Genomic DNA, 55,602 nt, shown 5'->3' with positions numbered 1-55,602 from the left:
ACATCGGCTTCTTCAATGGCCACGCCCCCACGCCATGCGCAGTGTGCGCGGGCAGCGCGCAGCCACACCAGGTCCGCACGCAAGCCATCGACCCCTGCGGCATAGCAGCGCTCGGTGATCCAGGCTAGGGCCTGGTCGTCCAGGGCTATCTGGGCAAGGCCGTGACGCGCCTGCTGGCAGCGCTCACGCAACTGCGCCTGGGCAGCGGCCCATTGCGCGCAGAAGGCCTGCGGGTCGCTGTCGAACGCCAGGCGACGACGAATGATCTGCTGGCGCGCCTGCGGCTCTGGCAAACCTTCCAGGGCCACGTTCAAGCCGAAACGGTCGAGCAACTGCGGCCGCAATTCGCCTTCTTCCGGGTTCATGGTGCCAATCAGTACAAAACGGGCGCTGTGCCGGTGCGAGATGCCGTCGCGCTCGATACGGTTAGTGCCGCTGGCAGCCACGTCGAGCAACAGGTCGACGAGGGTGTCGGGCAACAAGTTGACCTCATCCACGTACAGCACGCCGCCATCAGCCTGGGCCAACACGCCCGGCGAAAACTGTGCCTTGCCCTGCCCCAGCGCAGCGTCCAGGTCGAGGGTGCCGACCAGGCGCTCCTCGCTCGCGCCCAATGGCAGGGTGACGAACGGGCCTTCGCCGAGCACGTCGGCGAGGCCACGGGCCAGGGTACTCTTGGCCATGCCGCGCGGGCCTTCGATCAGCACGCCGCCGATTTTCGGGTCGATAGCAGTCAGGCACAGGGCCAGTTTCAGCTCATCGGCACCGACCACGGCGGCCAGCGGAAATTGTACGGATTCACTCATTTCAAGCCTGTTCCTCGCCGTCGAGCAACTGTGCCTCAAGGGCTTCGCGGTAATCGCCAGGCGCCTCCCAAAGGCCGCGCTGCTGGGCCTCCAGCAGGCGCTCGGTAAGGTCGCGCAGGGCCTCGGGGTTGTGCTCGCGCATGAAGTCGCGGGTCGCCGGGTCGAGCACGTAGGCATCGGCCAGGGACTGGTAATGATGGTCGTCGATCAGGTGCGTGGTTGCGTCGAAGGCGAACAGGTTGTCGACCGTCGCGGCCATCTCGAAGGCCCCCTTGTAGCCGTGACGCTTCACCCCGTCGATCCACTTGGGGTTTAGCGCACGGGCACGGATGACCCGGTTCAGCTCTTCCTTGAGGGTGCGGATACGCGGCCGATCGACCTGGCTGTGGTCACCGTGATAACTGGCCACCGGCGTGCCAGACAAAGTTTCCGAAGCGGCCAGCATGCCGCCCTGGAACTGGTAATAGTCGTTGGAGTCGAGCAGGTCGTGCTCGTGGTTGTCCTGGTTCTGCAGCACGGCCTGGACTTGCCCAAGGCGGTGGGCGAACTGGGCGCGAGCCGGGGTGCCCTCGTCACTGGCGCCGTAAGCATAGCCGCCGTGGTTGAGATAGACCTCGGCCAGGTCGTCGCGGCTGTGCCACAAACGGCCATCGATGGCGTTTTGTACGCCCGCGCCATAAGCACCGGGCTTGGCCCCGAACACCCGCCAGCCAGCCTGGCGAGCGGCCTGCTCGGCGTCGATGCCCTGCGCCTGCAACGCTTCGCGCTCGTTGCGCACCCGTACTGCCAGCGGGTTGAGGTCATCGGGCTCATCCAGCGCCGCCACGGCCTGCACTGCGGCATCGAACAGGCGAATCAGGTTGCCGAAGGCATCGCGGAAGAACCCCGAAACGCGCAAGGTCACATCGACCCGTGGGCGGTCCAGCAGGCTCAGCGGGAGGATTTCGAAATCGTCGACCCGCTGGCTGCCGGTGGCCCACACCGGGCGCACGCCCATCAAAGCCATCGCCTGGGCAATATCGTCACCGCCGGTGCGCATGGTCGCGGTCCCCCAGACCGACAAGCCGAGCTGGCGCAGGTGGTCGCCGTGGTCCTGCAAGTGGCGCTCAAGAATCAGGTTCGCCGAGGCGAACCCCAGGCGCCAGGCCGTGGTGGTGGGCAGGTTGCGCACATCCACGGTATAGAAGTTGCGACCGGTGGGCAGCACATCCAGGCGCCCGCGGCTGGGTGCGCCACTGGGGCCCGCCGGGACGAAGCGGCCAGCCAGGGCCGCCAGCAGGCCGTTGATTTCGGCCGCACCACAGGCGTCCAGGCTCGGCGACACCGTTTCACACAGCGCCTGCACCACCTCATGCACCGTTTGCCATTCGCTCACGGCGGGCAGTGCCGACGTGCCGCCCAACGCCTGCTCGATCACCTGCAGGGCCAGCAGTTCAAGGCGCTCGCGGGTATCCCCACAGGTGCGCCAGGGCGCGTCGTGCACCGCCTGCAAAGGCTCTGGGCGCTGCCCCTGCCAAGGCTGACCGAGGTCGCAATCGAGCGGGTCAAAGCCCGGCACCAGGGCCTTGGCCAGTGCGCGCAACAGGCTGGCATTGCCGCCCCGGCCGTCGCCGCGCGGCACGCGCAGCAAGGCCAGCAAGGTGTCCAGCCGCAGCCGCCCCTCGGGCGACTGGCCAAACACATGCAAGCCATCGCGGATCTGCGATTCCTTCAGGTCGCACAGGTAGGTGTCCAGACGCGGCAGCCACACGGCGGCATCGTCCAGCTGCCCTTCCAGTTGCAACTCGCGGTCGATGTGGTTGGCCTTGACCAGTTCGAGAATGTCGCGCTGCAGCTCGCGGGCACGCCGCGGGTCAAGCAGCTGCGCCTCATAGAATTCGTCGGCCAATTGCTCCAGGTGACGCAGCGGGCCGTAGGTTTCGGCGCGGGTCAGTGGTGGCATCAGGTGATCGATGATCACCGCCTGAGTCCGGCGTTTGGCCTGGGCGCCCTCACCCGGGTCGTTGACGATGAACGGGTAGATGTTCGGCAGCGGGCCGAGCAATGCGTCCGGCCAGCATTGCGCAGACAGGCCCACGCCCTTGCCGGGCAGCCATTCCAGATTGCCATGCTTGCCAACATGGATGACCGCATCGGCAGCAAAGGCATGACGCAGCCAGAAATGAAACGCCAGGTAAGCGTGTGGCGGTACCAGGTCAGGGTCGTGATACACCGCGCTCTGATCGACCTGGTAGCCCCGCGCCGGCTGGATGCCGACGAAGGTCAGGCCGAAGCGCAGGCCCGCGACCATCAACCGACCACTGCGGTACATCGGGTCTTGCTCGGGTGGCCCCCAACGTTCCAGCACCGCCTGGCGATTGGCCTCAGGCAGGCGTGAAAAAGCGGCCTGATAGTCATCCAGGCTCAGGCTCTGCGCGCAGGGGCGCTGATCCAGATGGTCGAGGTCATTGGTCACGCCGCCAAGCAACTGGTGGATCAACTGCGTGCCAGTGCCGGGTAGATCCGCCAACGGATAACCTTCGGCCTGCAGTGCCTGGAGGATGTTCAAGGCGGCCGCCGGTGTGTCCAGCCCCACCCCGTTACCAATCCGGCCGTCGCGGGTCGGGTAGTTGGCCAGCACCAGCGCTACGCGCTTCTGCCCATTGGGCAGGCGGGCCAGCGCTACCCAGCGCCGGGCCAGTTCAGCAACGAAATCCATGCGTTCGGGGTGGGCGCGGTAGCAGACCACGTCGGACTGGCTGCGCTCGCTGCGCCAGGCCATGTCCTTGAAGCTGACCGGGCGCGTGATAATGCGCCCGTCCAGCTCCGGCAAGGCAATGTGCATGGCCAGGTCACGCGCGCCCAGGCCCTGCTCACTGGCCTCCCAGCCGGTTTGATTGTCTTGCGCGCAAATAGCCTGCAACACCGGGATGTCGCGGCGGAACGGGCGCAGGTTGGGGCGTTCGGGGCTGGACAGGGCAAACCCTGTGGTATTGATCAGGACCTCGGCGCCGACCTCATCCAGCCAGGCCTCGACCTGTTCCAGGCAAGCGCTTTCCTTGAGGCTGGCCACGGCAATCGGCAAGGGGTTGAGCCCCGCCGCCAGCAAGCGTTCGCAGAAGACGTCGATGAACGCGGTGTTGGCCGCCTGCAGGTGTGACCGGTAGAACAGCAGCGGCGCCACCGGGTGCTCCGGGTGCCACTGCGCGTACCAGTCCTCAAGCAGCGCACTGCCTTTGGCCGGGTGATACACCGAGGTGCGGGGCAATGGCTGCGGTTCGTCCCAGCCATAGTCACGGTCCAGCCATTGGTTGGCCAGGCAGTTGAACAGGTTGAGGGCATTGGCCTTGCCGCCCTGGCGCAGGTAGTGCCAGAGGCGTTCGGCCTGATCGCCGGTCACCGTGCCCAAGCCGGTCAGTTCCGGGTCCGGGCGGTCGTCGCCCGGCACCAGAATAAGCTGCACGCCACGGGCCGCCAGGGCAACCAACTGCTCGACGCCATAGCGCCAGTAGCCAACGCCACCGTGCAACGACACCAGGATGACCTTGGCATGGCGCAGTACCTCGTCCACATACAGGTCGACCGAGGCATGGTTCTGCACCTGCATCGGGTTGGCCAGGCGCAGGCTGGGGTAGTCCTCAGGCAGTTGCTCGGCGGTGTCGGCGAGCAATGCCAGGTGTGAATCACCGCTGCAGAGGATCACCAGGTCGGCGGGGGTCTGGCCGAGGTCGGCGATGCTGTCATCCGGCACGAAGCCGCCGGGCTGGGTCCGCAGCAGGTGCATGGGTCAGGCGCCCAGGGCTTGGCGCAGGCGCGCTTCGAGTTGCACGGCGTCCAGCTCCTGACCGATCAGCACCAGGCGTGTGATACGCGGCTCGTCGGCGCGCCAGGCGCGATCGAAGTGTTTGTCGAAGCGGGTACCCACACCTTGCACCAGCAGGCGCATCGGCTTGCCCGGAATGGCCGCGAAGCCTTTGGCGCGCAGGATACCGAACTCGACCACCAACTGGGTCAGGGCATCGAGCAACAGGCTTTCGTCCGCCTCGGGCAGGTCGATGGAGATCGAATCGAAGGCGTCGTGGTCATGATCGTCATGATCATCGCCATCGTGGTGCGAATCGTGGTGGGTACGACGGCCATCGATATGCGCCTCGGACTCGGCGCCAACACCCAGCAGCACCTCCAGTGGCAGGCGACCACTGCTGGCCTCGACCACCTTGACGGCAGGCGGCAGCTCTTCGGCCACCTCGGCGCGCACCTTGGCCAGGCCTTCGGCGTCAATCAGGTCGGCCTTGTTCAGGACCACCAGGTCGGCACTGGCCAACTGGTCGGCGAACAGTTCATGCAGCGGCGACTCGTGGTCCAGGTTGGGGTCGAGCTTGCGCTGTGCGTCCACCTGGTCCGGGTAGGCGGCAAAGGTACCAGCCGCCACAGCCGGGCTGTCGACTACGGTGATGACCGCGTCGACGGTGCAGGCGTTACGGATTTCCGGCCACTGGAAGGCCTGTACCAACGGTTTTGGCAGCGCCAGGCCACTGGTTTCGATGAGGATGTGGTCGAGGTCGCCACGGCGGGCCACCAGCTCGCGCATCACCGGGAAGAACTCTTCCTGCACGGTGCAGCACAGGCAGCCATTGGCCAGCTCGTAAACGCGGCCGCTGGCTTCTTCCTCGGTGCAGCCGATGCTGCACTGCTTGAGGATTTCGCCATCGATGCCCAATTCGCCGAATTCGTTGACGATTACCGCAATACGGCGGCCCTGGGCGTTGTCGAGCATGTGGCGGAGCAAGGTGGTCTTGCCCGAACCGAGGAAGCCGGTAACGATGGTGACGGGGAGTTTGGCCAGTGTTTTCATGTCGCGATGCCCTTGGCAGATGGCGCGGGCATGCAGGACGAAAGCCACGGGCCAGGTCGGCCGGGCTTGTTCGCCACCGGATCACCCCGCCCGGTTGAAAGTCGAAATCGCTTCGAGGCAGGTCTCCTGGCTCGCACCGTACCCGCCGCGCGATAAATAGCAGGGCTGGAGGGCACGACGCCTTCCCGCGTGATTGCGCAGTGGCTGTGTCGACCCGTTGTCGGTGCTTACAGTTGCGGGGGCAGCCGCGGCTTGTACCGCGTTCCCGTCTTAGCTTCGGCCTGGCCGAAGAACCTCGAAGTGGCAAGGCTACGCAGTGGCTGGCAGGTGGTCAACCATTGCCGCCCGCCAAGCGGCCAGAGATGCGCAAGCAACGGCACAACTGCGCTACAGTTGCACCTTCGCCAACGGCCAAGGACGCCTTATGCCGCTCGCCCCCGCCATCCCGGTACTGCGTATTTTTTCGGTCGACAAGGCCAAAGAGTTCTACCTCGACTTTCTCGGTTTCAGCCTGGACTGGGAGCACCGCTTCAGCCCGGAACTGCCCCTGTACGCGCAAATACACCGCGACGGGCTGATCCTGCACCTTAGCGAACACCATGGCGATGCCACCCCCGGCTCGACCGTGTTCGCCCGCATCGACGACCTGCGCGCCCTCGAACGCGAGCTGCAGGCCAAGCGCTATGGCTACGCCCGCCCCGAGGCCGAGCGCCTGGACTGGGGCCTGCAGATGCAGGTTTACGACCCGTTCGGCAACCGCCTGCGCTTTTGTCAGCAGATCGACGACGAGGCCACCCAGTGAAGGCCATGGGCAAGCGCGAGATAGCGCGCGTGGAACGTGAGCTGGTGCTTTGCCTGACGGAGGCCTGCGAAACAGCCAAGGCAGAAATCGTCGGATTCAGCTGGCTCACCCACCACCTCGACCCCGACAGCTTCCCCGCCAGCTTGCGCATCACCTGGGTGTTCGAGCGCGAGGCGGATAAATCCACCGCACTGGCTGGGGATGCCAAGGCGCGCATGCTGGCGCTGACCGGCCAGGCGCTTGATGACGTAGGGATTCGCCTGGACCACCTGGCCTGGCATGTGCGTTTTGACAGTGAAGAGGCGTGCAGCCGCAGCCACGGCGGGGATTGGAGCAAACGGCTGCGGGGGCGCTGAGGCCTAGCAGCGGGCGGCGCTTTACCTGCCTTCGCCGGTCCGATACGATCCTGCTTCCACTCCTACGAGGTATTCGTCCAATGCGCCATTGATGCCGCCGTCCCTTCGACGGCCAGTCTTCAGCCTCCGGTTCGCTCCGGAGATGTCGCGGCATGAGTGGAGTTGTGCATGACGAATACGTCGATCCTGACGCTGGACAGCGTCTCTTTGGCTTTGCCTGACGGCAGGCTGTTGTTTTCCGATCTCAGCGAATCGTTCGATCAGCGCCGTACGGGCATGGTCGGGCGCAATGGCGTGGGTAAAAGCCTGCTCGGACAGATCCTGGCCGGCCAGCGCGAGCCCAGCAGCGGGCGCTGCCTTCGCCATGGTCGCATCCATCACCTGAATCAACAGGTCATCCAGCAAAGCGCCACGGTAGCCGACCTTGCCCAGGCAGGTACGGTGATCGCGGCGTTGAAGCGCATTGAACAGGGCAGCGTCGATCCAGTCGATTACGACACAGTAGGTGAGCGCTGGGATATACGCGAGCAACTCCAGTTGCAACTTGACCGACAGGGCCTCGGCCAGCTCGACTGGCACCAGCCGACCCGCAGCCTCAGCGGTGGCCAAGCCATGCGCGTGGCCTTGATCGGTGCCTGGCTCAGCGACGCCGACTATTTGATTCTGGACGAACCGAGCAATCATCTGGATGCCGAGGCCCGCGCGCAGTTGCTGACCATGATCCAGGCCTGGGACCGAGGCTTGCTGGTTATCAGCCACGACCGCAGCCTGCTTGAACACATGTCGCGTATCGTCGAGCTGTCCAGCCTCGGTTTGCAGGCGTTCGGGGGCAACTTCAGCCTCTATGCCACGCAAAAAGCCAAACAAACGGAATTGGCACAGCAGCAACTTGCTCGACTCAAACACGAGCGCCAACGTCACGCCCACGAACTTCAGCGCCAGCGCGAAGACCTTGAGCGCCACCAGGCGCGCGCCGGGCGCCAGGCCAAGCACGCAAACCAGGCGAAGATTCTGCTGGATCGTCAGCAGGAGCGCAGCCAGGCCACGGCTGGCAAACAGCGCCGCGACCATCGCGAAGCCTTACAGGCCCTGCAAGTTCACGTCCGTGATGCAGCCCGTGAAGTTGAACAGAGCAGTACCATCATCCTGCATGCACCGACCCCTCAACGTCACCCTGGGAGGGAAGTACTGGCTCTGCAACAACTGCGTCTGCCGCATGGCAACAGCAAACCCTTGAACCTGCGGCTGTGCGTGGGCCAGCGTGTGGGCCTGGTCGGCGCCAACGGCAGTGGCAAGTCCACCTTGCTGCGCGTGCTGAATGGCGATTTGACCGTGCCGTCCGACATCGTCCGCCTGAGCGGCGAAGTGGCCTTGCTCGATCAGCATTGCAGCGTGCTATCGGGGCAAACCACCGTGCTCGACCACCTGCGCCAGGCCAACCCGACCTTGGCACAGAGTGAATTGCGCAGCCGGCTGGCGCAGTTGGGCCTTGATGCGGTGCGTGTTGAGCTGCCCAGCGCCCTGCTCAGTGGCGGTGAACGGCTCAAGGCCGCACTGGCTGCCGTGCTGTACCGCGAACGGCCGCTGGACCTGTTGCTGCTGGATGAACCCGGTAACCATCTGGACTTGCCGTCACTGGCCGCGCTGGAATGCATGCTTGGGCATTTTCGGGGGGCGCTGGTGGTGGTTTCCCATGATGCGGTGCTGCTCGAAAGGCTCGCGCTGGATGATTACTGGCATCTTTGAGTGCATCAGCGCCCAGCAATTCGTGACTGGCCGTTCCCGATCCGCGACGGATGTATTATCGTGGCGTGGTGCGCATATAACAGCAGCCCGAGCGATCGGGCATCTGCAAGACAATCGAGGGTGTCATGAGTAACGAGAGCATTAACTGGGACAAGCTGGGTTTCGACTACATCAAGACCGACAAACGCTACCTGTCCGTATGGCGCAATGGCGAATGGGACAAAGGCACCCTGACCGACGACAACGTACTGCACATCAGTGAAGGCTCCACTGCCCTGCACTACGGCCAGCAGTGCTTCGAAGGCCTCAAGGCCTACCGCTGCAAGGACGGCTCGATCAACCTGTTCCGCCCGGACCAGAACGCCGCACGCATGCAGCGCAGCTGCGCCCGCCTGCTGATGCCGCACGTGCCGACCGATGTGTTCATCGAGGCCTGCAAGCAAGTGGTCAAGGCCAACGAGCACTTCGTGCCACCGCATGGCAAAGGCGCCCTGTACCTGCGCCCGTTCGTGATCGGCACCGGTGACAACATCGGCGTGCGCACCGCCCCCGAGTTCATCTTCTCGATCTTCGCCATCCCGGTTGGCTCGTACTTCAAGGGCGGCATGAAGCCGCACAACTTCCAGATCTCCAGCTTCGACCGTGCCGCCCCGCAAGGCACCGGCGCGGCCAAGGTCGGTGGCAACTATGCCGCCAGCCTGCAGCCGGGCGCCGAAGCCAAGAAGGCGAACTTCGCCGATGCCATCTACCTCGACCCGCTGACCCACACCAAGATCGAGGAAGTCGGTTCGGCCAACTTCTTCGGCATCACCGCCAACAACGAGTTCGTCACGCCGAAATCGGCCTCCGTGCTGCCAGGCATCACCCGCCTGTCGCTGATGGAACTGGCGTCCTCGCGCCTGGGCCTGAAAGTGATCGAAGGCGATGTCGAGATCAACAACCTGGACCGCTTCATCGAAGCCGGTGCGTGCGGCACCGCCGCAGTGATCACCCCGATCGGTGGTATCGAGTTCAACGGCAAGCTGCACGTGTTCCATGACCTGGAAAAAGTCGGCCCGGTCACCCAGAAGCTCTACAACGAGCTGACCGGCATCCAGAGCGGCGACGTCGAAGCACCGGCAGGCTGGATCGTCAAAGTCGCCTGAGGCACTGCGACAGCCTGAAAAAGGGGCATGCCAGACGATGGCATGCCCCTTTTTTTGGCCGTTTGCTCGGCCGCGACCCGCCAGATGAATTTTTCTTAAATCGCCGTTTGTCTATTCTTTGGCACAATCAAGTCTCTACTCGCCGCCCAGGAACCAGCATGCCACGCGTACTGACCATCGAAGACGACGCCGTCACCGGCCAGGAAATCGTCGCCGAACTCACCAGCCACGGCCTGGACGTGGATTGGGCCGACAATGGCCGGGAAGGCCTGGCCAAGGCGATTGCCGGTGGCTACGACCTGATTACCCTGGACCGAATGCTGCCCGAAGTCGATGGCCTGACTATCGTCACCACCCTGCGCAGCCTCAAGATCGCCACGCCAATCCTGATGATCAGCGCCCTGTCCGACGTCGACGAGCGGGTGCGCGGCCTGCGTGCCGGGGGTGACGACTACCTGACCAAGCCATTCGCCTCGGACGAGATGGCCGCCCGGGTGGAAGTGCTGTTGCGCCGCAACAGCGTGCCCATGACCCAGACCCGCCTGCAAGTCGCCGATCTGCAACTGGACTTGATCAGCCACGAGGCGCGGCGCGGCGAGCACACGCTCAACCTGCTGCCCACCGAATACAAGCTGCTGGAATACCTGATGCGCCACAGCGGCCAGGTCATCACGCGGATGATGATCTTCGAAGAGGTCTGGGGCTATCACTTCGACCCGGGCACCAACCTGATCGACGTCCACATCGGCCGCCTGCGCAAGAAGATCGACTCACCCGGCCAATCGCCGCTGATCCGTACGGTACGGGGCTCCGGCTATGCCATTGCTGAACCCGTCTAAGGGCTGGAGTTCCTCGACCAGCCGCCTGTTGGCGCTGTACAGCTTTCTGTTCGTGGCCTGGAGCAGCATCCTCATGGGCGTGCTGTACTTCGAGGTTTCCAGCTACCTGAACAAACTCACCCGCCACTCCATGCTGCAGCGCCAGCACCTGTTCGCGCACATGAGCGGCAAGCAACTGGACGACGCGCTGATTGCCAGCCAGGCCTTCGAAGAGCGCGCCTTCGACGCCTACGGCCTGTTCGACGCTCAGCTCAACCCGATCGGCGGGCGTATCCGTGCCATTCCGCCGGAGCTTGGCATGGACGGCAAGGTGCATGAACTCAAGCGCTGCCTGGATGCGGACGACCCGCACATGCCGCGTGACAGCTGCGATGCGGTGGCGATCAAGGTGCAGGACGGCCGCTGGCTGGTGCTGTTCCGCGACAATGGCTCACTGTTCGTCGTTACCCGCATCATCCTGGATGCGTTGCTGTGGGGCATTTCCCTGACCCTGATCCCCGGGTTTGCCGGCTGGTACCTGCTACGGCGCAGGCCACTCAAGCGTATCCGCGCCATTCAGGCCCAGGCCGAGCTGATCGTCGCGGGCGACCTCACCCACCGCCTGCCACTGTCGGCCCGTCGCGACGAGCTGGACATGCTGGCCGCCATCGTCAATGCCATGCTGGATCGTATCGAGCGGTTGATGCACGAGGTCAAAGGGGTGTGCGACAACATTGCCCACGACCTGCGTACGCCGCTGACCCGCCTGCGCGCCCAGCTGTACCGCATTCGCCAGCAGAGTGACGCCGATTCGGCGCAGGCCGAGGCGCTGGACCAGGCGATTGGCGAAACCGACACCTTGATGGCGCGCTTTCGCGGCCTGTTGCGCATCAGTGAACTGGAAGACCGTCAGCGCCGTGCAGGCTTCGTGCAACTCGACCCTCATGAGCTGCTGGTGGAGCTGCACGACTTTTATCTGCCCCTGGCCGAGGATGGCGGTATTCGCCTGGAGCTTGACCAGCCCGCGCAGCTACCGGCGCTGCACGGTGACCGCGAACTGCTGTTCGAGGCGCTGGCCAACCTGGTGGGCAACGCCATCAAGTTCACCCCAGAAGGTGGCCGCGTGCGCGTTTTGGCGACGCAGGACGACCAGGGCCTGCATATCGCAATCGAGGACAGCGGCCCGGGGATCCCTGAAGAGGAACGCACTGCGGTACTGAAGCGGTTCTATCGCAGCGAGGAAGGCCACCGCCATCCGGGCTTCGGGCTGGGTTTGTCGATCGTTGCCGCGATCGTTGATCTGCATGGGTTTGGCCTTCAGGTGGGTGCCAGCGAGCTGGGCGGCGCGAAGCTGCTGCTGCATTGCCCATGGGTTGGGGTGTCGAAGTAGCGGCTGGGCACCTCGCCCAGCACGCGCTTGAACACTGTCGCAAAGGCGCTCGGGCTGCTGTACCCAAGCGCCAGCGCAACGCGCGTAACCGGCTCACCCTTGCCCAGCCGAACCACGGCGTCCAGCAAGCAGGCCTGCTGGCGCCATTCGATAAAGCTGATCCCGGTGTGCAGGCGAAACTGGCGTGTGAATGTGCGCCGGCTCATGCTGGCCAGCCGCGCCATGCCGTCGATGCCTGTTTGCAGTGAGGGCGCAGCCAGAAACGCTTTGCACGCACGCGCAAGGCGCGGCTCTGTGGGGATAGGCGCATTCAACGACAACCCCGGCATGTCGGCAATCTCATACAACAACAACCCCATCAAGCAGGCATCCCGCCCCTGCTGGGGGTAATGGGCAGGCACTTCGACAGCCTTCTCAAGCAGCTGCTGCACCAACGGGGAAACCGCAAATACCTGGCAATGCCGAGGCAGGCCGACCTGCTGGGCTGCCTGCGGGCGAATGTAGGCATTGAGCATGGTAACGGGGCCACGCATGTGCATGGCATGGGCCAGTTGCGCGGGCACCCAGACGGCCCGCAAGGGTGGCACGGCCCAGTTACCTGATTCGGTTGCAACCGTGATCACGCCGCATGCTGCGTAGGCAAACTGACCCCGACGGTGGCTGTGCATCGGGAACAGTTCGCCGTCGGCGAATGCCTTCCTTGTCACCACCACATCGCAATGTGTGTCGTCGTATAGCGTGTCTTCGGTGTATGTCATGGCCCGATTTTAATTAGATTTGACCTTGAATTGAAAGCGGGCCAAATCGTGATTCGGCATATTCCTCACGCGTCAAGGCGCACTGCCGCGACCTCAGAAGATTGCCATGCCATGCACAAAAAACACCTGATCCTTGCCGTCCTGGTTACTGCCCTGTGGGGTATCAATTTCCCGATCACCAAACTGGGTTTGGCCCAGGTCGATCCCCTGCTGCTCACCGGCATCCGCTTCGCGCTGTGCGCATTGCCGTGGGTGTTCTTCGTGAAGCGCCCGAAGGTTGCCGTCTACTGGATAGCTGCATACGGCCTGATTTTTGGCGTTGCCATGTGGGCCTTGATCAATCTGGGGATTGCCATGGGCGTGCCGCCCGGCAGCGCCTCGCTGCTGATTCAGTTCAGTGCGTTCTTTACCTTGGCCTGGGGCTGTTTGCTGTTTCGCGAACCCCTTACCGGCCCCCAGCTGATCGGCATCGTGCTGGCGGCAGCCGGCTTGGTTGGCATCCTGGCAGCAAGCCCCGGCAAAACCACGACAACAGGTTTGACGCTGGTCTTGATCAGCGCGCTGGCCTGGAGCATCGGCAACGTCATCATCAAGCTGTCAAAGGTGAAGGCGATCTTTGCCTTCGTCGTATGGGCCAGCCTTTTTGCACCGATACCCTTGCTTTCGCTGACCTGGTGGCTGCACGGCGCAAGGCCGTTCGTGGCGCTGGCATCGCAGACGCATGCCGTCGTGGTCTTTTCCCTGGCGTTCCAGGTGTATGCCGCGACGCATTTCTGCTATTGGGGATGGAACTACCTGTTGCGCGAATATCCGGTGTCCACGGTAGCGCCGCTGTCGCTGCTGATTCCGGTATTCGGCATCGTCAGCTCAGCGTTGATCGTCCAAGAGGTGCCAAGCGGATGGGACTGGCTGTGTATTGCCCTGATCTTGTCGGCCCTGGCGGTCGGCATGAAGAAAGGGCGAGCGGTGTTGGGCAGAAAAGCGCTGCCTGCTGTTTAGCAGTGTGTCGCGAAAGGGCTGCCTGGCAGCCCCCTCGCTTCACTGATCAGTCAGCCAAGCGCCAGGTAGTTGCGCCCTTGCTGTCTTCCAGCACCACGCCCAGGGCGGTCAGCTGGTCACGGATACGGTCGGATTCCGCCCAGTTCTTGTCTGCACGCGCCTGCAGGCGCGCCTGGATCAAGGCTTCGACTTCAGCAGCATCGACCTTGCCCTCCGCCCCCGCACGCAGGAAGTCATCGGCCTCCAGTTGCAGCACACCCAGCACATCCCCCAGCTCACGCAGGCGCGCAGCCAGGCCAGCAGCAGCCTCCAGGTCGCTGTCGCGCAGGCGGTTGATCTCGCGCACCAGGTCGAACAGCACGGCGCAGGCTTCCGGGGTGCCGAAGTCGTCGTTCATCGCCACGCTGAAACGCTCGACAAACGCTTCGCCACCCTTGGCCGCCACCCGTGGCAGGCCGCGCAGTGCGTGGTAGAAGCGCTCCAGAGCGCCCTTGGCATCGCGCAGGCTGTCTTCGGAGTAGTTGATGGCGCTACGGTAGTGGCTGGCCACCAGCAGGTAACGCACCACCTCCGGGTGGTACTTCTCCAGCACATCGCGGATGGTGAAGAAGTTGTTCAACGACTTGGACATCTTCTCGCCGTTGATACGGATCATGCCGCAGTGCATCCAGGCATTGGCGTACTGCTTGCCGGTAGCGGCCTCGCTCTGGGCGATCTCGTTCTCGTGGTGCGGGAACTCCAGGTCGCTACCGCCACCGTGGATGTCGAAGCTTTCACCCAGGCAGCAGGTGGACATCACCGAGCACTCGATGTGCCAGCCCGGACGACCGGGGCCCCAGGGTGATTCCCAGCTCGGCTCGCCCGGCTTGACGCCTTTCCACAGCACGAAGTCCAGCGGGTCCTGTTTGGCCTCGTCGACCTCGATGCGGGCACCGATGCGCAGGTCTTCGATCTTCTTGCGCGACAGCTTGCCGTAACCGACGAACTTGCCTACCCGGTAGTACACGTCGCCGTTACCTGGCGCGTAGGCGTAGCCCTTGTCGATCAGCGTCTGGATCATCGCGTGCATGCCGGCGATGTGGTCGGTGGCACGCGGCTCCTGGTCCGGCGGCAGGATGTTGAGGCGGCGCTCATCCTCGTGCATCGCGTCGATCATGCGGGCGGTCAGCGCGTCGAAGGTCTCGCCGTTCTCGTTGGCCCGGTTGATGATCTTGTCGTCGATGTCGGTGATGTTGCGCACGTAGGTCAGCTCATAGCCGCTCTTGCGCAGCCAACGGGTGACCAGGTCGAAGGCCACCATGCTGCGACCATGGCCAAGGTGGCAGTAGTCGTACACGGTCATGCCGCAGACGTACATGCGCACCTTGTTGCCATCGAGCGGCTTGAAGGCTTCCTTGGTTTTGCTCAGGGTGTTGTAGATGTTAAGCACGACGGTTCCTTAACTGCCCCAGGAGTCACGCAGGGTGACGGTGCGGTTGAACACCGGGCGACCCGGCTGGCTGTCCTTGAGGTCGGCGCAGAAGTAACCTTCGCGCTCGAACTGGAAGCGGTCTTCAGGCTGGGCCTGACCCAGCGACGGCTCGGCACGGCAGCCGGTCAGCACTTGCAGCGAATCCGGGTTGATGTTGTCCAGGAAGGTGCCGCCGTCTTCGGTCTTTTCCGGGTTCGCCGATCGGAACAGGCGGTCGTACAGGCGCACTTCGCACTCGACGCTGCCTGCGGCCGGCACCCAGTGGATCACACCCTTGACCTTGCGGCCTTCCGGGTTCTTGCCCAGGGTGTCCGGGTCGTACGAGCAACGCAGCTCGACGATGTTGCCGTCGGCATCCTTGATGGCTTCATCAGCGCGGATGACATAGCTGCCACGCAGGCGCACTTCACCGGCCGGCTCCAGGCGCTTGTAGCCCTTTGGCGGCTCTTCCATGAAGTCGTCGCGGTCGATGTACAGTTCACGCGCGAACGGCAGCACACGCACACCCATGTCTTCTTTAGGGTGACGCGGCAGCTCGAGCTGCTCGACCTGGCCTTCCGGGTAGTTGGTGATGACCACTTTCAGTGGGCGCAGCACGCACATGGCGCGTGGTGCAGTGCGGTCGAGGTCGTCACGGATGCTGAATTCAAGCATCGACATATCGACCACGCCGTCAGAACGGTTGGTGCCGATCATTTCGCAGAAGTTGCGAATCGACGCTGGCGTATAACCGCGACGGCGGAAGCCCGACAGGGTCGACATGCGCGGGTCGTCCCAGGCATCGACGTGCTTTTCGTCGACCAATTGCTTGAGCTTGCGCTTGGAGGTGATGGTGTAGTTCAGGTTCAGGCGGCTGAACTCGTACTGACGCGGGTGCGCCGGTACCGGCAGGTTGTCGAGGAACCAGTCGTACAGCGGACGGTGCCCTTCGAACTCCAGGGTGCAGATCGAGTGGGTGATGCCCTCGATGGCGTCCGACTGGCCGTGGGTAAAGTCGTAGTTGGGGTAGATGCACCACTTATCACCGGTCTGGTGGTGGTGGGCATGGCGGATGCGGTAAAGAATAGGGTCGCGCAGGTTCATGTTCGGCGACGCCATGTCGATCTTGGCTCGCAGTACGCGTTCACCGTCCTTGAACTCGCCGGCCTTCATGCGGGCGAACAGGTCGAGGTTTTCTTCGACGCTGCGCTCGCGGAACGGGCTGTTCTTGCCCGGCTCCTTGAGGTTGCCGCGGTATTCCTTGGCTTGATCAGGGGTCAGGTCGCAGACATAGGCCTTGCCACGCTTGATCAGCTCGACGGCCCAGTCGTGCAACTGGTCGAAGTAATTGGAGGCGTAGCGCACGTCGCCGGCCCAGTCGAAGCCCAGCCACTTGACGTCGCTCTGGATGGCGTCGATGTACTCCTGGTCTTCCTTGGCCGGGTTGGTATCGTCGAAACGCAGGTGGCAGACGCCACCGAATTCCTTGGCCAGGCCAAAGTTCACGCAGATCGACTTGGCGTGACCAATGTGCAGGTAACCGTTGGGCTCCGGCGGGAAACGGGTGACGATGCTGCTGTGCTTGCCCGAGTCCAGGTCGGCCTGGATGATCGGCCGCAGGAAGTTCGCAGGGACAGCGGGGGCGCCTTTGGCAGCGGCGTTGGGCGCGTTGTCGGCAGTGGGCTTGCTCATAGGATCCTTGAATGCACGTGTCCGGCCTGGGTAGGCCGATTGAATCAAAGGGCCTATCATAGCCGAAGCAGTCAAGCTGCTGACAGCCGGGCTCGGACAAACTGGCGCGATTTATCACGGCTTTTTTGCCGCAGCCTGGCAAAATGGCCCGTGCGCGCCATTGTGTCGCGATCGCCTGATCCTGCGTCAGGTGATAACCCGCGCACTGCGCACCCTAATTTTTGATTGCCTTGAAAGAGCGAATTTCAGCATGTCCAAAGTCAAACTGAGCACCAACCACGGCGACATCGTCCTGCAACTGGACGCCGAAAAAGCCCCTCTGACCGTTGCCAACTTCCTGGCCTACGTTGAAGCCGGCCACTACTCGAACACCGTGTTCCACCGTGTGATCAAAGGCTTCATGATCCAGGGCGGCGGTTTCGAGCCAGGCATGAACGAAAAGCGTGACAAGCGTGCCAGCATCCAGAACGAAGCCGACAACGGCCTGAAAAACGACAAGTACACCATCGCCATGGCCCGCACCATGGAGCCGCACTCCGCCTCGGCGCAGTTCTTCATCAACGCCTCCGACAACGACTTCCTCAACCACAGCGGCAAGAACGTGCAGGGCTGGGGCTATGCCGTATTCGGTAAAGTGACCGAAGGCCAGGACGTCGTCGACAAGATCGAAGCCGTTGCCACCGGCTCCAAATCCGGCCACCAGGACGTGCCGAAAGATGACGTGATCATCGAGAAAGCCGAGATCGTTGGGTGATATTGCTGATCTCTGATCTGCACCTGCAAGAAGAACGCCCGGATATCACCCGGGCGTTTCTTGATCTGCTCGATGGCCGTGCGCGGCATGCCAAGGCGCTGTACATCCTTGGCGATTTCTTCGAGGCGTGGATCGGCGACGATGCCATGACGCCGTTCCAGCAATCGATTTGCCAGGCCATGCGCCAGTTGAGCGACAGCGGTACGGCGATCTACCTGATGCACGGCAACCGTGATTTCCTGATCGGTCAGGACTTCTGCGAGGCCGCCGGCTGTACCTTGCTGGCCGACCCGAGCGTGATCGAACTGGGCGGTGAGCAGGTACTGCTGATGCACGGTGACACACTGTGCACGCGGGACCTGGCCTACATGAAGCTGCGTCGTTACCTGCGCAACCCATTGAGCCTGTGGATTTTGCGGCACCTGCCGCTGTCCTCCAGGCACAAACTGGCGCGCAAGCTGCGCAGCGAAAGCCGCACGCAAACGCGCATGAAGGCCACGGAGATCGTCGACGTCACACCGGAAGAAGTGCCAAAGGTGATGGCGGCGCACGGGGTCAGGACGTTGGTCCATGGCCACACCCACCGGCCGGCGATTCACAAGCTGGTGGTAGACGGCCAACCGGCACGACGCATCGTGCTGGGGGACTGGGACCGTCGGGGCTGGACCTTGCAGGTTGACGAACAGGGCTTTCAGCTGGCGCCGTTCGAGTTTTCCTGAACAGCCGAAAATTTGGGGCCGCTTCGCAGCCCCAGATTCCTTTAATGCTGAGCCACTGCCCCTTTGTCCCGCTCACTGATCACATACTCCCGATACTCGGGGTCCGCCTTTATCTGCGCCTCGGTAAACGGAATCACTGCCAGTTGCTTGGCCGAGAATGCCTTGGTCTGGTCATGGGCATGGGCCGAACCCGCCTCGCTCGACTGGGAAAACGCCAGCAGCCCCCGGGCCTGAGGCCCCTGATCGGTGAAGCTGACCAGTTGCAGGTAGCTGGTGCCACTGAGCACCAGGCGCTTGCCCGGCCCATGCGGCACGCTGTGAATCGCGTTGTAGACCCCAAGCCCCTGCGGGCCACCCGGCACCGGCGTGCCATCGATAGCTTGCTGCACCTGCCCCCATTGGCTGTCGCGCCCTACCCCGCTTTCACTCACCTGCTGCAACGACGCCAAGGCCGCCTCGCGCAGCAGCTTGCGCACCGCAGCCTGCTCAACTGCCAGGCCGCGCGGCGTATGCTGCGGGTCAGCCGGGTCGAATGCCACCCGCCAGCTCTCAGGATGAGCCGCCAGGGCCTCGAACATGTTCTGGAAATGCACCAGGCCGATGCCGCTGTCTAGGTCAGCTTTGCCGTTCCAGGCGACCAGGCTGGCACACACGGGCTGCAGGTCTGCTGCGGCCCCCTTGCACCACGCTAACAGGTCCGGCAACAGCAGGCTGGCGAGGTAGACTTCATCATCCGTGACCATGTGCTGCAGATCGTCGATACCCAGCTTGGCTGTGCCTTGCAGGCGGTGCAGGGCAAAACGACCACGCATGCCCAGCGGCTGGTCATTGCGGCTGACCAGCGGCGAATAGCCGGTCAAAGGCTGCGCGGGGTTGGCCATCCAGGCGGGGTCGTTGGAATTCTGTACAAAGTCCTTGCGTTCCAGGCTCGGCAGTAATCGCGCCGGGAAGATGCCGGGCTGCGCAGCTTGCGCATCGACCTTCCACTGGCAGGCGCTGCGCGAGCCATCCAATACCACCAGGCGCCCCGATGCCTTGGGGTTGCCGCATGCACTGAGCAGTTGCTGATCGACGTACGGGACCACCGACTGATTGAGGTACAGCGCTCGGCCGCCTTCATCCACAGCAAGCGTGTTGACCCAGGGAATGCCTTGCAACTGCTCCACCGAGCCCTTCAGCGCGTCCAGGCTGTCGGCATGGTTGATGCGATACCACTGCTGCAGCACCCGCGTGTTCTCCAGGTTGGCGTCGCGCAAGCTGTAAGCTGCCCGTGCGTCCCAGTCCAGGCGCCCTGGCCACTGCACCACTGGCCCGAACTTCGAGCTGTAGACCTGGCGTTCAACCTGGCTCAAGGAGCCATCTTCTGCCTTGACCGTGACGCTGACAGTCTGCCGCGACAACGGCAGCGACTTGCCGTCGAGCAAGTAGCGGGTCGGGTCTTTTGGATCAAGCTCAAGGCGATAGAGCGTGAAATGGTTTGACGTATCAACCGTGTGCGTCCAGGCCAGATGCCGGTTGAAGCCGATGTTCACCACGGGCAGGCCCGGTAATGCAGCCCCCATCACATCCAATTGGCCCGGTATGGTCAGCTGCATTTGATAAAAGCGCATGCCGCCCATCCAGGGGAAGTGCGGGTTGGCCAGCAACAGGCCACGGCCGTTGGCCGAGCGCTGCGACCCGACTGCCACCGCGTTGCTGCCTCGCTCCGATGCAAAGCGCGCCTGGCGGGCCAGTGCCGAGGCAAAATCCGGTGCCCCGTGCTGACTGGACAGCGCGGGCGGCTGCGCCCCTGCCAGCGCCTCGACGAACTGACCGACACCCCCTTCAGCCAGCAGACGACGGGTCAGCTTGACCAGGTCCTGGCTAGTGATCGGCCGCACCCAGTCCCCCTTTGCGCACTCTGCAGGCAAACCTTGGCTACGGCGCTCGGCCAGGGCACGGTTGAAACCACCCGCATAGCCCTCCAGCAGATCACGCACTGGCGCCGGTTGAGCCTGGAGAAACGCACCCACGGCAGCCGGTGTGTTGAGCCAGGTGAAAAACAGGTCGCTGGCAAGGTTGTCCCGTTGCTCGATGGTTTTACCCTTGGCACCGAAGTAGCGCGACCGCTCGCCGTTCACCGTCAGCACTTCGTTGGCCAACAGGCACACGTTGTCCTGTGCGTAGGCATAACCGATGCCGTACCCCAGGCCGCGCTCATCCTTGGCCACGATGTGCGGCACCCCAAAGCTGGTACGGCGAATCTGTGCGCTGGCATCAGCGCTGGCAGGCTGTGCTTGCGCGGCAATGCTGAAGGCGACCAGGGCAGCGGCGAGGCTGGCACGGGTCATGGGACGCGAAATCGAAAACACGGGCACACCTCGGATTCAGGGGTCATCCCGATCAGACGAATGGCTGCGTGAAAATTTTACGTATTACAAGGCGATAGAACGTCTTGAAACAGGAGCAGGCAATTTTTTTTCGGGCGGACTGCAGATTTTCCGTTCTCATTCGTCCTAGTAAGTGAGGCAACCACATTTCGGGTAGTCCACGAAAAGGAGCATTCACATGTACAACCCGCAACCCTCAATGCAGGCTGGGCACATCCCAGGCAAGGCGCCCAAAGGACAGGACGCTTTCGCCGACGAGCGTGTCGGGAACGAACACATTCGCGAGCTGTTGCGCACCTTTGGCCTGCGCACCAGCCTCATTCGCCTCAAGGTGATCGATGCCTTGCACGCGGCAGACCGCAATGGCCGCAGCATTGGCGTGCGCGGCGTGCATGCACAGCTGGAGCAACTGGATATTCCGCTGTCATTTCTGAGCGTGCGCGAAGTACTCAAGCGGCTGTGTGCCGAAGGCGTCATCAACCTGGGCAGCGACAAATGCTACAGCCTCAACCCCCAGGCCCGCGCGGTGCTGGACCAAGCCTCGCCACGCTGAGCGTATGGCCGGCCACACCTGGCCGGCCCGCACAGGTCAGGGTTTGACCTTGCGCCGCAGAATGCCATTGATCACAACCACGACCACGGCAATGGCGATCGCCACCAACTGGAAGGTCTGCTCACTGATCGTGCCCTGCTTTTGCAGGTGGGACAGGCCCAGCATGAGGCCCAGTACCACCAGGATGATCAGAAGTGAATATTTGAGGCGCTGCACGTGTGTCATTGATAGTTCCTTGCAACATCAGGGGCAAATGGCTCGCAACGAGCAGCGGCCATGATACAACGCCCACCCGCACCGGCGCTGCATTTCCTGCTTAGCGTGGTGCCGTCCGCCTGAAAGCATTGGGCCCTCATCGCCCGTGCCGGAGGCACCATGTACAAATCCATGCTGTTCGCATCCTTTGCTCTGACTTCCTTCCCTCTTTATGCGCTGGACACTCGCCAGACGCCTGCCGAACAGCTGCTCGAACTAGGCAGCGAGCTGGCCGCCAGCGCTGGCTCCAGCCAATGGCAACAACTCTGGCACAGCGTTCGCGAAGCCGGCTATCTGCACCCTCATGCCAGCCAGGTTCACTTCACCTTGCCAGCATCGCAGTTGCCGGACCTGGCCCGCCAGACGTTGGCGCAGGCCGATCAGGTGTACTCCGTGCAGCAGACACGAGCACTTTATCGCCGAAATTTTTCTGATCGCGTTGTAGGAAAGCGCGGCGAGCACGCGTTCAGTGCACTGTGCCTGCTGGTCGACTGGCGTGCCCTGCCCCAGGGCATGACCACAACCCCCCGGGCCTACTTGAAAAGCGCCAGCCTGCTGAGCAGCTACCCGTGTGACTAAGGGTTATAGCCCCCAGCAGTCATGTCAGGTACCACGCCAACGGGAAATCAACACCTGTAGCGAAAAGATGAAGCGATGTCCTACAGCAAGCTAAATCACTGCCTGCAAACCCTGTTCACCGAGGCTACAACCCCCAGCTTATATGCCGCCTAGCGACGCGCCTTGGCTCTACCTGAGAATCCAGTCACACCTTCGACACAACGCCGCTGGTGATCGCGTCCCGCATCGCAACCCCGAACGAAGGAGCGTCGCATGGAGTTACCAGACCTCACCTGCATAGATGTCAGCCAGTTGCCGCACTCACTGCAAGCGCTGATCGAGTGCATCGGTATCGACAATGCTTTTCAGCTGACCTGCGCCTATGGCGGCAGGCCCAAATACATCCCCAAGCACCGCGAGCGCACCAAGCTTGCCGATGTGCTGCCAGCCGAAGCGCTCGACGCGCTGATCAAGCGCTTCGCCGGCGTGGCCCTGGAAATCCCCAAGGCCGACCACTTCACGCGCCAGCTGCGCAACCTGCAAATCCAAAAAGAAAGCGCCGATGGTTTGTCGCGCAGCCTGTTGGCCGACAAATACGGCCTTAGCCTGCGCCAGATCGGCAATATCCGCCGCCAGGAACCTTGCGTTCGCTAGCCATGAGCATTGTGGTCGCCACTGACGCCCACCGCCCCCTAAAAAGAGAATCCAGCTATGCCCATAGACAACAGCCTCATCGGATCCGTCGTCAATGCCTTGCCGATGGACCGCATGATCGCAGGCCCCCTGCAAGCCATGGTGCAGGCGCAGGTCACCGCTAGCAAATCTTATGCCGACTTCCTGATGCAAGTCTGCGTCCAGGAAGGCAAGGCCGTCGCCATCCAGTTCGACTATGACGAAACCATCGTCGACGAACAGGGCGAATACCAAGGTGTCGTCAGCAAGACGATGAAAGTACCGCTGGTGGCGGCGATTACCCACCCGAACATCGCCATCGAGGAAGGCCATGTCGAGTTCGAACTGACCATCAATCAGATGTCGGAAGATGTAACCGACAAGAGCATGGCCGCCGAGGCCGGTGGGTCTCTTGGGTGGGGGCCGTTCAAACTGAACGTCAAGGGCAGCATCAGCCACAAGTCCACGCAGACCCGCAAGACCGATACCCGCGCCCGCTACGCATTCAACACGACCCTGAAGCGCCAAGACCCGCCCGAAGCGATGATGAGGGTCATCGATTTCCTCACCGATGCCGCCACCAAACCCACCGTCGTCAAGAGCGCGACGCTCGATAGCACGGACAAAATCTCACAGGCCGATACCCTGAACGCCCCGGCCAAAAGCAGCAACCCGGAACCTGTCAGCCAAAAAGAAGGTGGCAGCAAGGCGAAGCCCGCCACCCCTCCTGCGAACTGATGTCGGTAACAATCGCCCCCTTGCAGCAGGGGGCACCACCTGGACCCAGGAGCCTGATGATTGGAAAAGTCCCTCGCCCCCATGACATCGATCGATTTGCGCGAGATCACGCGCGGCTTGCAAGAAGCCGCGAGCGCCACCAACAGCCTGATTGCGCAACAGTACATCAACCTGTTCGATCAATTCTTCGACTGTGATACCGACGCACTGGGCGCCCCGATGAAAGCCAAGATGGTCGAGGTGGCCATGGATGAGCAGCACATCATGCGCGTGCCCTTGTTTGCACTGGTGTCACCCAAGGGCCTGGCGCTGGAGCGCATGCAGGTGGACCTGTCGGTTAGGGTCAAAGGGACCGAGGCGCAACAGGCGTTGCTGACCGCCAGTGAGAACAACGCCGCCAGCTTCAAGGTGACCATTGGTGGCCAGGGCCGTCAGGGCGATAGTCGAGACCCTGACGAGGTGCAGATCCGCATGCAGTTCCAGGCCAGCGAGCCGCCTGAAGCGCTCAACAGGCTGATCGAGGAATACACCAGCCTGATCACACCGGTGCGCATGCCCAAATTCACGCCCCCGCCCACGCCCGATACCAATGAATTCATCGAGGCTGCCACGGTCCGTTGACCGCGGCGATCAGAAGTCCCGTTTGTAGAAGATATCCAGCGAGCTTGCCAACCCGCTGGCCGCCTCCAGGTACACCATGCGGCTCAACTTGTAGCGCAACGCGATGGTGTTGGCCGGTTCGAACACCCCCACCCCGTAACGCAAGCTCAGCTTCTCGGTCAGGTTGCCGCTGGCAACCACACTGGTGGTATTGCCTGAGCCTTCGGTATCCAGTTGGAAGTCGTCGATACCCAGGCTCGATGCCAGGCTCCCGGTGATGCCGGCACTGCCTGCCAGTCCCAAGCCCAACGCTGCCTCGGCAAGCATGTTGTTGTCTTCACCCGTCGTGCCCAAGGGGCGCCCCAGCACCAGGTACGACAGGGCCTGCTCCTGGCTCATGGCAGGTTCGGAAAACACCTTTGTGGTGGGCTGCTCAGCACTGCCGCTCAAGCGAATACCGGCAATTACGTCATCTACTTTGCGAATCGCCTCGATGTCCAGGTACGGCTGATCGAGCGGGCCGGCGAACAGTAGCCGCGCCCGGCGAATGGTCAAGCGCTGCCCGTAAGCGCGGTAACGGCCGTCAGCCAGGCTGAGCTCACCCCGGGTATCGAGGTTGTCGCCGATGTGCACGTGACCGAGCAGGTTGGCCGTGAGGCCAAAGCCACTGAATGACAGCTTGTCACGCCCGACTTCGACATCGATGTCCATGGCCATTGCCATGGAGGGTTTACCCTCTTCGGTCTGATGGCCGACGATCACCGTGTCATCGGAAACCTTCACAGTCGATGGCGGCAGCTCACGTACCGTGATCTTGCCTTTTGGCACCTGTACCTTGCCGGTTATCGCCAGCTTGTCATCAATCAGGCGCAGGGTCAGGTCGGGGGCAACCTCCAGCGTGGCGTAAGGCTCCACCGTCACCGGTAGTTGCTGCCCTTGCAAACGCAGGTCCATGCCCAGGGCCTGGCCCCAGGTCAGATTGCCGGTCAACTGGCCGCGCCCCGCTTCGCCACTGCGCCAACCGCCATTGAGCTGAACCTGCTCACCCGCGATCGATGCCTGCAACGACAGGTCTTCCAGGCTTACCGGCAACTCGGCGCCACTGACTTCGCCATGGATCAGCACCAGGTTGCCGTTGACCTGTGGTGCAAGCAAGGTACCCGACAAACGACCGCTGCCATTCAACTGCCCGGCCAGGCGCTCGACCATGGGCACGAACGGGCGGGCGACCGACAGGTCCAGGCCCGCCAGGCGGAAATCCCCCGACAGCGGCTTGTTTTTGCCCAATGGGTCGAGGTGGGTGTTCAAACTCAGTTCACCCAGGCGCTCGCCGCGAAAATCCAGGCGGGCGTCGATACGTCGTGGCGCCAACGTGCTGTCCAGGCGCAAGGTCTGATAGGGGAAGTCGATCCAGCGCCCCTTGTCACGCACCCGCAGGGTGCCGCCACTGGCGTCTACGAGGATGCTGCCCTTGGGGCCACGGGCCGGGATGTCCAGGTTGACGTCGGCGTTCAGCAGGCCTTGCCAGGCAAAGTCCTTTGGCAGCCACTGGGCCAGGCTGTCCAGGGGGAACTGCTTGAGGTGGTAGCGCAGGCGCGGATCAGGTGCCAAGCGCTGGTCTTCACCGCACAGGCTGGCCTGACCAGAGCGCCAGCAATGGGCGCCAAAATCCAGCGTGCCGCTGGCCAACCGCTGCAAGCGTGCTGGTGCCTGCAACTGCCAGTCCTGGCCACCGGCCTGGATGCGCCCACTGGCCAGACGACCCCGCCAGTCGCCCTTGTTCAACTGGCCGTCCAGGCCAAGGTCCAGCTTGAGCTGCGGGCCGTCGAGTGCCAGGGTCAGGGCCTGCTGGCGAATGTCGCCTTTGCCATTGGCCTGCAAGGTACCCAGCGCTGTGTCACCGAGGTGTATGCCACTTGCCTTGAGGTCGATCACGCCACGCTGGGTGTTATCAAGGCGCGCGTCGAGGTCCAGCCGCTGAATACGGTTTTCGGCCTGCGCCAGCTGCTGGCCCTGCAGGGTCAGCGTGCCTTGTGGCGCTTTCAAGGTCCCGGTCACGTCCAGCCGGCCCTTGACCTGACCTTGTAGCCTGGGCCAAAGCTGCCCAAGCCGCGGCAGATCGAGATCCACGCGTCCGGCCAGCCGCTGTTGCAGGCTGCCACTGCCGTTGATGCGGTTGTCACCCAACTGGATCGCCAAGGCACCCAAGGTCCAGCTCTCCCCTGCCCCTTGGGCTTCGACCTTGAGCACCGCGGGCTGACCGCGCAGGCGGCCTTTCAGGTCGAGCTGGGCATCGAGTCTGAGCTCATCGCCTTTCATTTCACCTTTGCTGCGCAGTGGTCCGGCCAGTGTACCGGGCAACTCGGCAAGCCAGTACGCAGGGTCGAGCGCCGAGAGTTGCACATCGACATCCCACGCCAGCGTGTCAGCAAAGCGCACGGCAACACTGCCGGCGGCCTTGCCTTGCCCTGCGGTGAGCGCCAGCTGCGGCAGCTTCACCTGGGTCAGATCACCTTCGAATGGGCTAGCCAGCGTGAAAGCACCCGCCGGGCCGTCCAGATCGCCATTGAAGGTGCCTTGGTAATTGCCATCGCGGTAGTGAACCTGGGCATTGAAACGCTTGAGCGTGACGTCAGGCGGGGTTTCCAGCGGGTACAGACGCAGCCACGGGAAATCCAGCCATTCAAGCTGGGCATCGGCGCTCAGGCCTTGTTGCCAATCGGCGCTGGCCTGCAGCTTTAGCCGCTGGCTATCGCTGGCGTTAAGGTCAAGAGCATCGACCTTGGCCCCCTTGCTATCGACCCACCCGGTCAGCGCCAAGGCAATCGGCGACTGTTCAGCGGGTAAGCTGGCCGAGCCCGACAATTTATAGCCTTTGAGCAAATCGCCTTTGGCGTTGAGCTCAAGCTGGTTGAACTGCAGGGTATCGGGCAGCGAAGCGGTCGGCTTGAACGCCTCGGAACGGATCTGCAGCGTTGCCGGCAAGTGCTCGGCCAATGGCTGCAGCTCACCGTTGAGCTTGGCATCGAGATACCCCGAGGTGGTGCCTTCGAGCTTTAGGGTTTTCTGCAATTCGCCTTGCACTGTCACTGCCAGCTGCCAGCTTTTACCCTCCACCGAAGGCAGTTGAACCTGCCCCTGCAATTGCACTGGCCAGTCACCTTCAGGCTGCAGGTCACCTTGCAGGTCCAGACGCAGGTCATCGCGTTGCAGCTGCAGGTGGTCGATACGCATCCCCGTTCGGGTCCAGTGGGCTGCCAGTTGCAAGTCACCGAGCAAGTCGCTGCCGTCCAGGCGCAGCTGGCCGATCTTGACCTCGCCCAGCTCGATGGCAACCGGCAAACGCAGGGCCGGCAGTTGCAGCGGGCCGCTGTCGGCAGGCACATCACTCGGCGCAAAGGCCATGTCGATGCGTTGCGCATGCAACTGCTCGATGCATAAGGTGGCGCGCAGCAGGCAGGCGGGGGACCACGTCAACAGCGGGGCCTGCACCTCTACCCGGTTGCCGCCCTCGACCCAGCTCAGCCGGCTGGCTTGCCAACTGCCCGCCAGGCGCCCCTGGAAATCGGCGACCTCCAACCCCGGCACCCTTGCCAACGCCCAGCGGCTACCGCGTTCGGTCCCCACCAGCACACCCAGCACAAGGCCTGCGGCCACCACCACGCCGAGCACGCCCAGCAGTATGAATTTGAACACACGTGTCACAGCTCAGGCCCCATGGAGAAGTGCAGGCGAATACCGCCCTCGTCATCGAGTGCCTTGGCCAGGTCCAGGCGCAGCGGCCCGACCGGTGAAACCCAACGCACGCCAATACCCACGCCAGTTTTGAGGCTGGGCAGTTCAAGCGTGTTGAACGAATTACCTTGATCGACGAAGGTTGCCACTCGCCACTTTTCAGTCAGTGAATATTGATACTCGACGCTGCCAGCCACCAGGTAGCGCCCACCGATGCGGTCGCCATCGCTGTTTTTCGGCGACAGGGTCTGGTAGTCGTAGCCACGCACGCTCTGGTCACCACCGGCGAAAAAGCGCAGCGAAGGCGGAATGTTGTGCTTGTAACCGTTGGTGGCACTGCCGCCAAACTGCACCCGGCCGAGGAAGCGATGGTTGTGGCCGAGCGTGGTCAGGCCTTTGAGCAGTACGTTGGCATGCAGCAGGTTGGTGTCGGACACCAGCCCTTCCTTGGCCACCTGGGTATCGAACTGCAGGCGGTAGCCATTGTGCGGATCGATGCGGTTGTCGCTGCGCAGGTACGAAAAGCTGACGCCCGGCAACAGCAGATTGCTCAGCCCCGAGTCATCGCCCAGGCGATACTCTTCACGCTGGTACTTGAGCGAGATGACCCGCTGCCAGCCACTGGGCAACTTGCTGTGCCATTCAGGCCCTACGGTGAGCAGCTTGCTGAGGGTGTCGGTCCCCGCAAGCTCTTCGTTCTGATAACCCCCGGCAAAGCGCAGTTTGTCGGTCAACGGCGGGTCGAGCGGCACGTCATACCACAGACCAACGTTCTGCCGGGGTGCCGACAGCTCGGTTTCCCAACCATAGCTGTGGCCTTGTGGGTTGACCCAGTGCCGCGTCCAGTTGGCCTTGCCGCGGGGGCCGACGTCGGTCGAGAAGCCCAGGCCCAGCCCCATGGTGCGTGGTTTTCGGGTTTCCAGGCGGACATCCACCGGAATGTCCTCGCCCACAGCGGCGGTCGGCGCGGCATCTACCCGCACGCCTTCGAAGTAGCCACTCGATTGCAGGTCGTTGTTGAGCTCGGCGATCAGTTCGGAGTCATAGGGTGTGCCCGGTTTGAACGAGACCATGCGCTGCAGCAGGTCTTCATCCAGCGGGGTATCACCGCCGAACCTGACCGCGCCGAGGCGGTAGCGAGGGCCGCTCTGGTAAACCAGCTCGATGTCGGCCACACCGGCCTGGGGGTCGACCGCCAGGCGCTGGCGGCTGAAGCGGCCGGCGAAGAAGCCATAGCGCGAGGCCTGGTTCTGGATCAGCCGCTTGGCGTCTTCGTAAAGCCCGTGGTTGAGCTGCTCGCCAGCACGCAACGCCTTGCTGTCAGGCACTCGAAACGCCTTCATTTCACTGGCGGGGCCTTCGATGCGTACCGTCACGTTGCGCAGCCTTACAGGCTCGCCCGGGGCGATCTGGATTATCAATTGCGGGGCTTGGTCGGCCTTTGTCGGCGGCTTGACCTCGGTGTCGATCTGAGCCTGATAATAGCCAAGTGCCTGCGCGGCTTTGCGCGCCTGCTCCTCGGCCCCGCGACTGAAACGCAGCAGCGCTTCTTCGTCACGGTCGCCAAGGTTGCCGATATAGCCTTCGACATTGGCCTTGAGCGCCTTGTTGGCCGGTTTTACCTTCACCAGCAACTCGCTCTGGCCCCATGCTGTAAAACTGGCGACCCAGAAAACCAGGCCCCAGGTCAATCTTCCTGAATACGTCATGCGGCGCATGCTACCAGAGCCGGGCGCTCAAGGGAGCCGTCTGGCGGCCTGTCAGGCAAAAGCGGAATTTGAAGAGACCGGGTTGGGATGGAAGAACACCCTTTCTCGGACTGGCCCTACAGCGACCTCGCCAATTTCTTCATAGCCCTGGCGCTGGTAGAACGCCAAGTAGTGCTCATTGCCGGTGTCCAGTACCACGCCCTGGGTACTGGGGTCTTCGGCGCACCAGTCATGTACAGCTTGTAACAATTGCTCGCCGTAATGGCGCCCCTGAAATTGCGGATGCACGCCCAGCAGCGGCAATACGTGCACCTGGTCCGTAGGCAGGCAGCTGGCCAATGCCGCCTGATAGTCCATGTAGCGCCGCGTGCAGCGCAGGCCGGTACCCAGCATCATGCGCAAACGCCAGGCCCAGCTGTCGGCCACCCCCAGCCTGCGCAGCGGCGGTACGATCAGCGCCAGGGCGATCAGGCGGTCATCCACCAGCAGGCCAATGGCCGGCAGTTGCAAATAGAAATGCTGGCGTACCCATTCACGCACCATGACGCGCAGGCGGCGCTCGTAACCTGGGCGCTGCGCCTCGAAAATGTAAGCGAAGGTAGGCTCGTGGCGGTAGGCGTTGTACAGCAGCGAACGCGCCTCCCGGCTATAACCATCGTCGAGCTGGCAGATACGGGCCGGGGTGGCAGTGGTGTCGGGCATTGCGGGCAGTCCTCCTGGAATGGGCTTACAGTGCCTTGGATAGGCTCGACCGGGCATCGTTCACCCCTACAGCACGTTAGCAGCAGCCCCCCGAACCCGCCACGCTGGTGATGACGCGCGATGTCGGCTAGCATCGCGGCTTTTACCGGGATTGTCTTTCCATGAAGATCGTCTGTTTCAACATCAACGGCCTGCGGGCCCGCCCGCATCAGCTGGCGGCACTGATCGACAAGCACCAGCCTGACGTGATCGGCCTGCAGGAAACCAAGGTCAGCGACGATCAGTTCCCACTGGCCGATGTCCAGGCACTGGGTTATCACGTGCACTACCACGGCCAGAAAGGTCACTACGGCGTCGCACTGCTGTCGCGCCAGCCCCCGCTCAGCCTGCACAAGGGCTTCGCCACCGATGAGGAAGACGCTCAGCGCCGCTTCATCTGGGGTACCTTCGCCGATGACAATGGCAACCCGATCACCATCATGAACGGCTACTTCCCCCAGGGTGAAAGCCGCGACCACCCCACCAAGTTCCCAGCCAAGCAGCGCTTCTACAGCGACCTGCAGGCCCTGCTCGAAAGCCAGTTCCGCAACGACCAACCGGTACTGGTGATGGGCGACATGAATATCTCGCCCCAGGACTGCGACATCGGCATCGGCCCGGACAACGCCAAGCGCTGGCTCAAGACCGGTAAATGCAGCTTCCTGCCCGAAGAGCGTGAGTGGCTGGAGCGCCTTAAAGGCTGGGGCTTGGTCGACAGCTTCCGCCACCTGCACCCGGAAGTGGCCGACCGCTTCAGCTGGTTCGATTACCGCAGCCGCGGTTTTGAGGATGAGCCCAAGCGCGGCCTGCGCATCGACCTGATCATGGCTTCGCAGCACTTGGTGCCACGGATCAAGGCGGCGGGTGTGGACTATGAATTGCGCGGCATGGAAAAGCCTTCCGACCATGCGCCGATTTGGTTGGAGCTGGGCTGATTTATAGCATCCAGAGCACTGGCGTTGTCGGTGCTTTAGATGCTCTGGAGCCCCTGATGCTTGTACACTTCACGCTTAATAGATCACCTATCAGAATTACCAGTTGCGCCCTCAGGCCCACCCTAGCAATATGCCCCCAACAGTGGCCAACCTTGAATTCATCATGAGTTCCAACAACCCGCTAGGGCTATTTTTTTATCAAAACGGCTATCTCGTTCTTGAGATAAGCGACACTACCACTCACACCTTCCTACGGCACCAAGACATTCCCTTAGCGCAAGCGTTTAAAAATGAGGCAAGTAGCCAAGCGATGCCACTGATTGCCGACCCGTATAATTCCATCCTACGCACGTTCGAGGAGGAGCCTGTCGCTGTCACGTATACGCCGTATGGACATTCCCCTGAACCTGAAGCTCGTCAACTTCTTGGATTCAATGGGCAACGCCGATCCATTGTGACAGGCCATTATATTCTCGGTAATGGCTACAGACTCTACTCCCCCCACCTCAACCGTTTCTGTTCACCTGATAGCTGGAGCCCATTTGGTAATGGTGGGTGCAACGCTTATGCCTATTGCGGTGGCGACCCTATAAATAGAACCGACCCCTCTGGGCACATGTACAGGTGGCAAAGTGGAATTATCCACAATGCTCGAGGGCGGCAACCTGCGGGTATTCAATTAATCGGTAACGCACCTCTTAATCGGCGTCGCGGATCGACTGCGTCCTCCACAGTTTCATCAAGCGAAAGCCTAAACTCAAATGCATCTTCGCGCTCCAGATCCAGGTCGCCTCTTAATAGAGAACGCAACCCTCATGAAACCTCAATGCAACGGCGCTCCTCAGTAGGATCGAATGCGTCAACCGCCACAGCCCCTTTACAGACATGGTCGCGTCGCGACTCAAGTTCAAGCACAGACTCAGGCACGACTGTTAACGAAGCTGGTGTTCCGCTCGACTTTATGTTTGATTCCAATGACCGCATCGGCAGAGACGTACTAAGCCATATGGCCAGCCATACCAACGTGCCAAGCGATAAGGAAATTTTTTTCAGGTTCAACAACCCAAGCACCACCGTTGGCATGCCGACTGGTGTTGAGCTACTCGAACTCAACTCTCCTAGCCATACCATCGAACGGATAAATATGGCTCGCATCAATCAACTCAAGAGACAGTCTAGGGTTTGATCGAACATTCCAGCGCGATGTTGATGGTCACCACCCGTCGCTCAGGGGAAATCTACCTCGTAAATGCCTCGGGCAGCGCGGGTAGGTAAAGCGCTTTCGATCGGTCGCACGTCGTCCAATTCCCACGCCAACCAGCCTTCTTCAAAGCGGCTTGCACAGGCGGCTTGCATGTCCGCGAATACGAATGGCCGAATAGCTTTGACACGTACTATCGCCACAGCGGTGCCATCGGCATCTTCTTCACCATCAACATGCAGGAACCGCCCGTTCTCAACAATTAGCAGATCTTCCGTAGGGTCGAGGTTTGCATACCAGCGACGTACTTCAAGGGTTTTCTCACCTGAAGCAATCCGACTACCATTCGGTCGGACAATTGATAAAGCTTTCATGACTTCCTCCTTAGAATTCGCCGGACGCTTACAGTTATGGGTCATTACAACCCCAACCGCAACGCCTCCCCTACCCCCGCCCCACGCGCATCGTCCGCCGCACTGACCAACGCAAAGTTGTACGCCCCATGCGACCAGTACCGCGCCTCCAGTTGGCCATCCACCCGCTGCCCATCCGGCATGCGTTCATAACGCTCACCGGGCGAGCGCAAAAACAGGCTGATACGTTCCCCCTTGCCATCCTGAAACACCAAGAGCGCCGCCGGCCCTTGCTCGTTGCTGAGCAACCGCGCGCCCACCGGCCTGAAGCCATACCCCGCCAGGTCCGGCAACTGTCCCACCCGGTTGAAGTGACGCCCCAGCCAATCACGCAATTGGGTCGGGTCGCTGGCCTGGATGTCCAAAGCCTCACTACCGGCAAACAACCGATGAGCCTGGACGGCGTCGGCCATGGGCAGGTCCACGCTGGCCAACAGGGCCTCGCGTGCCTGCCAACCGCCCACACCGCCAACGCCAAGTGCCAGCACTAAAACCGCCGCCGACGCCCAGCGCCGTTGACGGCGCTGGCGCAGCCGCTGCTTTAATTGGCCCAGATCCAGGTGCATGGCGCCCGGCTGCTCACCCAGGCCGGCCAATGCCGCGCGCAGCCGCCGAGCATCGCTGCGCCAGCCCTCGACCCTTGCCGCTTCCTGCGGGTTGGCCGCCAGCCAGGCCTTGACCTCAGCCCGGCGAGCAGGCGCCAGACGCTCATCGATATAGGCATGCAGCTCGTCTTCACTGGGGATCAGGCGCGTCATTTCAGTCTCCGCAAGGCCGGGGATTGGGGGTTGCCCTCGGTCAGTTCGCGCAAGGCACTGCGGGCGCGCGACAGGCGCGACATCACAGTACCAATGGGGATGCCCAAGGCCTGGGCGGCCTCCTTGTAGCTCAAACCTTCGATGCTCACCAGCAGCAGCAAGGCACGCTGCTCCGCCGACAGCCGGGCGAAGGCACGCAGGTCGGCCTGGGCCAGGACGATATCCTCGATGTTGCCGCCAACCGGCTCGCTTTCCACCTCGGCACGGCCGAACCAGGAGAGCCAACGGGCATGCAGGCGGTCACGGCGTTTGCCGTCAAGAAACAACCGGTAAAGGATGGTGAACAACCAGGCGCGCAGCGCCTCAGCCTCACGTTGCTGGCCATGACGGCTCAAAGCCCGCTCGACAGTGGCTTGCACCAGGTCGTCGGCGCTGCCCGGTTCACGCGTCAACCACAAGGCAAAGCGGCGCAGACGCGCTAGCAGTTCGCGCCACTGGTGTTCGTCCAGATCGTGCATGGCAATTTCCCGGCCTCTGGGGTTGTCAGTGTATGAGGCAGACGCCCGGCAACAAAATCTATTCCCGCCGAGGGAATAAGTTTTCCCCTGCGCCGTCGTACCGGCACCTTCACAGAACTGGACGCTGACCATGAACTCACCTTTGCACGGCCCCGCCAAGGCGCTGCGCCTGGCGGCCATCGGCGCTGTCATGCTGGCCGCGGGCGCAGGTTTTGCCTATGCCGCAGGCTGGATCGGCGCACCTGCCCTGACGCCAAAGCGCATCATCGACACCTTCGAGGCCCAAGCAGGGCACTACCCGGGCTACCGCAAAAACCACGCCAAAGGCCTGTGCGTCAGCGGCTACTTCCAGGCCAGCGGGCAGGCCGCCAGCCTGTCCACGGCGCGGGTTTTCAGCCAGGCACGGGTGCCCGTGATCGGCCGTTTCGCCATCGGTGGCGCCAACCCGTTCGCACCCGACACGGCAATCCCGGTGCGCAGCCTGGCGCTTCAGCTAACCACCGACGACGGGCAGGTCTGGCGTACCGGCATGAACAACCCGCCGGTGCTGGCGGTAAGTACCCCCCAAGCGTTCTACGAACAAGTCCTGGCCAGCACACCGGACCCAGCCACCGGCAAGCCGGACCCGGCCAGGCAGAAGGCCTTCTTTGCCGCCCACCCCGAAAGTGCGGCGTTCCGCCAGTGGGCTGCGAGCTACAAGCCAAGCAACAGCTTCGCCAGCACCCAGTACCACAGCATCAATGCCTTTCGCCTGATCGACGCCGCCGGGGCGGCCCAGCCGGTACGCTGGCAACTGGAGCCGCAAAGCCCTTTTACCGCGCTGCCTGGGCAGGTGGACGACAAACAGTTCTTGCAGCATGACCTGCAACAGCGCCTTGCCCAAGGGCCGCTGCGCTGGACCCTGCGCCTGGTCCTGGCCGAGCCTGGCGATGCCGTGGACAACCCTGCCAGCCCCTGGCCTGCGCAACGGCCCAGCGTGGATGCCGGCACCCTCGTGCTCGAACAGGTCGACGCGCCTGAGCAAGGCGCTTGCCGCGACCTTAACTTCGACCCGCTGATCCTGCCCCACGGCATCGAAGCGTCCGCCGACCCGATTCTTGCCGCACGGTCGGCCGCGTATTCGGAATCGTTCAACCGTCGCAGCCGTGAATCGCTCGGCACTGGAGCCCGCCCATGAAACCCGAAGCCTTCCACCCCCTCGCCCGCTTATTGCACTGGCTGATGGCCGTGTTGATCCTTGCCATGCTGTTCATCGGTGTGAGCATGGTCAGTGACTTATCACTACGCCACCCCGTGCTGATCAGCCTGCACAAGGCAACGGGCCTGGCTTTGCTGGTGCTGGTGGTTGTGCGTATCGGCCTGCGCCTGGCCCTGCCCCACCCACCCTTGCCACGCGACCTGCCACCGCTGCAACGGTTCGCCGCCGGGGCCTCGCATGCGCTGCTCTATGGTCTGATGCTGGCCATGCCACTGCTGGGCTGGGCCATGCTGTCGGCTGGCGGCTATCCACGGCCCCTGCAGCTACCTGCCATCACCCCGCATGACCTGCAGCTGTATGCCGTGCTACGCCAAGCCCACGGCTGGGCAGGCTACCTGCTTTTCGCGACGATTGTGCTGCACCTGGGCGCGGCGCTGATGCATGCCCTGGTGCGCCGCGACGGCGTCTTGCGTAGCATGTGGCCTGGCCCCCTGCGTCGCAGCAACTGAGTCATGGCAGCCCAGGGAGTTCGACATTCAATAATTATTCTTATTAAGATCAGCGTACTTATCGCTGAACCTCTCTGGACTGCCCTATGAACGTCGCAAAGGATTCTGCCACTCTCGTTCCTGCAAGCACCCTGGACTTACGCCCACTGCTGCTGGCCAACATGGCCTGCACCATGTCGATGATGGCCTTCGTCGCGCTGATCGGCCCGATCGCCCGCCAACTCGGCATGGCCACCTGGCAGGCCGGCGCCGCCGTGACCGTGGCGGGCGTGGTCTGGGTGCTGCTGGCTCGCCCGTGGGGCCGCGCGGCCGACCGGCTGGGACGCCGGCGCGTGCTGCTGCTCGGCAGCGCAGGTTTCACCCTCGCCTACTGGCTGTTGTGCCTGTTCGTCGAAGGCGCGCTGCGCTGGCTGCCAGGCGCAACCCTGGCCTTCATCGGCCTGATGCTCGCGCGCGGTTGCATCGGGGCCTTCTACGCCGCTATCCCGGTGGCCTGCAACGCACTGATCGCCGACCATGTCGAACCACAGCGCCGGGCGCGGGCCATGGCCTCGCTGGGGGCGGCGAATGCGGTCGGCCTGGTGCTTGGGCCGGCACTGGCTGCACTGCTGGCACGGCATAGCCTGAGCCTGCCGTTCCACATCATGTCGCTGCTGCCGGTGTGCGCGTTCTTCGTGCTGCTGTTCACACTCAAGCCGCAGGCACTGGCCCGCAGCCATGCGCCCAGCCCGGTGCGACTGAACGACCCACGGCTGCGCCGGCCTTTACTGGTGGCCTTCAGTGCCATGCTCAGTGTGACGGTGTCACAGATTATCGTCGGCTTCTTCGCCCTTGACCGCCTGCATCTGGGCCCGACCGAAGCCGCCCAGGCCGCCGGTATCGCCCTGACCACGGTGGGTGTGGCACTGATGCTGGCGCAGGTCCTGCTGCGCCAACTGGAGTGGCCGCCGTTGAAGATGATCCGGGTAGGCGCCAGTGTTTCGGCAGTGGGCTTTGCCTGCGGCGCGCTGGCGACCACGGCGCCCTGGCTGTGGGGCTGTTTCTTCGTCGCCGCCGCCGGCATGGGCTTTGTCTTCCCGGCCTTTTCGGCGCTGGCGGCCAATGCCATGCACGCCTCGGAACAAGGCGCCACAGCCGGCTCGATCGGCGCCGCTCAGGGCATGGGCGCGGTGATCGGGCCACTGGCCGGCACCCTGGTGTATGCCCTTGATCCGCGCTTGCCGTTCCTGGCAGTGGCGGCGCTGTTACTGCTGGTAGGGCTATGGCCGATGCCACGCGAGCCACGCGCCTGATAAGCACAGCGCGCAAGCCTCAAGAGTGTGTTTTAATGCCTCGCTCATTATTTTTGACACCTCTAATTACAAGGCGGCTATGGACACGGGGACGCGACTCAAACTGGTGCGTGAACGCAACAACCTCTCCCAACGGGAACTGGCCCGCCGCAGCGGGCTGACCAACTCGACGATCTCGCAGATCGAACAGAACCGCGTCAGCCCTTCGGTCAGCTCCCTGAAAAAACTGCTCGAAGGGATCCCGATGAGCCTGGCGGAGTTCTTCAGCTTCGACGAGCCGGTGCGGGAAGAGCGCTTCGTGTTCCGCGCCAGCGAGCAGCCAGACCTGGGCCGTAACGGCCTGCGCATGCTGCTGGTCGGCGCCAGTGTCGAGGCCCGGCAAATGCGCATGCTGCGTGAGCTGTACGCACCGGGTGCCGACTCGGGCGAGCCTATCGTGCATGCAGAGGGCGAAGAGTGCGGCCTGGTCACCCGGGGCACTGTCGAGCTGTGGGTCGATGGCCAGGTCAGCGTGCTCAACTCGGGCGATGGCTACTACATCCCCACCACCCTGCCACACAGTTTCAAGAACATCGGCCAGGATGAGGCTGAGATCATCAGCGCCAATACCCCGGCGAATTTCTAATTGTGAATCGGAGCGGTGCAGTGAGCACCCGAGAAGCCTATCAGCGCTTGCGCGACGCGGCCCTCGGTGTTCAGCCCCTGCAAATCAGGGCCCAGCACGGTGAAGGCCTGGTCGATGTGGTGATCGAAGGCTGGCAGATGACCCTGGCCCTGGACGCCGAAGGCCTTGCCCATTGCGTCCACTGCCAGGCGCCCAACGGCGACCAGGCCGGGCTTGATGACTGGCACCGCTACGGCACCAACCCGGCCGACCTGCTCAGCCTGTGGGAACGCACTCAGCTGGAAACACGCCTGGCGGGCTGATGCAGCGCGTCCTCGACAAAGTCCAGGCGGTCTTGCCCGAAGAACATCTGCTCACCGACGAAGCAGGTCGGTGCACCAAACACACCGCGTGCCACCGCGTCCTCTGTCGCTTGCTTGAGCGCAGCCTTCACCTGCGCATCACCTGCCAGTGCACTGAACGCAGCCAAGTCGAAGCCGGCCTGCTCCAATGTCTGCTGCAACACTGCCGCGTCACCAAGATTACGCCGCGCCCCCCACAGCCCGTTGAACAGTGCCGTCAACAGCGCCTCGAAGCGCTCCGGGTGTTGTAATTGCGTGCCGATCACACCCCGCATCAGCATCAACGTATTGAGCGGGAACCCCGGCGGTAGCCCGAACGGTACGCCGTAGCGCTCGGCAAAGCGTGCCAGGTCGGTGAACAGGTAGCGGCCCTTGGCCGGGATCATTGCCGGCGAGGCATTGCCGGTGGCCTGAAACACCCCGCCCAGGAGCATAGGCCGGTAGAGCAGCGTTGCGCCTTGGCGAGCACACAGGCCAGGCAGTTGGGTCCACGCCAGGTAACTGGCCGGGCTGCCCAGGTCAAAGAAGAATTCGACAGTCTTGCTCATAGGTACGGTCCTTGATCGATGAGAGGGTTTACCAGCGTTCCATCCAGGGGCGCAGGTCCAGCTCGAATGTCCAGGCGTCGCGCGGCTGGGCGTGAAGGAACCAGTAGTTATCGGCGATGTGGGCCGGGTCGAGGATGCCATCCTGGTCCTTGAGGGCGTAGCGCTCGGGGAAGCTGTCGCGAATGAACGCGGTATCGATGGCCCCATCCACCACCACGTGGGCCACATGGATATTACGCGGCCCCAGCTCCCGCGCCATGCTCTGGGCCAAGGCCCGCAAGCCGTGCTTGGCGCCGGCAAATGCGGCAAAGCCGGCGGCGCCCCGAGTGCCTGCGGTAGCGCCTGTGAACAGAATCGTGCCGCGCTCACGCAGCACCATGCGCCGAGCCACTGCCTGCGCAGTCAAGAACCCGGCAAAACAGGCCATTTCCCAGATCTTGAAGTACTTGCGCGGGGTTTCATCCAGAATACTGCACGGCACATTAGCGCCAATATTGAAGACAAACGCCTCGATCGGGCCAATATCACGCTCAATGGTCTCGACCAGCGCCGCCACCTCTTCTTCGTTGCGCGCATCGGAGCCAAAACCATGGGCCTGGCCGCCCGCTGCACGGATTTCCTCCAGCAACGGTTGCAGTTTGTCTGCCTGTCGGCGGGTAACACAGGCGACGTAGCCCTCCCGGGCAAATCGCTTGGCGATCTCGCCACCGGTGGCATCCCCTGCGCCGATCACCAGCACTACTTTTTGTTGTCGAGTCATGTGCGCCTCTTTGGTGAATGATCGTTTAGTAAACGAACGCTATGTTATGATCGCCCCTATCGTCAAGCCAGCGCGCAGAGGTTCATGAATGCGCTATACCCCCGAACACAAACAACAAACCCGCGAGAAGCTGTTGGCCACCAGCGGTGCGTTGGCCAAACGCGGCGGTTTCACCAGCACCGGCGTGGCCGGGCTGATGAAAGCCATCGGCCTGACCGGCGGCGCTTTTTACAATCACTTCCCGTCCAAGGACGATCTGTTCACCGAAGTGGTTCGCCAAGAACTGTGCAACAGCCCGCTGGCACGCCTGGCCAGCCAAGGTGCCAGCCGCGAGCGCCTTGGCCGTTGCCTGCAGCAGTACCTGAGCCTGGCCCACCTGCACAATGCCGAAGGTGGCTGCCCATTGCCGCCGCTGGGGGTAGAAATCGCACGTGCCGAACAACCGGTGCGCGAGGTGGCCGAGCATTGGCTGGTCGAGTTGCACAAGGCCTGGGGGGCAACCCTTGAGGATGAGGAACTGGCCTGGGTGTTGATCAGCCAATGCGTCGGCGCCTTGCTGGTCGGGCGCATGCTGGCCAGCGAGGCGGTGCAGTCGCAGGTACTGGATGCCAGCCGCAACTTCGTCGAAAAGGCCTTGAATGAAAGCCCTTAGCCTGTTGTTTGGGCTGCTCCTGAGCCTGCCGGTAGTTGCTGAACAGGCCTGCCCGCCGGGGCAGTACCAGGTCTGCCTGATGGGGTGTTTCTGCGCCCCGGTCGACCCTGGGCAGGCGGGGCAGATTCTAAAGGACGTGGAAACCATGGCGTCGACCAGCCTGGCCTACGCATTGCGTCAAGCCCGCGACGAGGCCAGCACCAGCGGCAGTGAACCGATCCCACTGCACATCCGCGCCCAGCTCGAACCCTGGTATGACTTCGCCGTGCTCGATGCCGCACGCTTCAGGGTGGGCAACGAGCAGCAGATGAGCGCGGCCAATGCCATGCTGCAGAACCCCGATGTAAACGCCGTGACACTGATCGACACGATCATCTTCCGTCATGCCAGCGATGCCGAAGACAACGTGGCCCTGTGGGCGCACGAGCTCAAGCATGTGCAGCAGTACCAGGCACTGGGGGTCGAGGAATTCGCCCGGCGCTACACACGTGATTTCAATGACCTTGAAGGGCCGGCCTACAAGATCGAGGCCGACGTTGCCAAGGCGCTGCGAGCGCGGAGTTCAGGCCAGGCCAGGTGAACTTCCCCGGCTAAATCAATGGAGGTGGCGTTTCAGGACGCCGCCGAGGCCTTCTCGCCCACCTCCTCGCGGCTGGCGTAACGCTGTGCCAGCACCGCGCAGACCATCAGCTGGATCTGATGGAACAGCATCAGCGGCAGGATCATCGCGCCAATACCACTGCCCACGAACAGCACCTGGGCCATTGGCACCCCAGTGGCCAGGCTTTTCTTCGAGCCGGCGAACAGAATGGTAATGCGGTCTTCCAGGTCAAAGCCAAGCAGCTTGCCGAGCAGACGGGTGCCATACAGCACCACCGCCAGCAAGATCCCGCAGACGACAAACAGCCCTGCCAGGTGTTGTGGCGATACCGTGTGCCACAGGCCAGTCACCACCGCCTCACTGAACGCGGTGTAGACCACCAGCAGGATCGATCCCTGGTCCACGACCTTGAGCCAGCGCGCGTTGCGCTTGACCCATGCGCCAATCCAGCGGCGGGCGATCTGCCCGGCAACGAAAGGCACCAGCAACTGCAGGGTGATCTTCAGCACTGCATCCAGGCCAGAGCCAGTGTCACCGCTGGCGCCCAGCAACATCATCACCAGCAATGGCGTGAGGAAGATACCCAGCAGGCTGGAGGCCGCAGCACTGCAAATGGCGGCTGGCACGTTGCCGCGGGCCAGGGAGGTGAACGCAATGGCCGACTGCACCGTGGCCGGCAACGCGCACAGATACAGCACGCCCAGGTACAGCTCGGTGCCCACCAGCGGCACAAACAGCGGCTTGAACGCCAACCCCAGCAACGGGAACAGTACAAACGTGCAGGAGAACACTAACGCGTGCAGGCGCCAGTGCCCGGCCCCGGCGATGATCGCTTCGCGCGACAACTTGGCACCGTGCAGGAAGAACAGCAGGCCGATGGCAAGATTGGTCAGCCAGCCGAAATACACCGCACCGTCACCCGAGCAGGGCAGCACAGTGGCGATGAGCACCACCCCGAGCAAGGCCAGGGTGAAATTGTCGAATAGCATGCGCAAATATTTCATCACAGGTTCCGTCTTGTCATTGTGCAAGGGCAGACGATAAGGTCTGCGGCTTTTCTTCGCTAACGCCGGAACCCCCACCGGTGTCGCTGAACGGACACTTTCCAACAAAGGACCTGCCCATGCCCCGCCTCCGCTTGGCTTCGCTCGCTGCGGCCATCACACTTGCCCTGGGCCACACAGCCGCACAGGCCGACGACACGCTGCAAGCCCGCGTCGATCAAATCATTGGCCCGCTGATGCACGAGCAAGGCATTGCCGGCATGGCCGTGGCCGTGTATGCCCATGGCCAGGCCCACTATTTCAACTATGGCGTGGCCAGCAAGGCCGAAGGCACGCCTGTGACCCGTGACACGCTGTTCGAGGTCGGCTCGCTGAGCAAGACCTACACGGCCACCCTCGCCGCCCTGGCCAGCGCCGAAGGCAAGCTGGACCTGAACGCCCCCGCAAAGCGCTACCTGCCTGCGCTGGCCGGGGCGCCATTGGGGGACGCCAGCGTGCTGGAGTTGGGTGCCTACAGCGCCGACTGCCTGCCGTTACAGTTCCCGGATGAAGTACAGACGCCGCAACAGGTCGTGGACTTCTTCCGCAACTGGCAGCCGCGTGCCGAGCGTGGTACTCAGCGTTGCTATTCCAACCCGAGCCTGGGCCTGTTCGGCGACTTGGCTGCACGCGCGCAGCAACGCCCCTTTGCTGCCCTGATGAACCAGGGCCTGCTGGCGCAAATGGGCCTGAAACATACCTACTTGCATGTCCCAGCCAGTGCCCAAGGGCTCTATGCCCAGGGCTACGATGCAGAGGACCGGCCTGTACGCGTAAGCGCTGGGCCCTACGCCGATGAGGCCTATGGCATCAAGACCAGCGCCAGCGACCTGCTGCGCTATGTGCGTCTGCACATGCAGCCAGACGGGCTGCCCCCTGCTCTGACCCAAGCCATCGACATTACCCAAATGGGCTACTTCCAGGTCGGCGCCATGACCCAGGGCCTAGGTTGGGAGCGTTACCCGTATCCGGTCGAGCTGAACACCCTGGTCGATGGCAACAGCCCACGCCTGATCCGTGAGCCCCAGGCAACCACTCGCCTGGTCCCTGCCCGCCCGGCCCTGCGCGAGGCCTGGTACAACAAGACCGGCGCAACCAATGGTTTTGGCGCGTATGCCGCTTTTATTCCTGCCGAAAAAATGGCCGTCGTGTTGCTGGCCAACCGTAATTATCCGAACGAAGACCGCGTGCGTGCGGCCTACCGGATTCTTGATGGCCTGTGAAGGCATGGGCAGATTCTGCACGGCGTGCACGCTGGATTGTCGAACAAAATGACAAGAATGTAGTGCCTAAAAATATTCACTACAAAACTGTTGACGCCGTTCATCGCCCTTGGGCATGATGAAGCCGTCTCCCTGATCGGGAGCGGTGGCAAGGGTGTTCCAGACGGCCTGCGCGGTAACGCAGGCCGTCCGTGGAGAGGGAACTGTCCAAAAGGCAGCGTGTGAAAGCCCCTGTTGCGATGCTGCTGTAGCAGCCTTGGTAGTGCGCTACACCGTGGTAGCGCCAACTGTGAAAATCACCTACGAATGGGTAATGGGGGCTTTATGATGAACTTGAACAACAATCCCACAATCGACCAATTGGCCCAGCTGTTCGCCGTGCGCAAGGACAGCCTCGACGACCATCTGCTGTGGGTTAGCCAAACCGGTGAAGTGCGTCTCGACCGCCTGCCACCAAACTCCATCGAAGCTGAATTCGAAGAGCACCTGCCGAGCATGCGTGCCCGCTTCAAGGTCTACCGCCGTGGCCAAGGCTACGTCGGCAAGAAGGCCGCCGCCGACACCGAGTTCGTTGGCCGCGTGCTGCAGACCCTGCAACAAGAATGGCCAGCCGCCCGTGAGCGGCAGGCAGTCAAGGTGATCGAACCGCTCAACTGAGTGGCCTCACCTAACATTGAGCCCGGCCCGCAAAGGCCGGGCTTTTTCATGCCCGCCGACGGGGCCGCGACATGGCCGGCAATGGCAAGGCGCCAGTGGCCAGTGCCCGGGCCCGCTCGACGCCCCAGACCAACGCACGGGTCATGGTCTCGCCAGGGCGCGTCGGGTAGTACTCTTCCAGCAATGCCCGGCCATTGCCTGCGTACACGCCGAGAAACAACTGGGTGGCGCCGAGGCGCGACAGACGCACCTGCACGTCGAGCGTGGTGCCGTCACTGAGCGCTTCATCGTGGCTGCGGCTGTGCAGTTGAGCGTCGGCCCACTGCCAATAGGTCCCTTCCCTGACTCGCATGAGCATTCAATCTCCCTTTGCTGAAATGCCGCGCCAGAAAACCACATCCGCAGCCGTCCGGCGAGCGCAACCCAGCGATGCCATGAGCAGCGTCAACGAATAGCAACAAAAACCCCGCCGTTCGGCGGGGTTGCTGGAGCGGGATCACTTCTTCAGCGGAACCCGCGGCATGAAGCGGCCCTTCTTGGTGCGCTGCAAATGTGCAGGCTGAAGCTGTTCCGAATCATCCAGCGTCATGTTGGCGAAGCCCAGGCGGAATGCCGACTGGCCGCAACGCACTTGGCTGTTGATCGGGAATGCGTCGTTCAGGTCTTCGAAAAAGGATTCGCTCATGCCCTGTCTCCCTCCAGTGGCGGTCGCGCCGGCAAGCAGATGGGGGTTGCCTAGGTGAACGCGCCCGGTAAAAGTGAGACTAGCTGGTCATTTGCGGACCGAGCGGACAAAAGACCCGGAACTGACCAGTGGCACATGGCCTTACTTCAATTTGACCGCCGTGCCCGTGGCGAACACCACGACCATGCCACCCTGTACCGAGGGCATGCTGATTTCAAAGTCCACACCGACCACGGCATCGGCGTGCAACTGCCGTGCCCGTGCCTTCAACTCCTCGGTGGCCTGTTCGCGGGCCTCGCGCAGCGCGCTCTCCAGGCTCTGTGAACGGCCCCCGAAGAAGTCACGAAAACGCGCGAAGAAATCGCGCACAAAGTTGATGCCCTGCACCGATTCAGAGCTGACGACGCCCAGGTAGTCAGCAATAGGACGGCCTTCGAGCTGGCTGGTGGTGGAGATGATCATGGAAGTGCTCCGTTGGCCTGGCGAAAAGCACCGATTCTAACAGAGCACAGGGAACCCCGCGTCAGGGTACGCTGGCCGTGCGCAACCGCTGTCCGAGCTTAGCGCCAAACACATTTACCAACAGCCCGACCATCACCAGCAACGCCCCCCAGCCCTGCAACTCGGTCAGGCGCTCGCCGAGCAACCAGGCCGAGGAACTTAGCCCAATCACCGGTACCAGCAGCGAGAATGGCGCGACCTTGCCCGCCGGGTGGCGCGACAGCAGCGTGCTCCACAGGCTGTAGCCGAGCATGGTGGCGACGAACGCCAGGTACGCCAAGGCCAGTACCGAACTCCAGCCGATGTTGGCCAGGGCGTGGCCGATGCGCTCAGGCCCTTCCAGCCACCACGACAAGGCCAGGAACGGCAACGGTGGAATCAGCCCGCCCCAGATCACCAGCGCCACCAGGTCGACCGAGCCGAAACGACGCGTGATGATGTTGCCCACGCCCCACATCGCGCCCGCGCACAGGGTCAGCACCAGCGCCAGCATCGGCACATGGCCGCCGTCCTCACTGCCGATCAGCGCCAACCCGCTGGCGGCCACCAGCAACCCCAGCACGCTGGCAACGCGCAGTCGTTCGCCCAGGAACAGCGCGGCGAAACCCAGGGTGAAAAATGCCTGGGATTGCAGGATCAACGACGCCAGCCCTGGCGGCATGCCGCTGTACATCGCCTGAAAAAGAAAGGCGAACTGCCCCAGGGAGATCGTCGCGCCATAGGCGATCAGCCAGCGCCACGGCAGCTTCGGGCGTTTAACCAGCAACACCGCCGGGAAGGCCACCAACAAGAAACGCAACGCCCCCAGCAGCATCGGTGGCAGGCCATCGAGGCCGACCTTGATGACCACAAAGTTGACTCCCCACGCAACGATCACCACCAGGGCGATCAGCAGGTCCTTGAGCGGCATTGCGACATCCTTCTTCAGGCTTTTCGACATATTTCGTTACAGCATAAGGCTATTCCTTTTCGACGGACCAGCACAGTTACGGCTCAGGGTTGCGCAACAGTGCCACTGTTCCAGTATCCCTACGGGTGACAGGCGTGCTTCAGCCCCGGTAATCCGGCGCCACCCGTTCCAGCATCCGCAACAACGCCGCCCACGCCAGCGCCACGGCATCCGGGTCCGACAGTTCGCCCTGTTTCAAGCCCTTCATTGGCGCGTTGAACTGCCGCTCGGTACGCTCACACACAGCGGCCGGCGGCAGTATCAACGGCCCGGCACTCTGCGCCGCCAGCTGGATCTCGCAGGCCTTCTCCAAGTAGTACATGCGCAGGAATGCTTCGGCGACGGAACGCCCGGTCGTCAGCAGCCCATGATTGCGCAGGATCATCACCGGCCTGTCACCCAGGTCGGCCACCAAACGCTGCTGCTCATCCAGGTCCAGGGCAATGCCTTCGTAATCGTGATAGGCAACCTTGCCATGAAACTCCATGGACATCTGGTTGACCGGCAACAGGCCACACGCCAGCGCGGCCACCGCACACCCGGCCCGGGTGTGGGTGTGCAGCACGCAATGGGCGTCTTCGCGGGCCGCATGGATAGCGCTGTGAATGACGAACCCGGCCGGGTTGACCGGGTGCGGCGTTGCCTCTACTGGCTGCCCATGCAGGTCGATCTTCACCAGGCTGGAGGCTGTGATCTCGTCGAACAGCAAACCGTAGGGGTTGATCAGAAAATGGTGGTCCGGCCCAGGCACACGCAGGGATATGTGCGTGAAGATCAGGTCGCTCATGCGAAAGTGCGCGACCAGGCGGTAGCAGGCGGCCAGTTCCTGACGCAAAGTCTGTTCGGTAAGGGTCATTGATCGTTCGTCCCGTTAGAAAGACAGCATTGAACGTAGGCTATTTGGTGGCCCAGGCATTGAAGCGCTGCTCCAGCTCTTCGCCATGGTCAACCCAGAACTCCACGTTCATCGCCAGCGCCCCCTGCAGGTTTTGCGGCGAGGTGGGCACCCAACTGGCCAGCGACGGGGCGAGCTTGGCCGCTGCCTGGGTATTGGTCGGCCCATAGGGAATCTGCTCGACGTAACGCACCTGGGTATCAGGCTGGTTGGCATAAGCGATCAGCCGTTTGGCCTGGTCGACGTGCCGCGAGCCCTTGATGATCGCCCAATAGTCCATGCCATACAGGCTGCCCGGCCAGACCAGCGCCAGTGGGCTGCCCTGCTGGGCCGCCACGGCGATACGCCCGCTGTAGGTGGACGTCATTACCACATCGCCAGCCGTCAACCACTGGGCCGGCTGTGCGCCCGCGTCCCACCACTGGATAAAAGGCTTGAGTTCGCTGAGTTTGGCAAACGCCCGATCGACCCCGGCGGGCGTTGACAGCACCTGGTAGACGTCCTCCACCTTGACCCCCTCGGCCAGCAAGGCGAACTCCAGGTTGTACACCGCACGTTTGCGCAGGCCGCGCTTGCCCGGGTACTTGCTGACGTCCCAGAAGTCGGCCCACGAAGCCGGTGCCTGGGCCAGCTTGTTGCGGTCATAGGCGATAGCAACGCTCCACACCAGCGCGGCAGAACCACAGTCCTGGGCGGCGTCCGGGATCAGTTCGGCGGCATGGCCCAGGCGTTGCCAGTCCAGATGCTCGTAGATGCCCTCATCGCAACCGCGCATCAGGTCGGGCCCCTCGATCTGCACCACGTCCCAATCGACGTTACCGGTATCGGCCATCACCTGGATACGGGCCATTTCGCCGTTGTACTCGCTCTGGATCAACCTGCTGCCGTCCTGGGCGCTGAAAGGCTTGAAGATCGCCTCATCCTGGGCTTTCTGACCGGCGCCGCCATAGCCGACCACGACCATCTGCGGGGCGGCTTGCGCACTGCCTAACCCGAGCGCCAGAAGCGCTGCGCAAAGGCTGGTTCTGCGAGGGAATGCATGCATCGAGGTTTCCTCCTGCCGGTGCCCGTCGGGCCCGATTTCTTGTTGTTGTGAGGTCACGCCCTCGTCAGCGAGGGTGAGGAAAACCTAGCCCTGCAAAAGTAAAAAAACAAGTTGATTTTTTACTATGGGTACACTTTCATAACCAAAACAAGAACAACACCACACCGGAGCCGCCTGTATGCAAACCGCCTTCCCCCACCTGTTCGAAGCCTTGCAGATTCGCGGCAAACGCCTGAAGAACCGCATCATGTCCACGGGCCACGATACCTGCCTGCCCACCGACAACCTGGTCAATGACAAGCTCATTGCCTACCAGCGTGCCCGGGCCGCTGGCGGGGTCGGTCTGATCGTGCTGCAGGTGGCCGGTGTACACGACAGCGCCCGCTACACCTCCCACGTGCTGATGGCCACCGACGATGCCTGCATCGAAGGCTACCGGCGCCTGGCGCAAGCCTGCCATGAGCACGGCACGGTGGTCTTGTCGCAACTGTTCCACCCTGGGCGGGAGATCATGGAGTCTGCCGATGGCTTGCTGGCGGTGGCCTATTCGGCGTCGGCGGTGCCCAATGAACGCTTCCGGGTGATGCCACGTGCGCTGGACCAGCCGATGATCGATGAAATCATCCAGGGCTATGCCAGCGCGGCCCGGCGCCTGCACCAGGCGGGGCTCGATGGCGTCGAAGTGGTGGCCAGCCACGGCTACCTGCCCGCGCAATTTCTCAACCCGCGGGTCAACCTGCGTACCGATGGCTACAACGGCGCACTGGAACAGCGCCTGAGGTTTGTGCGTGAAGTGCTGGCAGCAGTACGCGCAGCCACCGACGAGCAGTTCATCGTCGGCCTGCGCATCAGCGCCGACGAGCGTGACAGCGAAGGGCTGAGTGAAGATGAGTCGCTGGCCGCCGCCGAAGCGCTGCAAGGCCAGCTCGACTACCTGCACATCGTCGCCGGCACCTCGGCCTCTCTGGGCGGCGCAGTGCATATCGTCCCTCCCATGGCCATCGAGCCTGCGTACCTGGCGCGGGAGGCTGGCACGTTCAAGCAGCGGCTGAACATTCCGCTGTTCGTCACCGGGCGCATCAACCAGCCCCAGGAGGCAGAGCTGATCCTTGCACGCGGCCAGGCCGACGTGTGTGGCATGACCCGTGCGCTGATCTGCGACCCCCTGATGCCGACCAAGACCGAGCATGGCCAGGTCGAAGACGTGCGCGCCTGCATTGCCTGCAACCAGGCGTGTATCGGCCATTTCCATCGCGGGCTGGCGATTTCCTGCATACAGCGGCCAGAAACCGGCCGCGAATTGCAGTACGGCCAGATGACGCCAGCCACCACCCGCAAACGCATCCTGGTCGCAGGCGGCGGCCCAGCGGGCATGAAGGCGGCCGCCATCGCAGCCGCGCGCGGCCACCAGGTCACCCTTTATGAAGCTGGCCCACAACTGGGTGGCCAGGTGCTGCTGGCGCAACTGCTGCCCCGGCGCAGCGAATTCGGCGGCGCCAGCACCAACCTGCAGCGGGAAATGGCCCTGGCAGGCGTGGAGGTGGTGCGCAACACGCGGGTCGATCGCGCACTGGTCGAGCGCGAGCGCCCCGACCTGGTGATTGCCGCCACCGGTGCCACGCCCTACTGGCCGGCCTTCGAGCGTGCCGGTGACCTGCACGTGGTGGATGCCTGGCAAGTGCTGCGCAACGAGGTAAAACCCGGTCGTTCGGTACTGGTCATCGACTGGCGCTGCGACTGGATAGGCCCCGGCATCGCCGAGCGCCTGACGCGCGAGGGGCATCAGGTGCAATTGGCGGTCAACGGCACCCACTGTGGCGAAAACCTGCCGCTGTACGTGCGCGATCAACTGGCCGCCGAGCTGCATCGCCTGGGCATTCCCATTACCCCTTATGCCCGCCTCTATGGCTGCGACGACAACACCGTGTACCTGCAGCACACGGCCAGTGGCGAACCGATGATCTACGAAGGCATCGACACCCTGGTGCTGTGCCTGGGCCACCAGCCCAACGACACGCTGGCGGCGGAACTGGACGGCCTGGTGCAAGTGCGACGCATCGGCGATTGCCTGGCACCGCGTACTGCGGAAGAGGCGATTCACGATGGCCTGACGGTTGCCTGGGCGCTCTGAGGCTGTACATACTGCCGCTTTCCCGACGGACCGACGCGCATGAGCCAACCCCTCCAGCCCCCTTCCGCCACCGACGACGGTGGCGCCGCGCCGCAGTTCCTGGGTACCCGCATCCGCGGCCTGCGCAAGCGCCGCGGCATGACCTTGGCGGAGTTGGCCGCACAGAGCGAACTGACTGCCGGCTACATCAGCCAGCTGGAGCGCAACCTGTCCTACCCGTCGATCCCGGCACTGTTCAACATCGCCCGCAGCCTGGGGGTCACTATTCAGTGGTTCTTTGCCAGTGAGGCCACGACCGCACCCGAGGACCAGGGTTACGTGGTGCGCCGTAACAGCCGCCTCAGCGTGCACTATGAAGACGGCATCGTCGACCAGCTGCTCACGCCCCAGCCCAACCGCCAGCTGGAGATGCTTCACTCGCGCTTTCCACCGGGCACTTACAGCCAGCAAAGCTACAGCCATGACGGTGAAGAGGCAGGCTACCTGCTCAGCGGCAGTTTCGAGCTGTGGGTTGGCGAACGGTACTTTCAGCTGGGCGAAGGCGACAGCTTCAGCTTCTCCAGCCAGGAGCCACATCGCTATGGCAACCCGGGTGACGTGGATGCGGTGGTGATCTGGGTGATTACCCCGCCGACCTTCTGAAGCTGATTGTCCGCAATACCTTGTCTGGTTAGAAAACGGGCACTTCGTCGCCCGTGGCATCGGTGTGCGCAAACACGGGCTACCTTGATTACCCGGACCTTCCAGGAGCACAACGATGAAAAACATCCTGATCATTGGCGCGGGCTTTGCCGGCCTTTGGAGTGCGCTGAGCGCCGTACGCCAGCTGGAGCTGAACGGTCGCAACAATGCGATCGAGGTGACGCTGCTTGCGCCCCAGGCCGAACTGCATGTGCGCCCGCGCTTCTACGAACCGGACGTGCACACCATGGCCGCGCCGCTGCAGGCGCTGTTCGACGCGGTGAGCGTACGCTTCGTGCAAGGCACGGCCTTTCACATCGACGAAACCACCAGGCGCGTGCGCTATCGCACGCAAAGTGGTACCGAGTGCGAGCTCGGCTATGACCGGCTGATCATGGCCTGCGGCAGTGTGCTCAACCGGCCGGACATGGTCGGTATCGAGCATGTTTTCGATGTCGACAAGATCGACAGCGCTGCGCGCCTGGAGGCGCACCTGAAGTCCCTCGCCAGCCTGCCGGACACGCCTGCCCGTAACACCGTGGTGGTAGCCGGCGGTGGCTTCACCGGCATCGAAACCGCCACCGAATTGCCAGCGCGTTTGCGCAGTATCCTCGGTGAGCAGGCAGCCCTGCGCGTGGTGGTCATCGACCGTGGTGCCCGGATCGGTGCGGCCCTGGGAGAGGGCATTCGCCCCGCAATCGAGCAGGCATCCGAGGCCTTGGGGGTGGAATGGATCTGCGGCGCGACGGTGGCCTCAGTGGACCCCGACGGCGTACTGCTGGATAACGGCCAGCGCATCGATGCCAGCACTGTGATCTGGACCGTGGGCTTCAAGGCTAACCCATTGACCGAGCAGATCAGCGGCGAACGTGACCGCCAAGGTCGGCTGCATGTGGACGGCAACCTCAAGGTCAAGGGTAACGACGCGGTCTACGCGGCAGGCGACGTTGCTTATGCCGCCTGCGACGAGGTGGGCAACCATGCGGTGATGTCCTGCCAGCATGCGATTCCGTTGGGCCGCTACGCCGGCAACAATGCGGTTGCCGAGTTGATCGGCGTGGCGCCGATGACCTACAGCCAGCCCAAGTACGTGACCTGCCTCGACCTGGGCGCCTGGGGCGCGGTGTACACCGAAGGGTGGGAGCGCAAGGTGTCGCCACCGGAGGACAAGGCCGAGGCCAAGGTGCTCAAATCGCAGATCAACACGGTGTGGATCTATCCGCCTGCCGCGAACGATCGCTCGGCGGCGCTGGCGGCGGCTGACCCGACAATACCCGTAGCCTGATACGGCCAAATACGCACAGGCCAGTGCTCAATTGTGGGCTTGCCCCGCGAATGATGCGAGGCGGTGCATGGCACCGGCTGCGCCGGTGTTCGCGGGGCAAGCCCGCTCCCACAGAAGAACATTGAACGAGACAAGCCCCGCTTACCGCAATCAGGCAGCGGCAAACAGCTCGTTGGCGATCTGTGCCTGTGCGGCGTCGATGGCCTGGCTGCGGTGCTCTGGGCCGTAAGCCAGGCCGTGAGCGCGAACGATTTCCAGGTCGGTGACACCGATGAAGCCCAGGAACACCTTGAGGAAGTCCTCATGGCCGGCACCGGTCGGTTGGCCAACGTGCAGGCCACCGGCGGTGGATACCAGGATCACCTTCTTGTCGCCGCACAGGCCTTCAGGGCCGGCTTCGGTGTAGCGGAAGGTCTTGCCAGCGACGGCAACGCGGTCAATCCAGGCCTTGAGCTGGGTCGGCACGGTGAAGTTGTACATCGGCGCACCGATCACCACGGCGTCGGCGGCGAGGAATTCTTCCAAGGTTTCGGCGCTCAGCTTGGCTTCGAAGGCCTGGGCCGCGTCGCGCATGTCTTCGGGGGTACCGGCGGCTACCAGGGTGGCAGCAGAGAAGTGCGCGATGGCGTCGGCAGCCAGGTCACGGTAAACCACTTCCAGGCTCGGCTCGGTGGCTTTCCAGGCTTCGACCACTTCGCGGCTCAGCTGGCGGGAGGCGGAATTGTCGCCCAGGATGCTCGAATCGATATGCAACAGTTTCATGGGACTCTCCTGTAATGAAGACCGCAGCGGTGGGCGATCACGATGGGGAGAATCCTACCGGGATGACGAATAGCTGATAAGCAGGCAAAAATGCGTTAGTTTGTCCCACTGGTGGAACAGTGAGACATTCCCATGCAAGACCTTAACGACCTCTTCTATTTTGCCCGCGTCGTCGAAGCCGGCGGATTCGCCGCTGCCGGGCGCCAACTGGGCATCCCCAAATCCCGCCTGTCACGGCGTATCGCCGAGCTCGAAGAGCGCCTGGGAACCCGCCTGTTGCAACGCACCACGCGGCAACTGAAGCTGACCGCCGTGGGCGAGCGCTACCTGCACCATTGCCAGGCCATGCTGCTGGAGGCGGAAGCCGCCGATGAGGCTGTGGCCAGCATGAGCAGCGAGCCGCGCGGGCGGTTGCGGGTATCCTGCCCGGTGGCACTGGCGCATGCCTTCTTGCCAGACGTGATCACCCGTTTTCTCGCACAGTACCCGCTGGTGCAACTGGACATGGTGCTGCTCAACCGCCGAGTCGACCTGATTTCCGAGGGCATCGATGTTGCCCTGCGCGTGCGCGACCTCGGCGATGAAGACCCGGCCCTGGTCACACGTCGGCTGCGCCAGGCGCAGATGCAGCTGGTTGCCGCGCCGGGCTTTGCCGACCACATTCGCGAGCCAGGCGAACTGGCCTCGTTACCAGTGCTGGGCGCCGCGGAGGCTGACCGCCTGGTGCACTTCCGCCTGCTGGGGCCCGATGGCCGGCAACAGGAAATCGCCCTGGAGCCGCGCTTGGCCATCGATGATTTCGTGGTGCGCAATGCCGCAGTGCGCGCCGGCCTGGGTTTCACCGCGCTGCCTAGCATGTTCTGCGAAGAGGAGCTGGAACGCGGCGAGCTGGTACGGCTGCTGCCGGACTGGTCATTGCCGGGTGGGTATCTGCAAGCGGTGTACCCCCACCGGCGCGGTGTGTTGCCGGCAGTACGGGTATGGATTGATCATCTGGCGGCGTCATTCGAGGCCTGTGGGGAGCGCTATGTCTAAGCAGAAAATGACCGAAGCACAGGTGGCGGACTTCTGCCTGAACCTGCCAGGTGCGCGGGAGGATTATAAGTGGGGTGGCATCCGGGTGTTTTCGGTGGCGGGCAACAAGATGTTCGCGGTGCTCGACCTGGCGGGTGCAGGGTTATCGTTCAAGGTCGCCGATGAGCTGTTTCTGGGTTACTGCGACCGCCCTGGCGTGCGGCCTGCGCCGTATCTGGCGCGGGCCCGGTGGATCAGCATGGCGCCCCCTTACCCGATGGGGCGCGATGAACTGTGTGACCTGCTGCAGCGCTCGCACCAGTTGGTGGTGCGAAAGCTGCCGAAGCGGTTGCAGGTGGGCTTGTTGACCTGATCGTTGTGTCAGATCACGGACAGCAGGTGGCGCCCCAGAAACAGGTAATCAGCCCAGAACACCTGGTGCAGCAGCACAATCCCCCAGAACACCAGCTGATACGACACCTTGCGCGTCTTGTGCCGAAACAGCTGCTGGGCAACCAGGGCACCGGGCCAGCCGCCACACAGCTCGCTGGCATGCAGCACTTTCTCAGGCGTGCGCCAGGCCTGGGTGCGTGCCTGCTGCTTATCCTGCCAGTACAACAGCAGGCTGATCAGGCTCACCGCCGGGTAGAGCGCCAACGGCAACCAGGACTGGTCGTTCCAGGCCATCTGCGCGGCGCCCAAGCCCGGTAGCAGGCACAGCACGCCCAACACCAGCAGTTTCAGGCGCACATTGCGTACGCCCTCCTCGCTTTGCGCTTTAGCCATGTCAGCCGTTCGCCGTCGACCAGTCGACCCAGCCGAACTGCCAGGTCGCCAGAATCAGCAGGCCAAAGGCAATCCGGTACCAGGCGAACACCGCGTAGCTGTGGTTGGCAATGAACTTGAGCAACGCACGCACGGCGATCATGGCGAAGATGAACGAAGTCACAAAGCCGACGGCGAACACCGGCAAGTCGCTTGGCTGGAACAGGTCACGGTACTTGTAGCCCGAGTACACCGCCGCGCCGACCATGGTCGGCATCGCCAGAAAGAACGAGAACTCGGTGGCCGCCTTGCGCGACAGGCCGAACAGCAGGCCGCCGATGATGGTCGAGCCGGAGCGCGAGGTGCCCGGGATCATGGCCAGGCATTGGACAAAGCCGATTTTCAGGGCATGGCTCCAGCGCATCTCGTCAACATGGTCGACTTCCACGCGGTGCTCGCGGCGCTCTGCCCAGAGCATGATCACCCCCCCCACTACCAATGCCGCAGCCACGGTGATCGGGTTGAACAGGTAGTGGTGGATCAAGTCGGCGAACAGCACGCCCAGCACCACCGCCGGCATGAATGCCAACAGCAGGTTGCCGGTGAAGCGCCGCGCCGCAGGCTGGCTGGTAAGGCCGAAGACCACGTCTAAAATTTTGCGGCGAAACTCCCACACCACCGCCAGGATCGCGGCAAGCTGGATGATGATGTTGAACGCGATGGCCCGTTCGCCATCAAAGCCGATCAGGTCGGCCACGATGATCTGGTGGCCGGTACTGGAGATCGGCAAGAATTCCGTCAGCCCTTCGACCACGCCTAAGATGATTGCCTGGAAGGCAGTCCAAAAATCCATCATTCCCCCGATGGAGCGCTGCTGCTTGCAGGCCCCTTGTTCTTGATTTGCTTGAAGTTACCGCACGCGGCCCGGCTGTTTTACAGCGACTGTTGGGCGCAATGCCAGTGGAAAAGTTCACGCCGCCTAAAGGTTTCATCTTGCGCGGCCGAAATCCTATCAGAGCCGCTTTGCAATGGCTTGCGCCGGCTGCTGCAGAGTACGACTAGACTAGCACTTAGCCATTAGTCGAGTGGGGCCCTGTCGCAAAGCATGCTTGGATGCACCTGAATAACAAGAACAAGGCGGGAGTGCCTGGATGAAAACCCTGAGATCGATGTCGATCAGCCGCCGTCTGTGGCTGATCCTGCTGGTGGCAGTCGCGATGCTGGTGGTTCTGGGCCTGCTGATGCTGCGCCAGATCCACGGCGACCTGTACCAGGCCAAGGCGGAAAAAACCCGCCATGTGGTGCAGACCGCCGCCGGAGTACTGGCCTATTACCAGGGCCTGGAGGCTGCCGGCACGCTGAGCCGCGATGCCGCCCAGCAACAGGCGCTGCAGGTGGTGCGCGCGCTGCGTTACG

Annotated in this window: 57 protein-coding genes and 1 riboswitch (2 of these 58 cut by a window edge); of the genes, 31 read left to right on the top strand and 26 right to left on the bottom strand. The window is 62.9% G+C overall.

The features are described from left to right. The 3 genes in view from OGV19_RS09285 to cobW are tightly spaced (at most 3 nt apart) and all read right to left on the bottom strand, a layout consistent with a single transcriptional unit that may run on beyond the window. Positions 1-806: the 5' portion of a magnesium chelatase ATPase subunit I gene (locus OGV19_RS09285; protein WP_264313113.1), read on the bottom strand. 196 nt of this gene lie to the left of the window's left edge; the window shows 806 of its 1,002 coding nt (coding positions 1-806); it begins with the start codon at positions 804-806; its stop codon lies beyond the left edge, outside the window. Position 807: 1 nt separating this feature from the next. Continuing rightward, positions 808-4,569: a cobaltochelatase subunit CobN gene (gene cobN, locus OGV19_RS09280; protein WP_264313112.1), complete on the bottom strand. Its 3,762-nt coding sequence runs from the start codon at positions 4,567-4,569 to the stop codon at positions 808-810. Positions 4,570-4,572: 3 nt separating this feature from the next. Then, positions 4,573-5,640: a cobalamin biosynthesis protein CobW gene (cobW, locus tag OGV19_RS09275; RefSeq protein ID WP_264313921.1), complete on the bottom strand. Its 1,068-nt coding sequence runs from the start codon at positions 5,638-5,640 to the stop codon at positions 4,573-4,575. Between the two features lie 98 nt (positions 5,641-5,738). Further along, positions 5,739-5,953: riboswitch (cobalamin riboswitch) on the bottom strand. Positions 5,954-6,064: 111 nt separating this feature from the next. On the opposite strand from cobW, the gene OGV19_RS09270 reads away from it, so the two are divergent. From OGV19_RS09270 to OGV19_RS09245, 6 genes are all read left to right on the top strand, one after another. Further along, complete coding sequence (locus tag OGV19_RS09270; protein ID WP_264313111.1) at positions 6,065-6,442, top strand: glyoxalase superfamily protein; 378 nt, start codon at positions 6,065-6,067, stop codon at positions 6,440-6,442. Beyond that, the gene (locus OGV19_RS09265; RefSeq protein WP_264313110.1) at positions 6,439-6,798 is read left to right on the top strand and encodes a hypothetical protein; all 360 of its coding nucleotides are present in this window, start codon (positions 6,439-6,441) and stop codon (positions 6,796-6,798) included. The genes OGV19_RS09270 and OGV19_RS09265 overlap by 4 nt, the downstream gene beginning before the upstream one ends. Before the next feature lie 168 nt (positions 6,799-6,966). Further along, positions 6,967-8,544, top strand: coding sequence for an ATP-binding cassette domain-containing protein (locus OGV19_RS09260; RefSeq protein WP_264313109.1), 1,578 nt, complete (start codon positions 6,967-6,969; stop codon positions 8,542-8,544). A gap of 125 nt (positions 8,545-8,669) precedes the next feature. Next, complete coding sequence (locus tag OGV19_RS09255) at positions 8,670-9,689, top strand: branched-chain amino acid aminotransferase (protein ID WP_264313108.1); 1,020 nt, start codon at positions 8,670-8,672, stop codon at positions 9,687-9,689. Positions 9,690-9,847: 158 nt separating this feature from the next. Next, entirely contained in the window at positions 9,848-10,528 is a 681-nt protein-coding gene (locus tag OGV19_RS09250) for a response regulator transcription factor (protein WP_264313107.1), read from the top strand. After that, positions 10,506-11,897, top strand: coding sequence for a sensor histidine kinase (locus tag OGV19_RS09245; RefSeq protein ID WP_264313106.1), 1,392 nt, complete (start codon positions 10,506-10,508; stop codon positions 11,895-11,897). The genes OGV19_RS09250 and OGV19_RS09245 overlap by 23 nt, the downstream gene beginning before the upstream one ends. Here OGV19_RS09245 and OGV19_RS09240 read toward each other — a convergent pair. After that, entirely contained in the window at positions 11,825-12,655 is an 831-nt protein-coding gene (locus OGV19_RS09240; RefSeq protein ID WP_264313105.1) for an AraC family transcriptional regulator, read from the bottom strand. The two genes, OGV19_RS09245 and OGV19_RS09240, sit on opposite strands and share 73 nt — an antisense overlap. A gap of 111 nt (positions 12,656-12,766) precedes the next feature. Here OGV19_RS09240 and OGV19_RS09235 point away from each other — a divergent pair, with 111 nt between their 5' ends. Beyond that, positions 12,767-13,654, top strand: coding sequence for an EamA family transporter (locus tag OGV19_RS09235; RefSeq protein ID WP_264313104.1), 888 nt, complete (start codon positions 12,767-12,769; stop codon positions 13,652-13,654). A 46-nt stretch (positions 13,655-13,700) separates the two neighbouring features. On the opposite strand, the gene cysS is transcribed toward OGV19_RS09235, so the two are convergent. Continuing rightward, entirely contained in the window at positions 13,701-15,083 is a 1,383-nt protein-coding gene (cysS, locus tag OGV19_RS09230) for a cysteine--tRNA ligase (RefSeq protein ID WP_264313103.1), read from the bottom strand. Between the two features lie 9 nt (positions 15,084-15,092). Beyond that, entirely contained in the window at positions 15,093-16,796 is a 1,704-nt protein-coding gene (locus OGV19_RS09225; protein ID WP_264313102.1) for a glutamine--tRNA ligase/YqeY domain fusion protein, read from the bottom strand. Between the two features lie 250 nt (positions 16,797-17,046). On the opposite strand from OGV19_RS09225, the gene OGV19_RS09220 reads away from it, so the two are divergent. After that, positions 17,047-17,550, top strand: a complete 504-nt coding sequence (locus OGV19_RS09220; RefSeq protein ID WP_264313101.1) for a peptidylprolyl isomerase — start codon at positions 17,047-17,049, stop codon at positions 17,548-17,550. After that, positions 17,547-18,269, top strand: a complete 723-nt coding sequence (lpxH, locus tag OGV19_RS09215; protein WP_264313100.1) for a UDP-2,3-diacylglucosamine diphosphatase — start codon at positions 17,547-17,549, stop codon at positions 18,267-18,269. The genes OGV19_RS09220 and lpxH overlap by 4 nt, the downstream gene beginning before the upstream one ends. Positions 18,270-18,310: 41 nt before the next feature. Here the strand turns inward: lpxH and OGV19_RS09210 are convergent, their stop codons facing one another. Beyond that, the gene (locus tag OGV19_RS09210) at positions 18,311-20,620 is read right to left on the bottom strand and encodes a bifunctional acylase PvdQ (protein ID WP_264313099.1); all 2,310 of its coding nucleotides are present in this window, start codon (positions 20,618-20,620) and stop codon (positions 18,311-18,313) included. Positions 20,621-20,816: 196 nt separating this feature from the next. On the opposite strand from OGV19_RS09210, the gene OGV19_RS09205 reads away from it, so the two are divergent. Next, positions 20,817-21,191, top strand: a complete 375-nt coding sequence (locus OGV19_RS09205; protein WP_264313098.1) for a fe2+ zn2+ uptake regulation protein — start codon at positions 20,817-20,819, stop codon at positions 21,189-21,191. Positions 21,192-21,227: 36 nt separating this feature from the next. Here the strand turns inward: OGV19_RS09205 and OGV19_RS09200 are convergent, their stop codons facing one another. Further along, positions 21,228-21,416, bottom strand: coding sequence for a hypothetical protein (locus OGV19_RS09200; protein WP_264313097.1), 189 nt, complete (start codon positions 21,414-21,416; stop codon positions 21,228-21,230). A 150-nt stretch (positions 21,417-21,566) separates the two neighbouring features. On the opposite strand from OGV19_RS09200, the gene OGV19_RS09195 reads away from it, so the two are divergent. From OGV19_RS09195 to OGV19_RS09180, 4 genes are all read left to right on the top strand, one after another. Next, a complete protein-coding gene (locus OGV19_RS09195) occupies positions 21,567-22,025 on the top strand; it encodes a hypothetical protein (protein ID WP_264313096.1) in 459 nt (152 codons plus the stop codon). A 252-nt stretch (positions 22,026-22,277) separates the two neighbouring features. Beyond that, positions 22,278-22,658 carry a Mor transcription activator family protein gene (locus OGV19_RS09190; RefSeq protein WP_264313095.1) on the top strand — a complete coding sequence of 127 codons (381 nt, stop codon included), beginning with the start codon at positions 22,278-22,280 and terminating at the stop codon, positions 22,656-22,658. A gap of 57 nt (positions 22,659-22,715) precedes the next feature. Further along, a complete protein-coding gene (locus tag OGV19_RS09185; RefSeq protein ID WP_264313094.1) occupies positions 22,716-23,414 on the top strand; it encodes a DUF2589 domain-containing protein in 699 nt (232 codons plus the stop codon). A 60-nt stretch (positions 23,415-23,474) separates the two neighbouring features. Further along, a complete protein-coding gene (locus OGV19_RS09180; protein ID WP_264313093.1) occupies positions 23,475-24,035 on the top strand; it encodes a DUF2589 domain-containing protein in 561 nt (186 codons plus the stop codon). Between the two features lie 9 nt (positions 24,036-24,044). Here the strand turns inward: OGV19_RS09180 and OGV19_RS09175 are convergent, their stop codons facing one another. The 3 genes from OGV19_RS09175 to OGV19_RS09165 are packed head-to-tail and all read right to left on the bottom strand — an operon-like array spanning position 24,045 to position 30,160. Then, the gene (locus tag OGV19_RS09175; RefSeq protein ID WP_264313092.1) at positions 24,045-27,719 is read right to left on the bottom strand and encodes a translocation/assembly module TamB domain-containing protein; all 3,675 of its coding nucleotides are present in this window, start codon (positions 27,717-27,719) and stop codon (positions 24,045-24,047) included. Beyond that, positions 27,716-29,458 carry an autotransporter assembly complex protein TamA gene (locus tag OGV19_RS09170; protein ID WP_264313920.1) on the bottom strand — a complete coding sequence of 581 codons (1,743 nt, stop codon included), beginning with the start codon at positions 29,456-29,458 and terminating at the stop codon, positions 27,716-27,718. Before OGV19_RS09170 ends, OGV19_RS09175 begins: the two co-directional genes overlap by 4 nt. A gap of 51 nt (positions 29,459-29,509) precedes the next feature. Then, entirely contained in the window at positions 29,510-30,160 is a 651-nt protein-coding gene (locus tag OGV19_RS09165) for a GNAT family N-acetyltransferase (RefSeq protein ID WP_264313091.1), read from the bottom strand. A gap of 161 nt (positions 30,161-30,321) precedes the next feature. On the opposite strand from OGV19_RS09165, the gene xthA reads away from it, so the two are divergent. Further along, positions 30,322-31,134, top strand: coding sequence for an exodeoxyribonuclease III (xthA, locus tag OGV19_RS09160; protein ID WP_264313090.1), 813 nt, complete (start codon positions 30,322-30,324; stop codon positions 31,132-31,134). A gap of 130 nt (positions 31,135-31,264) precedes the next feature. Continuing rightward, entirely contained in the window at positions 31,265-32,320 is a 1,056-nt protein-coding gene (locus OGV19_RS27765) for an RHS repeat-associated core domain-containing protein (protein ID WP_413470117.1), read from the top strand. Between the two features lie 41 nt (positions 32,321-32,361). On the opposite strand, the gene OGV19_RS09150 is transcribed toward OGV19_RS27765, so the two are convergent. From OGV19_RS09150 to OGV19_RS09140, 3 genes are read right to left on the bottom strand one after another with little or no spacing between them, the layout of a single operon-like run. Beyond that, positions 32,362-32,709, bottom strand: coding sequence for an ASCH domain-containing protein (locus tag OGV19_RS09150; protein ID WP_264313089.1), 348 nt, complete (start codon positions 32,707-32,709; stop codon positions 32,362-32,364). 44 nt (positions 32,710-32,753) lie between these two features. Further along, on the bottom strand, positions 32,754-33,506 hold the full coding sequence (locus OGV19_RS09145) for an anti-sigma factor family protein (RefSeq protein WP_264313088.1): 753 nt from the start codon (positions 33,504-33,506) through the stop codon (positions 32,754-32,756). After that, a complete protein-coding gene (locus OGV19_RS09140; protein ID WP_264313087.1) occupies positions 33,503-34,024 on the bottom strand; it encodes a sigma-70 family RNA polymerase sigma factor in 522 nt (173 codons plus the stop codon). The genes OGV19_RS09145 and OGV19_RS09140 overlap by 4 nt, the downstream gene beginning before the upstream one ends. Positions 34,025-34,148: 124 nt before the next feature. On the opposite strand from OGV19_RS09140, the gene OGV19_RS09135 reads away from it, so the two are divergent. From OGV19_RS09135 to OGV19_RS09115, 5 genes are all read left to right on the top strand, one after another. After that, entirely contained in the window at positions 34,149-35,201 is a 1,053-nt protein-coding gene (locus OGV19_RS09135; protein WP_264313919.1) for a catalase family peroxidase, read from the top strand. Further along, positions 35,198-35,731 (top strand): cytochrome b, encoded by a 534-nt coding sequence (locus tag OGV19_RS09130; protein ID WP_264313086.1) that lies wholly within the window; start codon positions 35,198-35,200, stop codon positions 35,729-35,731. Before OGV19_RS09135 ends, OGV19_RS09130 begins: the two co-directional genes overlap by 4 nt. A gap of 86 nt (positions 35,732-35,817) precedes the next feature. Beyond that, positions 35,818-37,023: an MFS transporter gene (locus OGV19_RS09125; RefSeq protein ID WP_264313085.1), complete on the top strand. Its 1,206-nt coding sequence runs from the start codon at positions 35,818-35,820 to the stop codon at positions 37,021-37,023. Positions 37,024-37,102: 79 nt separating this feature from the next. Next, the gene (locus OGV19_RS09120; protein ID WP_027594799.1) at positions 37,103-37,648 is read left to right on the top strand and encodes a type II toxin-antitoxin system RelB family anti-toxin; all 546 of its coding nucleotides are present in this window, start codon (positions 37,103-37,105) and stop codon (positions 37,646-37,648) included. A 2-nt stretch (positions 37,649-37,650) separates the two neighbouring features. Further along, positions 37,651-37,950, top strand: a complete 300-nt coding sequence (locus tag OGV19_RS09115) for a DUF7693 family protein (protein WP_264313084.1) — start codon at positions 37,651-37,653, stop codon at positions 37,948-37,950. On the opposite strand, the gene OGV19_RS09110 is transcribed toward OGV19_RS09115, so the two are convergent. Beyond that, entirely contained in the window at positions 37,923-38,537 is a 615-nt protein-coding gene (locus OGV19_RS09110) for a 2-hydroxychromene-2-carboxylate isomerase (protein WP_264313083.1), read from the bottom strand. The genes OGV19_RS09115 and OGV19_RS09110 overlap by 28 nt on opposite strands. A gap of 28 nt (positions 38,538-38,565) precedes the next feature. Next, on the bottom strand, positions 38,566-39,297 hold the full coding sequence (locus tag OGV19_RS09105) for an SDR family oxidoreductase (RefSeq protein ID WP_264313082.1): 732 nt from the start codon (positions 39,295-39,297) through the stop codon (positions 38,566-38,568). 88 nt (positions 39,298-39,385) lie between these two features. Between OGV19_RS09105 and OGV19_RS09100 the strand changes: the two genes are divergently transcribed. Then, positions 39,386-39,949: a TetR/AcrR family transcriptional regulator gene (locus tag OGV19_RS09100; protein ID WP_264313081.1), complete on the top strand. Its 564-nt coding sequence runs from the start codon at positions 39,386-39,388 to the stop codon at positions 39,947-39,949. Continuing rightward, entirely contained in the window at positions 39,936-40,529 is a 594-nt protein-coding gene (locus OGV19_RS09095) for an eCIS core domain-containing protein (RefSeq protein ID WP_264313080.1), read from the top strand. The genes OGV19_RS09100 and OGV19_RS09095 overlap by 14 nt, the downstream gene beginning before the upstream one ends. Before the next feature lie 32 nt (positions 40,530-40,561). Here the strand turns inward: OGV19_RS09095 and OGV19_RS09090 are convergent, their stop codons facing one another. After that, positions 40,562-41,554, bottom strand: a complete 993-nt coding sequence (locus tag OGV19_RS09090; RefSeq protein ID WP_264313079.1) for a bile acid:sodium symporter family protein — start codon at positions 41,552-41,554, stop codon at positions 40,562-40,564. A gap of 119 nt (positions 41,555-41,673) precedes the next feature. Between OGV19_RS09090 and ampC the strand changes: the two genes are divergently transcribed. Both ampC and OGV19_RS09080 read left to right on the top strand, forming a co-directional pair. After that, a complete protein-coding gene (gene ampC, locus OGV19_RS09085; RefSeq protein ID WP_264313078.1) occupies positions 41,674-42,816 on the top strand; it encodes a class C beta-lactamase in 1,143 nt (380 codons plus the stop codon). 324 nt (positions 42,817-43,140) lie between these two features. Further along, positions 43,141-43,473 (top strand): hypothetical protein, encoded by a 333-nt coding sequence (locus OGV19_RS09080; RefSeq protein ID WP_264313077.1) that lies wholly within the window; start codon positions 43,141-43,143, stop codon positions 43,471-43,473. A 46-nt stretch (positions 43,474-43,519) separates the two neighbouring features. Here the strand turns inward: OGV19_RS09080 and OGV19_RS09075 are convergent, their stop codons facing one another. The 6 genes from OGV19_RS09075 to OGV19_RS09050 form a co-directional block, all read right to left on the bottom strand. Next, entirely contained in the window at positions 43,520-43,831 is a 312-nt protein-coding gene (locus tag OGV19_RS09075) for a hypothetical protein (RefSeq protein WP_264313076.1), read from the bottom strand. Between the two features lie 138 nt (positions 43,832-43,969). Beyond that, on the bottom strand, positions 43,970-44,158 hold the full coding sequence (locus tag OGV19_RS09070) for a hypothetical protein (RefSeq protein WP_027594789.1): 189 nt from the start codon (positions 44,156-44,158) through the stop codon (positions 43,970-43,972). Positions 44,159-44,299: 141 nt separating this feature from the next. Further along, a complete protein-coding gene (locus OGV19_RS09065; protein WP_264313075.1) occupies positions 44,300-44,620 on the bottom strand; it encodes a YbjQ family protein in 321 nt (106 codons plus the stop codon). A gap of 61 nt (positions 44,621-44,681) precedes the next feature. Then, on the bottom strand, positions 44,682-45,569 hold the full coding sequence (locus OGV19_RS09060; RefSeq protein WP_264313074.1) for an EamA family transporter: 888 nt from the start codon (positions 45,567-45,569) through the stop codon (positions 44,682-44,684). Positions 45,570-45,708: 139 nt separating this feature from the next. Next, a complete protein-coding gene (locus tag OGV19_RS09055; RefSeq protein ID WP_264313073.1) occupies positions 45,709-46,464 on the bottom strand; it encodes a class II aldolase/adducin family protein in 756 nt (251 codons plus the stop codon). A gap of 40 nt (positions 46,465-46,504) precedes the next feature. Further along, positions 46,505-47,548, bottom strand: a complete 1,044-nt coding sequence (locus OGV19_RS09050; RefSeq protein ID WP_264313072.1) for an ABC transporter substrate-binding protein — start codon at positions 47,546-47,548, stop codon at positions 46,505-46,507. A gap of 178 nt (positions 47,549-47,726) precedes the next feature. Between OGV19_RS09050 and OGV19_RS09045 the strand changes: the two genes are divergently transcribed. The 3 genes from OGV19_RS09045 to OGV19_RS09035 all read left to right on the top strand — a co-directional run bounded on the left by OGV19_RS09045 (position 47,727) and on the right by OGV19_RS09035 (position 51,645). Beyond that, the gene (locus OGV19_RS09045; RefSeq protein ID WP_264313071.1) at positions 47,727-49,679 is read left to right on the top strand and encodes an oxidoreductase; all 1,953 of its coding nucleotides are present in this window, start codon (positions 47,727-47,729) and stop codon (positions 49,677-49,679) included. Positions 49,680-49,718: 39 nt separating this feature from the next. Then, positions 49,719-50,321 carry a cupin domain-containing protein gene (locus OGV19_RS09040; RefSeq protein WP_264313070.1) on the top strand — a complete coding sequence of 201 codons (603 nt, stop codon included), beginning with the start codon at positions 49,719-49,721 and terminating at the stop codon, positions 50,319-50,321. 115 nt (positions 50,322-50,436) lie between these two features. Next, positions 50,437-51,645, top strand: coding sequence for an NAD(P)/FAD-dependent oxidoreductase (locus OGV19_RS09035; RefSeq protein ID WP_264313069.1), 1,209 nt, complete (start codon positions 50,437-50,439; stop codon positions 51,643-51,645). Between the two features lie 150 nt (positions 51,646-51,795). Here the strand turns inward: OGV19_RS09035 and OGV19_RS09030 are convergent, their stop codons facing one another. Then, entirely contained in the window at positions 51,796-52,407 is a 612-nt protein-coding gene (locus OGV19_RS09030) for an FMN-dependent NADH-azoreductase (protein ID WP_264313068.1), read from the bottom strand. Positions 52,408-52,539: 132 nt separating this feature from the next. Here OGV19_RS09030 and OGV19_RS09025 point away from each other — a divergent pair, with 132 nt between their 5' ends. Both OGV19_RS09025 and OGV19_RS09020 read left to right on the top strand, forming a co-directional pair. Next, positions 52,540-53,442 carry a LysR substrate-binding domain-containing protein gene (locus tag OGV19_RS09025; protein ID WP_264313067.1) on the top strand — a complete coding sequence of 301 codons (903 nt, stop codon included), beginning with the start codon at positions 52,540-52,542 and terminating at the stop codon, positions 53,440-53,442. Next, positions 53,435-53,794, top strand: a complete 360-nt coding sequence (locus OGV19_RS09020; protein ID WP_264313066.1) for an MmcQ/YjbR family DNA-binding protein — start codon at positions 53,435-53,437, stop codon at positions 53,792-53,794. The genes OGV19_RS09025 and OGV19_RS09020 overlap by 8 nt, the downstream gene beginning before the upstream one ends. Before the next feature lie 8 nt (positions 53,795-53,802). On the opposite strand, the gene OGV19_RS09015 is transcribed toward OGV19_RS09020, so the two are convergent. Continuing rightward, on the bottom strand, positions 53,803-54,207 hold the full coding sequence (locus OGV19_RS09015) for a DUF1294 domain-containing protein (RefSeq protein ID WP_264313065.1): 405 nt from the start codon (positions 54,205-54,207) through the stop codon (positions 53,803-53,805). A 1-nt stretch (position 54,208) separates the two neighbouring features. After that, positions 54,209-55,039 (bottom strand): undecaprenyl-diphosphate phosphatase, encoded by an 831-nt coding sequence (locus OGV19_RS09010; RefSeq protein ID WP_264313064.1) that lies wholly within the window; start codon positions 55,037-55,039, stop codon positions 54,209-54,211. 298 nt (positions 55,040-55,337) lie between these two features. Between OGV19_RS09010 and mcpP the strand changes: the two genes are divergently transcribed. Next, positions 55,338-55,602, top strand: partial view of a methyl-accepting chemotaxis protein McpP gene (gene mcpP / locus OGV19_RS09005; RefSeq protein ID WP_264313063.1) — the beginning only. Its footprint extends 1,370 nt past the window's final position; the window shows 265 of its 1,635 coding nt (coding positions 1-265); the start codon lies at positions 55,338-55,340; its stop codon lies beyond the right edge, outside the window.

Source organism: Pseudomonas putida (genome assembly GCF_025905425.1).
Taxonomy (GTDB): Bacteria; Pseudomonadota; Gammaproteobacteria; order Pseudomonadales; family Pseudomonadaceae; genus Aquipseudomonas; species Aquipseudomonas putida_AF.
Note: the sequence above shows the minus strand (reverse complement) of the source record. Positions and strands in the feature narration are given on the sequence as shown.

Excerpts from the sequence above, each read along its gene's own strand:
- OGV19_RS09030 (WP_264313068.1), bottom strand. The coding sequence starts at position 52,407 with ATGAAACTGTTGCATATCGATTCGAGCATCCTGGGCGACAATTCCGCC.
- OGV19_RS09125 (WP_264313085.1), top strand. The coding sequence starts at position 35,818 with ATGAACGTCGCAAAGGATTCTGCCACTCTCGTTCCTGCAAGCACCCTG.
- OGV19_RS09240 (WP_264313105.1), bottom strand. The coding sequence starts at position 12,655 with ATGACATACACCGAAGACACGCTATACGACGACACACATTGCGATGTG.
- OGV19_RS27765 (WP_413470117.1), top strand. The coding sequence starts at position 31,265 with ATGCCCCCAACAGTGGCCAACCTTGAATTCATCATGAGTTCCAACAAC.
- OGV19_RS09235 (WP_264313104.1), top strand. The coding sequence starts at position 12,767 with ATGCACAAAAAACACCTGATCCTTGCCGTCCTGGTTACTGCCCTGTGG.
- OGV19_RS09130 (WP_264313086.1), top strand. The coding sequence starts at position 35,198 with ATGAAACCCGAAGCCTTCCACCCCCTCGCCCGCTTATTGCACTGGCTG.
- OGV19_RS09045 (WP_264313071.1), top strand. The coding sequence starts at position 47,727 with ATGCAAACCGCCTTCCCCCACCTGTTCGAAGCCTTGCAGATTCGCGGC.
- OGV19_RS09255 (WP_264313108.1), top strand. The coding sequence starts at position 8,670 with ATGAGTAACGAGAGCATTAACTGGGACAAGCTGGGTTTCGACTACATC.
- OGV19_RS09145 (WP_264313088.1), bottom strand. The coding sequence starts at position 33,506 with ATGACGCGCCTGATCCCCAGTGAAGACGAGCTGCATGCCTATATCGAT.
- OGV19_RS09065 (WP_264313075.1), bottom strand. The coding sequence starts at position 44,620 with ATGATCATCTCCACCACCAGCCAGCTCGAAGGCCGTCCTATTGCTGAC.
- OGV19_RS09075 (WP_264313076.1), bottom strand. The coding sequence starts at position 43,831 with ATGCTCATGCGAGTCAGGGAAGGGACCTATTGGCAGTGGGCCGACGCT.
- cobN (WP_264313112.1), bottom strand. The coding sequence starts at position 4,569 with ATGCACCTGCTGCGGACCCAGCCCGGCGGCTTCGTGCCGGATGACAGC.
- OGV19_RS09010 (WP_264313064.1), bottom strand. The coding sequence starts at position 55,039 with ATGGATTTTTGGACTGCCTTCCAGGCAATCATCTTAGGCGTGGTCGAA.
- OGV19_RS09170 (WP_264313920.1), bottom strand. The coding sequence starts at position 29,458 with ATGACGTATTCAGGAAGATTGACCTGGGGCCTGGTTTTCTGGGTCGCC.
- OGV19_RS09260 (WP_264313109.1), top strand. The coding sequence starts at position 6,967 with ATGACGAATACGTCGATCCTGACGCTGGACAGCGTCTCTTTGGCTTTG.
- OGV19_RS09200 (WP_264313097.1), bottom strand. The coding sequence starts at position 21,416 with ATGACACACGTGCAGCGCCTCAAATATTCACTTCTGATCATCCTGGTG.
- OGV19_RS09205 (WP_264313098.1), top strand. The coding sequence starts at position 20,817 with ATGTACAACCCGCAACCCTCAATGCAGGCTGGGCACATCCCAGGCAAG.
- ampC (WP_264313078.1), top strand. The coding sequence starts at position 41,674 with ATGCCCCGCCTCCGCTTGGCTTCGCTCGCTGCGGCCATCACACTTGCC.
- OGV19_RS09190 (WP_264313095.1), top strand. The coding sequence starts at position 22,278 with ATGGAGTTACCAGACCTCACCTGCATAGATGTCAGCCAGTTGCCGCAC.
- OGV19_RS09095 (WP_264313080.1), top strand. The coding sequence starts at position 39,936 with ATGAAAGCCCTTAGCCTGTTGTTTGGGCTGCTCCTGAGCCTGCCGGTA.
- OGV19_RS09250 (WP_264313107.1), top strand. The coding sequence starts at position 9,848 with ATGCCACGCGTACTGACCATCGAAGACGACGCCGTCACCGGCCAGGAA.
- OGV19_RS09090 (WP_264313079.1), bottom strand. The coding sequence starts at position 41,554 with ATGAAATATTTGCGCATGCTATTCGACAATTTCACCCTGGCCTTGCTC.
- OGV19_RS09110 (WP_264313083.1), bottom strand. The coding sequence starts at position 38,537 with ATGAGCAAGACTGTCGAATTCTTCTTTGACCTGGGCAGCCCGGCCAGT.
- OGV19_RS09140 (WP_264313087.1), bottom strand. The coding sequence starts at position 34,024 with ATGCACGATCTGGACGAACACCAGTGGCGCGAACTGCTAGCGCGTCTG.
- cobW (WP_264313921.1), bottom strand. The coding sequence starts at position 5,640 with ATGAAAACACTGGCCAAACTCCCCGTCACCATCGTTACCGGCTTCCTC.
- OGV19_RS09060 (WP_264313074.1), bottom strand. The coding sequence starts at position 45,569 with ATGCCGCTCAAGGACCTGCTGATCGCCCTGGTGGTGATCGTTGCGTGG.
- OGV19_RS09195 (WP_264313096.1), top strand. The coding sequence starts at position 21,567 with ATGTACAAATCCATGCTGTTCGCATCCTTTGCTCTGACTTCCTTCCCT.
- OGV19_RS09165 (WP_264313091.1), bottom strand. The coding sequence starts at position 30,160 with ATGCCCGACACCACTGCCACCCCGGCCCGTATCTGCCAGCTCGACGAT.
- OGV19_RS09040 (WP_264313070.1), top strand. The coding sequence starts at position 49,719 with ATGAGCCAACCCCTCCAGCCCCCTTCCGCCACCGACGACGGTGGCGCC.
- OGV19_RS09070 (WP_027594789.1), bottom strand. The coding sequence starts at position 44,158 with ATGAGCGAATCCTTTTTCGAAGACCTGAACGACGCATTCCCGATCAAC.
- OGV19_RS09105 (WP_264313082.1), bottom strand. The coding sequence starts at position 39,297 with ATGACTCGACAACAAAAAGTAGTGCTGGTGATCGGCGCAGGGGATGCC.
- OGV19_RS09150 (WP_264313089.1), bottom strand. The coding sequence starts at position 32,709 with ATGAAAGCTTTATCAATTGTCCGACCGAATGGTAGTCGGATTGCTTCA.
- OGV19_RS09015 (WP_264313065.1), bottom strand. The coding sequence starts at position 54,207 with ATGGCTAAAGCGCAAAGCGAGGAGGGCGTACGCAATGTGCGCCTGAAA.
- OGV19_RS09080 (WP_264313077.1), top strand. The coding sequence starts at position 43,141 with ATGATGAACTTGAACAACAATCCCACAATCGACCAATTGGCCCAGCTG.
- OGV19_RS09055 (WP_264313073.1), bottom strand. The coding sequence starts at position 46,464 with ATGACCCTTACCGAACAGACTTTGCGTCAGGAACTGGCCGCCTGCTAC.
- OGV19_RS09245 (WP_264313106.1), top strand. The coding sequence starts at position 10,506 with ATGCCATTGCTGAACCCGTCTAAGGGCTGGAGTTCCTCGACCAGCCGC.
- OGV19_RS09035 (WP_264313069.1), top strand. The coding sequence starts at position 50,437 with ATGAAAAACATCCTGATCATTGGCGCGGGCTTTGCCGGCCTTTGGAGT.
- OGV19_RS09020 (WP_264313066.1), top strand. The coding sequence starts at position 53,435 with ATGTCTAAGCAGAAAATGACCGAAGCACAGGTGGCGGACTTCTGCCTG.
- xthA (WP_264313090.1), top strand. The coding sequence starts at position 30,322 with ATGAAGATCGTCTGTTTCAACATCAACGGCCTGCGGGCCCGCCCGCAT.
- OGV19_RS09025 (WP_264313067.1), top strand. The coding sequence starts at position 52,540 with ATGCAAGACCTTAACGACCTCTTCTATTTTGCCCGCGTCGTCGAAGCC.
- OGV19_RS09225 (WP_264313102.1), bottom strand. The coding sequence starts at position 16,796 with ATGAGCAAGCCCACTGCCGACAACGCGCCCAACGCCGCTGCCAAAGGC.
- OGV19_RS09270 (WP_264313111.1), top strand. The coding sequence starts at position 6,065 with ATGCCGCTCGCCCCCGCCATCCCGGTACTGCGTATTTTTTCGGTCGAC.
- OGV19_RS09185 (WP_264313094.1), top strand. The coding sequence starts at position 22,716 with ATGCCCATAGACAACAGCCTCATCGGATCCGTCGTCAATGCCTTGCCG.
- OGV19_RS09100 (WP_264313081.1), top strand. The coding sequence starts at position 39,386 with ATGCGCTATACCCCCGAACACAAACAACAAACCCGCGAGAAGCTGTTG.
- OGV19_RS09120 (WP_027594799.1), top strand. The coding sequence starts at position 37,103 with ATGGACACGGGGACGCGACTCAAACTGGTGCGTGAACGCAACAACCTC.
- OGV19_RS09220 (WP_264313101.1), top strand. The coding sequence starts at position 17,047 with ATGTCCAAAGTCAAACTGAGCACCAACCACGGCGACATCGTCCTGCAA.
- OGV19_RS09050 (WP_264313072.1), bottom strand. The coding sequence starts at position 47,548 with ATGCATGCATTCCCTCGCAGAACCAGCCTTTGCGCAGCGCTTCTGGCG.